This is a genomic window from Streptomyces sp. NPDC048643 (assembly GCF_040650615.1).
GTDB lineage: Bacteria > Actinomycetota > Actinomycetes > Streptomycetales > Streptomycetaceae > Streptomyces.
Window position 1 is genome coordinate 1 of record NZ_JBEZHO010000038.1, and the last position, 56,066, is coordinate 56,066.

Here is a 56,066-nt window from a genome sequence, read left to right on the forward strand (position 1 = left end):
CAGGGAGAGGCCGGGGTGCTGGTGCCGCCGCCGGGCTATCTGCCGGCGGTGCGGGAGCTGACGCGGGAGCGGGGTGTGCTGTTCGTCGCGGACGATCGTGCCACCGGGACGGGCGGCACGACGGGTGCGCGTCACGGGCGGTCGGCGGGTGTCCTCGGGTCCGTCGTGCCGGGCCTGGTGGCCACGACCATCCGGGCCCGCGGGCTGCCGTCCTTCCGGCGGCCGAACTCGGGCAGCGCGTACAACTCCGTCCGGAAGCCGGCCCGCGCCAGCTCGCGCCGCACGTCCGCGAGCCGGAACTCCCTGTAGTACATGACGAACGGGGGACGCAGGACGGCGTTGCGCACCCGCATCACCGAGTCGAAGCCCAGCAGCGCCCAGTACCAGGGCGAGCCGATCGGCGCAGGCGCGGCGATCGGGAACGCGAAGCGTCCGCCGGGGCGCAGCGCGGAGTGGACCCCGGCGAACAGGCCCGGGAGCTCGTCCGGAAGGAAGTGCCCGAACGCGCCGAAGCTCACGACCAGATCGAACGCGGGCCCGAAGGGCAGAGCGCGGGCGTCACCGCGCACCCAGGAGACCGCGGGCGAACCGCCGCCCGGTGCCGCCGCGGGTGGAGTGGCGTCGGGGGCGAGCCGCTGTCGTCCGACCGTGAGCATCCCGGCGCTGATGTCGACGCCGGTCACGCGCTCACGGCACAGCTCCCGCAGGACCTCCATGCCCGCCCCGGTTCCGCAGCACAGGTCGAGTCCCGCGGCGAACGGCCCCAGCGGCTCCAGCGCCCGCCCCACCGCGTCGAGGATCGTGTCGGGCGTGCGGAACGGTGTGTGGTCGAACTTGGGCGCCAGCAGGTCGTAGCCGTGCTCGACGGACGACAGGGCCTGCACGGTCAGTTCGCGGAGGGTGGGACCTTGCGGGGAGAACATCTCGCCGAGCTTAGAGGCACCGGGCACCGGGCGCGGCGTCCATCGGACATGGTCAGCTCCCGAGACGCAGTCCGGCGAGCCAGACGTCCGGGGCGCCGTGATCCGGCCGCCCCGACTCCCGGGCGGCGGCCGACGGGAAGGGGGCGCCTGCCCGGGGGCGGGCCCGCCGTGCGAACAGGGCGCGGAGGCCGTTCCGGCCGTCGGGGCGGGGCGTGGACGGCGGGGTGGTCGCTGGGGTGGTCATCGGGTCCTCCTGGGGTGTCCGGTGGTCGGTGCCGACACCTCCCGGCCGCAGCGCGGAGGTGTCCTCACCCCACCGACGAAGACGCCCTAGGCGGATCGACACTCCGCGAGCCGTTTCTCCAGGAACCGCCGCTCGGCCGCGTTCTCCACGAGGTCGAGCGCCCGCTCGTACGCCGTGACGGCCTCCTTCGTCCGGCCGTCGCGGCGCAGCAGGTCCGCTCGGGTGGCGGGGAGCAGGTGGTACGCGGCCAGGTCGCCCTCCTCCTCCAACTCGGCGACCAGGGCGAGCCCGGCGTCGGCGCCGTCGGCCATGCCCACGGCGACGGCGCGGTTGAGCCGGACGACGGCGGAGGGGACGAAGCGCCGGAGTTCGCCGTAGAGGGCCGCGATGTCGGCCCAGTCGGTGTCGCCGGCCGTCGCGGCGGTGGTGTGACAGGCGGCGATGGCGGCCTGGATCTGGTATGGCCCGGGGCGTCCCCGCCGCAGGACGGCCTCCAGGAGGGCTGCGCCCTCGTCGATCTCGGCCCGGTCCCAGGCGGCGCGGTGCTGGTCCTCCAGGGTGACGAGGTCGCCCGCCGCGTCGACGCGCGTGTCGCGCCGGGCGTCGTGCAGCAGCAACAGGGCGAGCAGGCCGAGGACTTCGGGCTCGTCGGGCATCAGCCGGGCCAGGACGCGGGCGAGCCGGATCGCCTCGGCGCACAGGCCGGCGCGCACCAGGTCGGCGCCGGTGGTGGCGGCGTACCCCTCGTTGAACAGCAGGTACACCACGCCCAGGACGCCGGTGGTGCGCTCGGGCAGCAGATGCGCGGGCGGTACGCGGTACGGGATGCCCGCGTTGCGGATCTTGCGTTTGGCGCGCACCAGCCGCTGGGCCATGGTCGCCTCGGGGACGAGGAAGGCCCGCGCGATCTCGGGCGTGGTCAGCCCGGCCAGGGTGCGCAGGGTGAGCGCCACCCGGGCCTCGATGGACAGCGCGGGGTGACAGCAGGTGAAGATCAGCCGGAGCCGGTCGTCCCGGACTCCGCTCCCGTCCTCGGAATCCGGGTCGCCGGGTCCGTCGTCGCGTGCCAGCACCGCCACCTCCCGCAGTTTCCGCGCGCCGACCGCCTCCCGGCGCAGCACGTCCAGGGCACGGTGGCGCGCTGTCGTGGTCAGCCAGGCACCGGGGCGGCGCGGCACTCCGTCGCGCCGCCACCGGTCGAGGGCCTGGGCGAAGGCGTCCTGAGCGCACTCCTCCGCGAGGTCCCAGTCGCCGGTCACCCGGATGAGGGTGGCGACGACCTGGCCCCATTCCTCGTGGAAGGCGGCGGCGACCGCCTTCTCGACGTCCTCGTTCACTCCCAGACCGGCCGCACCTCCACCGATCCGCCGCCGAGTGCGGCCGGATGGCGGGAGGCGAGGGAGATGGCCTCGTCGAGGTCGGCGACCTCGATGATGTCGATACCCGCGACGTACTCCTTCGACTCGACGAACGGGCCGTCGCTGAGCAGGACTTCGTCGCCCTGGACCCGGACCGTGGTGGCGTCGGCGGCCGGCCGCAGCCGGGCGCCGCCCTTCACGATGTCGCGGGTGCGGACCTCGTCGACGTACGACAGGAAGCGGGGGTCGTCGGCGATCTCCTCGGGGCTGAGCTCCTCGCCGCCGACGGGCGTGCAGATGAACAGGGCGTACTTCATGACCGGACCTCCTCGGCTCCGGGGGCGGCGGTGCCGGCCGGTACCGACCTGTGCTGGTGGACGATCTGCCAGCGGTCGCCCGCCTCCCGGTAGCCCGTGGTGACGCGTTCCGTGGTGTCCAGTGTCCCGCCGTCCGCGAGCTTGGCGCGTGTCCGCACCAGGGCGTGGCCGAAGGCGATGCTCTCGTCGACGCGGAGGCGGTAGTCGGACACCTCGCGCTCGACGGGGCCGGTGATCGTCGAGAACCGGAGTTCCTCGGCCTTGCGGAGGGCGTCGATTCCGCTCTGCTCCTCGCCGCTCACGGGGTGGAAGACGTCGACGTCCGGGGCGTAGCAGGCCATCGCGCGCTCGACGTCGCGCTCGCGGGCGGCCTCGGTCAGCTCCGTCTCGAGTCGGCGGATCGCGGTCTCGGCTTCCTCCTCGTCCCAGAACGCGCGGACCTCCATGGCGCCGACGGACGCGACCGGGTGCTTAGCGGCGGCCGCGACGGCCTCCTCCAGGGTGGCGCAGTCGAGGACGTCGAAACCGGCGATGTACTCCTTGGTCTCGGCGAACGGGCCGTCGGTGCGCAGCACTTCGCCGTCGCGCACGCGGACGGTGACCGCGTCGGCCGGCGGCCGCAGCCGGTGGCCGTGCAGCCGTACCTCGTGCTCGACGCTCAGTTCCTCCACCCAGGGTTCGACGGGCGCCGTGCCCGACCAGTCGGCGGTGTCGTCGCCGCAGACGAGCAGCATGTACTTCATGGTTCCTCCAGGTGCTCAGGGGCTTCCTACACCCCACCGACGAACGGGGTCACGGCGAATCGACAGGGACTGCGGATATTTTTTTGCCCACCCCACCGAAGGGGCGAAGTCGCAGGTCAGGGGCGGACAGCGCCCGGCCGGACCGGAAGGGCCCGGACGCTGTTCCCCACGAAACTGGCGTGCCGGGTGAGGTCCGTCTCGGGCACGGCGAGGTCGAGGTCGGGGAAGCGCGTGAAGAGCCGCCGCAGGGCGACGGTCGCTTCCATCCGGGCGAGCGGGGCGCCGAGGCAGTAGTGGGCGCCGTGCCCGAGGGAGAGGTGGCGGGCGGCGCCGGTGCGGCGGGCGCGGGTGATGTCGAAGCGGTCGGCGTCGGGGCCGTGCGCGGCCCGGTCGCGTCCGGCGGCCGAGTATCCGGCGAGCACCGGGGTGCCCCGGGGGATGACGGTCCCGTCGAGGGTCAGGTCCCGCACGGGGTAGCGGAACGGGAAGTAGCTCACCGGCGCGTCCCAGCGCAGCGTCTCCTCGACGACGTCCGCCCAGTCCGCCTCGCCCCGCAGTACCGACTCGAGCTGGTCCCGGTGCCCGCAGAGCGCCCGCACGGCGTTGGTGATCAGGTTCAGGGTGGTCTCGTGCCCGGCGATGATCATGAGGACCAGGGTGCCGATGAGTTCCTGCTGGCTGAGCCGGTCGCCCTCCTCGTCCCGGGCGGCGATCAGGGCGCTGGTGAGGTCGTCGCCGGGGTTCTCGGCCCGTGCGGCCGCCACCGCGGCGAGCACGGCGACGAGTTCCCGGTTCGCGGTGACGGCCTGCTCGGGGCCGATGTCGGTGGCGACGACCTGGTTGGACAGGTGGTGGAGCCGGTCGAGGTACGCGGCCTCCACTCCGAGGAGTTCACCGATGACGCCCATCGGCAGCGGCAGGGCGAAGTGCCGGCGCAGGTCGGCCACTCCCCCGCCGTCCCGCGCCGCCCCCTCCAGGTCGTCGAGCAGACGATCCGTCAGATCGACGATGCGCGGCCGCAGTTGTTCCACCCGCCGAGTGGTGAAGGCCTTGCTGACCAGGGACCGCAGCCGCCGGTGGTCGTCACCGTCCGCGGTCGTCATTCCCTGCACGGTGGCGAAGGTCAGCAGTGGCCAGCCGGCGGTGACGTGTCCCTCGCGCAGCGCGGTGAAGTGCTCGGCCCCCTTCGCGACGTCGGGGTGGGCGAGGAACTCCCGTAGCGCCTCGTGTCCGAGCACCGCCGCGCCCTGCACCTCACCGGGCAGCAGCACCGTCGCGACGGCGCCCCGCGCGAGCAGCCGCGCGTTGTCGGCGTGCGGACAGCCGCCGGCGGGGTCCAGGCGGTGCGGCGTGAGGGGCGGGTTGTCCACCGGGTTCTCCTTGCTGCGGGCCGAGTTGACGGTCGCACGACACCGTCGGCGTCCTACGACGATCGATTGTGTCCGCTCGGAGCAGCGCGCGCAGCACCTCCGGGAAGGCTTTCGGGCGTGCGGGGAACCCGCGTCCGGCATTCGGCCGGAAAGGGTCAGCTGTCGAGGTCGTCGGCGAAGTGCCGGAAGCCGTGCCGGTCCCGGTGCATGCCCCAGAGGGTCTCCGCGAGCGCGCCCGGGTCCTTCCGGGGGTGTCCGGGGCTGATGGCGCCGGGAATGATCAGCTGTCCGACGTGGATGCCGTCGGGGGCGAGCGTGTCGTGCAGCAGATGGCCGTACGCGCTCTCCGCGGCGAACGCGATCGACGTGCCCGCCCGCTCGGGATGCGGGATCACCGCGCTGCCGCCGTTGACGAACAGGACGGTGCCGCGGCCCAGGGAGCGCATCCCGGGCAGCACCTGCCGTACGGCGGCCACCGGCCCGTAGAGGGAGAACTCGATCGGTCCGACGAGGTCGTCGGGGCGGGTCTCCAGGACCGGCCGCATGAAGTCGGGGTGCGGAATCGGGCTGTACTGCAGCACCTCGATGGGGCCGAGTGCCTCGGGCACGGCGTCCAGAGCCGCCGCGAGCGCCTTCGGATCGCGCACGTCGGCGGCGAAGCCGCGCGCTGTGAGTCCTTCGCCCGCGAGCTCGGCGGCCAGCGCGTCCACCCGCTCCTGGTCGCGCGAGACGAGGGCGATCCCGAAGCCCTCGCGGCCGAACCGCCGGGCGACGGCCGTGCCGAGACCTGGGCCGGCTCCGATGACGGCGATCGTGGTCATGTCCTCACCTCGGGTGATCTGGGCGGATCGAAGGGGCCGGCGGACCGCTCGAAGGCGGCCGGTTCAGCGTAGATGCGCCGCCGCCGAACCGACACCGCACACCGCACACCGGGAGCGGGGATCCGCGGCCGCTGCCCCACTCCGTGCACCCGCCCCACCGAGCCGAGCGCCTACCCGGTCGGTATCCCGACCCGACGACCCAACCAGGCCGACCCGCAAGCGAGTTGGCCACTGCCACTCTCGAACCGTCCACTGCGTGCGCCCTCATCCGCGGAGCCGCCCCGAGGCGACGCGGCACGGTCCAAAGGACGCGCGGGAATAGGTGGGACCATCGGCGCGTTGACCCCGGCGGACGTGAGTCGCCGAGATGCGGGTCACTGTCGGGCCCGCCACACCAGTGGTACGGTAGCCCCAGCACTTGTGTACGCCTCTTCGCTCAGGCGCCGGTGCCGGTTCATTTCTCTCTCTCGCTGACACGCCGTCGATTCCGACCGGTGGACCAGCTTCCCGCACCACCTCCCGCGCACGACCAGGGACGCGTTCCCGTCGTACCCGAGGTGATGCTCCCGCCGCCCCGAGGCGCGCTCCGCGCCCTCCCCTCCGCGGCTTCTCCCCCCTTCCTTCCGCATGTCACATGCATCCCGTCCCCGAGAGGACATCCCATGACCACCACACTCGAACGCCCCCCTGTACAGGAGCAGCCAAGGACCCAGACCGCCACCGGTGTCCTCGACATCGACGGCAACGGGAAGGGGTACCTGCGCTCCGCCGACTGCCTGCCCTCGTCCGCCGACCTCCAGGTCTCCCCCGCGCTCATCCGCCGCCACGGCCTGCGCAAGGGCGACACCGTCGAAGGCGTACGCGGCGGCCCCCGCACCCTCACCGAGATCCAGCGCGTGAACGGGCGCTCGCCCGAAGAGCTGCGCCACCGCCCGCACTTCCGTGACCTCACCCCGCTCCACCCGCGTGACCGGCTGCGCCTCGAACACCCGGCGAGCGGGGCCGCAGGACGCGTCGTCGACCTGTTCGCACCGGTCGGCAAGGGCCAGCGCGGCCTGATCGTCGCCCCGCCCAAGACGGGCAAGACGGTCCTGCTCCAGCAGATCGCCGCCGCCGTCGCCGGCAACCACCCCGAATGCCACCTGATGGTGGTGCTGCTCGACGAGCGGCCCGAGGAGGTCACCGACATGCGGCGTTCCGTACGCGGGGAGGTCTTCGCCTCCACCTTCGACCAGACGCCCCGGCAGCACATCGCGCTCGCCGAACTCGTCGTCGAGCGGGCCAAGCGGCTCGTCGAGGCGGGCCAGGACGTCGTGATCCTGCTCGACTCCCTCACCCGGCTGTGCCGCGCCCACAACAACGCGGCCTCCGCCGGCGGCCGCACCCTCAGCGGCGGTGTCGACGCCGCCGCGCTCCAGGGCCCCAAGCGGCTGTTCGGCGCCGCACGCCTCGCCGAGGAGGGCGGCTCCCTCACCATCCTCGCCACCGCCCTGGTGGAGACCGGCTCCCGGGCCGACGAGTACTTCTTCGAAGAGCTGAAGGGCACCGGCAACATGGAGCTCCGGCTCGACCGGACCCTGGCCTCCCGCCGCGTCTTCCCCGCCGTCGACATCAACCCGTCCGGCACCCGCCGCGAGGAACTGCTCCTTCCCGGCGCCGAGTTGCAGACGGTACGAGGACTGCGCCGCGCCCTGCAGACCCGGGACGGCCAGACCTCCCTGGAGACGCTCCTGGAGCGCCTGCGCGCCACGCCCGACAACGCGGCCTTCCTGCGGCAGGTGCAGCCCACCCTGCGCTCCTGACCTCTCCCGTTGCGGCATCCGGGTGCTCGGCGCCGCCGCTCGGCCCGGGCATCCCGGCGTGTCGCGACTCCGTTCCTACGTTTGCGGTATGACCATCGGATTCTCATTCCGGACTGCCGCCTCTCGTTCCGCGGTCTCCCGCGTCGCCGCCCGCTGCTCAGCCCTCTGCGTGGCCGGCGCGCTGGCCGTCACGCCGGGCCAGGCAGCCGCCCTGTCCGGTACGGACCCGGGGACGCCGCGGCCCACGGTCGCCCCGCCCTCGTCGCTGTACCAGGAGGGGACCCAGGCACGGCTCCGGGCCGGGGCACCCGGCGTTCCCGAGGACATCTCCGCGCTGTCCTGGCTGGTCGCCGACGCCCGTACGGGGGACGTGCTCGCGGCCCACGACGCCCACCGGCAGCTGCCGCCCGCGAGCACGCTCAAGACCCTCTTCGCGCTCACCGTCCTTCCGGCCCTGCCCGGAGGAATCCGGCACACCGTCACCGAGCGCGAGCTGGAGGGCATCGGCCCGGGCAGCAGCATGGTCGGCGTCGCCGAGGGAAACACCTACCGCGTCGCGGACCTGTGGCGCGGCGTCTTCCTCAACTCCGGAAACGACGCCGTGCACGTCCTCGCCTCGATGAACGGCGGCTGGACGAGCACGGCCACCCAGATGCAGGCCAAGGCCCGCGCCCTCGGCGCCCGCGACACCCACGTCGTGTCGCCCGACGGCTACGACACCCCGGGCCAGGTCTCGTCGGCGTACGACCTGGCGGTCTTCGGCCGCGCCGGGCTGCGCAACGCCGACTTCGCCCGGTACTGCGCCACGGTCGACTCCATGTTCCCCGGCAACGGCTCCCCGTACGGGATCCAGAACACCAACCGGCTGCTGACCGGCGCCGACGGCGTGGCGCGGTACCCGGGGATGATCGGCATCAAGAACGGCTACACGACCAACGCGGGCAACACCCTCGTCGCCGCCGCGCGGCACGGCGGGCGCACCCTCGTGGTCACCGTGATGAACCCTCAGGCCGGCGGCGGCTTCACCGTGTACGAGGAGGCCCGCTCGCTGCTCGACTGGGGCTTCGCGGCGGTGGGCCACGTCGATCCCGTGGGCACGCTGCTCGACACCCGGTCCGTGCCGGCGGCCGGCCCCGCCGCGCGTCCCGTGGCCGCCGCGCTCCCGGACGACGAGGGGCTCGGGTGGCCGGGGGCCGCGGGCATCGCCGGCGCCGCCGTGCTGGGCGCGGTGAGCGTCGCTCTCGCCCTGCGGCTCAAGGCGGCCCGAGGTCCGCGCGCCTGATCTGTGCCGTGCCGTTCGGATCGGGCGGGCCGGAGGACGCCGGGTCCGGAGCCTCGCGCCGTCGTCGCGTCACCCGAGTACGTCCCCTGCGCGGGTGACGCAGCGCCAGGCGGCCCGCCCCCACGCCCCTAAGGGTGGGGGAAGCGGCTCCGGCACCGGTCACCGCCGCCCGGTCCGGGCCGGTCCGGACGGCCTCGCCCAGCGGTAGCCACAGCAGCAGCCCGAGTGTGATCCACGTATAGGTGTTGCCGCCGAGGAAGCCGTCGAGCCCGGACGCGTCGTCGAACCAGAGCCAGACCACGCTGCTGCAGAGCACCGCGTACAGCGCCGCCGCGATCCGGAGCCTGCGATGGCGCAGCAGCACGGCGAAGGACGGCAGCAGCCACACGAGGTGGTGCACCCACGTGATCGGGCTGACCAGGCAGGCGGCGAGGCCGGTGAGGGCGAACGCCGCGGGCCAGTCCTCGGCCGTGAGAGCGCGCGAGGTCCGCCATGCCCAGACGCACAGGACCAGCAGGACGGCCGTCGCCCAGAGGGCCCGGCTCGGTTCCCCCGGCGCGGCGAGCCGCGCCAGCACGCCCTGCACCGACTGGTTGGAGACATAGGCGAGCCGGCCGACCCTGGCCGTGTCCCACAGGGCGTCGGTCCAGTAGAAGCGCGAGGCGTCCGGTGCCACCCAGGCGGCCAGCGCGGTGGCCGCCGCGGCGACGGCCGTGGCGACCCCGGCGGCACGCCATCGGCGGCCGAGCAGCAGCAGCGCGATGAACAGCGCGGGGGTGAGCTTGACCGCCGCGGCGAGGCCGATGCCGACACCCGCCCAGCGACCGCGCCCACGGGACAGCAGCCGTGCGTCGACGAGCACGAGGGCCAGCAGCACCAGGTTGACCTGCCCGAAGCTGAACGTGTCGCGGAGCGGCTCGAACAGGGGCAGCAGACAGGCCGTCAGGGCGAGACCGAACCAGCCGTGGCGGCGCAGCGCGGGCCCCACCAGGAATCCCACCACGACCGCCAGGGCCGCCAGGTTGAGCAACATTCCGAGGGCGATCGCGGTGCGCAGTCCGACGAGCGCCAGGGGCAGCATGCCGAGGGCCGCGAACGGCGGATAGGTGAACCCGTACGTCGTACCCGGCACCCGGTAGTCGTAGATCCGGCCGCCGTGGTGGACCCAGGCGTCGACCGTGCCGTAGTAGACGCGCAGGTCGAACCAGTCGCGCAGCAGCGGCACGGTGGCCGTGAAGACGCCGACCGCGGTCGCCAGGAGGAGGACGAGGGCGAGCCGTCCGCGGTCGGTGCTCAGCGGCGCCGTCCCGCCGTCCGGACCCCGCACGTCACCGCTGGGCCCGCGCGTCCCGTACCTCCCTCTCCCCCGGCTTCGGACCGTTCCGCCGCGCGGGGTCCTCGTCGTGCCGTCCGCCGTCATGCCGTCCGCTCCCGTACCGGTGACTGTGGCCGGGCCGCCTGGTGGGCCTGCCAGAGGACGACGAGGGCGAGCACGCCCCCGGAGACGGCGAGGATCACCTGTTCCCCGTCCGCGGGGGCGCCGCTCGGCAGCACCGTGAGGGCGAGGACCGCGCTGGCGGCGGCGACCCGGGTGCGCACCGAACCGGTGGGGGCCGCCGCGGCGATGAGGAACAGGCCCCACAGCGCGTACCAGGGCCGGACGGCCGGTCCGAACACCGCGACGGCGGCCAGGCTGAGACCCAGCGCGTAGACGGGGCCGGGCCGCAGTCGCAGCCATATGAACAGCAGCAGGGCCGCGGTGACCACGAGCCCGGCGGCGTGCCAGGCGGGCAGGGCGAACGGCGCGAGCCCGCTGCCCAGTTCCTCGAGCACGGCACCGGTGACGCGTCCCAGAAGACTGGTGGGCGACCAGTTGTGCGGTGAGACCGGGGTCTTCAGGGCCGCGATCCAGCCGTATCCGGTCCCCGCGACCGCCGTCGCCACCACGGTCGTGGCGACGGCAGCCGTCGTGGTGGTCACCGTGTGCCGCAGCACGGCCCGCGGTCCTCGCCCGCGCGAGCGCAGCGCGACGACCGCGACCAGGCCGAGCGCCGCGGGCGCCTTGACCAGGGCGGCGAGCGTGATGAGGACGACGCCGAGGACGGGCCACCGGCCGCGCGCGGCCACCAGGCCGACGCCGAGGAGGCCGAGCATGATGGCGTCGTTGTGCGCGCCGGCCACCAGGTGCAGCAGGACGAGCGGGTTGAGGGCGCCCAGCCACAGCGCGGCGGCCGGATCGGCGCCGCTGTGCCGGGCGAGCCGGGGCAGCGCCGCAGCCATCAGGGCGACGCCGAGCAGCGCGATCAGGCGCATGCCGATCAGTCCCGCCGGCAGTTGACCGCGGGTCAGGGCCGACAGGACGGAGGCGAGAACGAGGAAGACCGGTCCGTAGGGCGTCGCCGTCTGCTGCCAGACGGGCGCCACCTCGTCGGCGAGCGGGCCGCCGAGCTGCGCGGGCCCGTACGCGTACACGTCGATGTGGGCGTCGACCATCGCGCCCTGGGCGATATAGCTGTAGACGTCCCGGCTGAACAGGGGTGGCGCGAGCAGCAGCGGCGCCGCCCAGACGGCGAGGACGAGCAACAGGGAGCGCGGGGTGGGCGGTTCGGGCCCGCGGACGACGCTGCCGAGCAGCACCCAGGCGGCTATCAGCAGGACGACGCCGAAGTACACGCCGACGAGGCCCAGTACGGCCTGCCCCGAGCCGGGGGCGAGGAGGTCCTGGGCGGGCAGCGCCCCGGCGGTCTCGCCGCCCAGCGCGAGGAAGGCGGTACCGGCCAGGCCGAGGGCCTGACAGCGGCGGAGATCGACGGGGAGAGCCATGGCCAGCACTCGGTCAGCGTGTCAACGCCGAGTGGCCGCGAGGCGACGCGGCGCTCTCGTGACGGGGTCGGACGCGTGACCTCCCTGTGCCCGCGCTCGGGGCCGGGACCGGAGCCGGGCCGGCGCCTAGAACACCGACACTCCGGTGAGGGTCGTGAAGCGGTCCAGGGCCGCCACGCCCGCGACCGAGTTGCCGCGTTCGTCGAGTCCCGGGCTCCAGACGCAGAGCGTGCAGCGGCCCGGCACCACGGCGATGATCCCGCCGCCCACCCCGCTCTTGCCGGGCAGCCCCACCCGGTACGCGAAGTCGCCCGCCGCGTCGTACGTCCCGCAGGTCAGCATGATCGCATTGATCTGCTTGGACTGGCTCTGGGTCAGCAGCCGGCCGCCGTCGGCGCGGATGCCGTGCCGGGCGAGGAAACCGGTGGCGAGGGCGAGGTCGGCGCAGGACGCGGCGATCGAGCACTGCAGGAAGTACTGCTCCAGAAGGACCGGGACCGGGTTGTCGATGTTGCCGTACGACGCCATGAAGTGGCCGAGTGCCGCGTTGCGGTCGCCGTTCGCGGCCTCGGAGGCGGCGATGTCCTGGTCGAAGGCGAGATCGGGGTTGCCGCTCTCGGCGCGCAGGAACTCCAGCAGGGCGCCGGCCGCGTCGCCGGTCCGGGTCTGCAGCCGGTCGGTGACGACGAGGGCGCCGGCGTTGATGAAGGGGTTGCGCGGGATGCCGTTCTCGTACTCCAGCTGGACCAGGGAGTTGAAGGGGTTGCCGGACGGCTCGCGGCCGACATGGTCCCACAGTGCGTCGCCCTCGCGCGCCAGGTCGAGGGCGAGGGTGAAGACCTTGGTGATGGACTGCGTGGAGAACGGCTCGCGCCAGTCCCCCACGCCGTACACCGTGCCGTCGAGCTCGGCGACGGCCATGCCGAAGCGGCGCGGGTCGCAGGCGGCCAGCGCCGGGATGTAGTCGGCCGGCCGGCCGCGTCCGGGCGTCTGGGCGACTTCGGTGGCGATCCGCTCCAGGACCGGTTGGAACGTGAGCGACGACGGATACGACGATTCCCCAAGCATGATCACCATTGTGCGGCCCTCCCGGTCGCGCGGCTCGTCCCCGGACGCGACGCTACGCCGGGCAGGGGCGGGCAGAGGCGGGACGCCCCGCCCGCCTCCTCAGGCGTGGACCGCCGCGCCGAGCGGGTCGAGGGCCCGGACGGGTCGGATGTGCCCGACCACCGCGCCACCGCCGAGGAGCGGCGCGCCGGCGAAGGCGGTCAGGGCCGCCGGGTCGACCCCGGCCCGGGCGAGCGCCGCGGCGGCCACCGGCACGCGTGCCCGGTCCGCGCCGTCGGCGATCTTCACGGCGACGGCGCGGCCGTCCGGCAGCGCAGCGACCTGCACTCCCTCGAAGCCGTCCTTGGCGACGAGCCCCGGGACGGCCCGCATGAGGGCCGCCACGTCGCGGCCCTCTCCCGAGACCATCTCGGCGTGCTCGCGCATCGCGCGGGCCACCCGTGCCTCGGGGGTGCCCGGCGCGGCTCCCGCGATCCGGACGACGGCGCGGGCGAGGCCGTGCAGCGAGACGGAGAACAGCGGCGCGCCGCAGCCGTCGACGGTGACCTGGGCGACGGCCTGACCGGTGAGGTCCTCGACGGTCGCGGCGACGGCCCGCTGGAGCGGGTGCTCCGGGTCGAGGTAGTCGTCGAGCGTCCAGTCGTTGAGGCGCGCGGTGCAGAGCATGGCCGCGTGCTTGCCGGAGCAGTTCTGCGCGAGCCGGGAGGCGGGCCGGCCGTCGCGGGTCCAGGTGTCCCGGACGGCGGGGCCGTAGGGCAGGTCGGGAGTGTTGCGCAGGTGCTCCTCGGAGAGTCCGGCCCGCTCCAGGATGCGGCGGGCTCCGGCGAGGTGCCGCTCCTCCCCGGAGTGGCTCGCGGCGGCGAGGGCGAGCAGTTCGCCGTCGAGCGGGAGCCCGGCGCGCAGCATCGCGACGGCCTGTACGGGCTTGAGCGCGGAGCGCGGGTAGAAGGCGGCCTCGATGTCGCCGAGCTGGAACTCCACACCGCCGTCGGCGGCCAGGACGACGACCGAGCCGTAGTGGATGCCCTCGATGACACCGCCGCGGACGAGCTGGGCGACGGGCGCGTGCAGGGGTTCGCGGATGACGGGCGCCGCCGCGGAGAGCGGGCCGCCGTAGGCCAGGGTCTGGTTCACGCCTGGGCCCCGTTCCGTATGCGCGTGCGCGGGGTGCGCGCCGGGCCGTCCTGGCCTCGGGTGTGCTCGCTCATGACTCGGGGCGGCCTTTCGTGGGGGTGTCCGCGCGCTCGGGGCGCACGATGGAGGCGAGGGTGGTCTCCACGCGGTCCAGGTGGTGGGCCATCGCGTCGACGGCGTCGTGTTCGCTGCCGTCGGCGAGCGCTTCGAGGATCGCCCGGTGTTCGCGGTCGGACTGTTCGCGCCGGCCGCCCAGTTCGTCCAGGAAGGCCGACTGCCGTGCGAGGGCGTCCCGGATCTCCTCGATGACGCGTCGGAAGACCGGGTTCTGAGAGGCCTCGGCGACGGTGATGTGGAAGACGGTGTCCATGGCGACCCAGGCCGTGGTGTCGGTCTCCCGCTCCATCCGGTCCAGCAGTCGCGTGAGGCGGTCGAGGTCCTCCGGGGTGCGGCGCAGGGCCGCGTAGCCGGCGACGGGGAGTTCGACGTGGCGGCGCACCTCCAGCAGGTCGCCCGCCGTGTAGTCGCCGAAGGTGGGGTCCTGGACCGTGGCGGCGACGACGAAGGTGCCCTTGCCCGTACGGGACACGGTCAGGCCCATCGCCTGGAGGGCCCGCAGCGCCTCGCGGAGCACCGGACGGCTCACTTCGAGACGGCGGCACAGCTCCGCCTCGGAGGGGAGCTTGTCGCCGACGGCGTGGTCGCCGCGCTCGATGGCGTCGCGGAGGTGGGTGAGCACCGCTTCCATCGCGCTGACGCGCCGCGGCACCGGACCACCTGTCTGGCTGTCTGACAGGTTCACGCAGGCGATCCTCCGGATGGGTGAGGCACATGTCAAACCGGGCACGGTACGCACCAGGGGGCGCGAAGCCCGGTTCTCGGCCTCGCGCCCCCTGGGAGCGGCCTGCGTGTCCTGGGACGGGCGCTTCGTGCGGGCGCCCCGGGTGGTCTCAGCTGTCGAGGACTCCGGCGCCCAGCAGTCCGAGGAGCGCCACGCCGATGACGATCCGGTAGATCACGAAGGCGTTGAAGGAGTGCTTGGCGACGAACTTCAGCAGCCAGGCGATCGAGCCGTAGGCGACCACGAACGACACGACGGTGCCGGCGACGAGCGGGGCGGCGCCCACGCCGGTGCCGAGGGCGTCCTTCAGCTCGTAGAGGCCGGCGCCGGTGAGGGCCGGGATGCCGAGGAAGAAGGAGAGCCGGGTGGCGGCCACGCGGTCCAGGTCGAGGATGAGCGCCGTCGACATGGTGGCGCCGGAACGCGAGAAGCCGGGGAAGAGCAGGGCGAGGATCTGCGAGCTGCCGACCAGCATGGCGTCCTTGAACGAGGTGTCGTCCTCACCGCGCTTGTGCCGGCCCATCTGGTCCGCGGCCCACATCACACCGCTTCCGGCGATCAGCGATCCCGCGACCACCCACAGCGAGGCGAGCGGGCCCTCGATCAGCGGCTTGGCCGCGAGACCCACGATCACGATCGGGATCGTCGCGTAGATCACCCACCAGGCGAACTTGTAGTCGTGGCTGGTCCGCTGCTCCTTGTCGCGCAGCCCGCGGCCCCAGGCGGAGACGATCCGCACGATGTCCTTGAAGAAGTACACGAGCACGGCCGCGATCGCGCCGACCTGGATGACCGCGGAGAAGCCGACGACGGCGTCGTCGTCGACGGGGATCCCCATCAGGCCCTCGGTGATCTTGAGGTGGCCGGTCGAGGAGACGGGGAGGAATTCGGTCACCCCCTCGACGACTCCGAGGACGACGGCCTGACCGACGTTGATGACGCTCATGGGATCCAGTTCTGAGGAGATGGACGACAGTGCTGTAGACAGTGCAGGAGACAGTGTTGCCTACGCACGGCGCAGCACGGTACCTACGTCCACACGGCATGCGCGAACGCGACCCCGGCGAACGCGGCGCCGAGGCCCGCCGTCACGCTGACGATCACGTTGGCGGCAGCGTAGAACGCCGCCCCGGTCTCGGTCAGCCTCAGCGTCTCGTAGGAGAACGTCGAGTACGTGGTCAGGGCCCCGCACAGGCCCGTGCCGACCAGGAGTTGCAGATGGTCCGAGGCGTGTCCGGCCGAGGCGGCGCCGGTCAGCAGGCCGAGCACCAGGCAGCCCGTCACGTTCACGACGAGGGTGCCCCAGGGGAACAGCGTGTCGTGTCTCACCTGCACCGCCCGGTCGGTCAGATAGCGCAGGGGTGCGCCGACCGCGGCGCCGAGGACCACCAGCAGCCAGTTCACAACCAGTTCTCACCTTCGTCAGCCGCGCCGCCACCGGTTTCCGGGCGTTCCTCCCCGGGTGTGCCGCCCCGTCCCGCGTACCGGATGACCTCGCAGTCGTCGAGGATCACGAGTCCCTCGGTGACGAGTTCGTCGAGCTGGGGCAGGAAGGCCCGGACGCGTTCCTCGGTGTCCACGACGATCACGGCGACCGGCAGGTCCTCGCTCATCGACAGCAGTCGCGAGGTGTGGATCAGCGAGGAGGCGCCGAAGCCCTCGATGCCCCGGAAGACGCTGGCGCCCGCGAGGCCGGCGGCGTGGGCGCGGTGCACGATCTCCGCGTAGAGCGGTTTGCGGTGCCAGGTGTCGTTCTCGCCGATGAAGATCGTCACCCGCAGGGCGCTGCCCGTCAGCCTCGTCATCGCTGCCTCCATGCCAGGGCGCGCCGGGTCGCCGTCACGGCCAGCCACACCGCCGTGAGCGCGGCGACCAGGGTCGCGGCGAGATAGCCCAGCCCCACGCCGGGACGGCCGTCGTCGACCAGTTTCTGGATGTCGACGGCATAGGTCGAGAAGGTGGTGAAGCCGCCGAGCACGCCGGTGCCGAAGAAGGGGCGGACGAGGCGGTGCGCCGCCCACACGTCGGTGATCAGCACCATGAAGACGCCGATCACCGCGCAGCCGACGACGTTGACCGTGAAGGTGGTCCAGGGGAAGGCCCCGGCGGACGCGGGCCACAGTTCGCCCGCGCCGTAGCGGGCGGTGGCGCCGATGGCGCCGCCGAGGGCGACCATCGCGACGACGGGGCCCTGGCCGTGCCAGGGCGAGGCCCTGCGCGCGGGTGCCGGTGCCGGGGTGCCGGACTCGTCGACGCGGTCGGGGTGCGGGACCGTCATGCTCCTCGTGCTCCTACTCGCCGGGCCGGTGCGGGCGCACGGCATCGCAAGCAGGGACCGTTGGCGGCTCGAATGCCGCGGTTCGGGTACGGCGGGCCCCACCGCCGCGCCGCGACACAAGATCGCGGCCGGTGAAAAGCCTACCGCCGAGCGCGGGGGCGGCGCATGCTCGCCCCGCCCCCGGCGGGCGGTGCGAGCGGCTCCGGTACGACCGGTTCGCGCTCGCCGCGCGGTCCGTCCGGGCTTCAGCCCGCGATGCCGGGCAGGTCGCAGACCGCGAGGCCGCTCTCCCAGATGCTGCCGAGGATCAGCCGGCCGTCGGACTCGCAGGCGCTGGTCACCATGCGGAACCGGGAGCGGCGGCCCTCCAGGTGGTGCAGGACACGGCCCTCGTCGTCGACGGCGAGGACGCCGGTCGTACGGGGCGGGCGGAACGGGGCGCGGACGGCGATCCGGGCGGCGGTGTGCCGCACGGCGGGACCCCGCCGGTGCAGGAGTTCCAGGGCGCCGACGCGAGGACCGGCGAGCGCGACCCAGATCGGCCCACCAGGAGCGCGCCAGAGGTTGTCCGGCTGGCCGGGCAGGTCGTCGAGGAAGGTCTCGCCGCGGCCCCGCTTCGGCCCGGTGAGCCAGTAGCGGGTGAGGCGGCACGCGCCGGTCTCCGCGACGACGACGAAGGACTCGTCACCGGCGACGGCCAGGCCGTTGGCGAACTGCAGTCCGTCCAGCAGCACTTCGGGTTCGGTCTCCCCCGGCGCGAGGCGCAGCAGGCGGCCGGTTCCGGTGTGCTCGACAAGGTCGCCGATCCAGTGCGCGAGGGGGTAGCTCCGGCTGGAGACGGTGAAACAGACGGTGCCGTCGGCGAGGGCGACCACGTTGCTGCAGAAGCGCAACGGCTTGCCCGCGACGGTGTCGGCGAGGACGCGGACCACCCCGTCGTCGAGCCCGATCCGCAGGAGTCCTCGTTCGGCGTCGCACACCAACAGGGCATTGTCCGGGAGGAGTTCGAGGCCCAGCGGTCTCCCGCCGGTCTCGGCGAGGACGCGCACTCCGGTGCGGTCGGCGTCCCCGGGCCGCTCCACCCGGACGATGCGGCCGTCCTCCAGGCCGGTCAGCACCCCGCCGTGGTGGTCGGCCACCACGTCCTCGGGGCCGCGTCCGCCGAGCGGCACGAGACGCCGGGGCGCGAGGGCGGTGGGGCGTGCGGCGGCGGACGTCCGGTCCACGCGGCTACCAGCCTTTCTCGAAGAAGTGGCTGACCTCGGCGATGCGGTACTCGTCGCGGCGGTAGTAGGTCCGCCGTCTGACCTTCTTGGCACGCAGCAGGCCGACCCCGGTGAGGAGGTCGAGGTGGGTGCGCGCCACGGCCCGGCTCACGCCCAGCTTGTGGGCGAGGGACTCGGGGCTCACGCCGTCTTCGACGAGGTCGCCGTGCCGTTGTCGCGGGAAGTGCTCCGCGGGGTCGCGCAGCCACTCCAGAATGTCCAGCCGATGCCCGTTGTCGGGAACCTTCAGCATCTCGTCCCCCTCCGTCGTGACGGTCTCCCGCTACTCTCCCGCAGCCCGGAGCGGCCCGCACGGCCTTCGGCGAGCCTGGCCGGACCCGCACGGCGGGGGGAACGTGCGGGGCCCGGCCGCAGCGGCGACCGGACCCCTCGCGCTCAGCGGTGGCTGAAGAGGGACATGGCCGGAAGGGCCTTGTCGTCGAAGCCGAACAGGGCCTGGTTCTCCCAGCCGTTGCCGGAGGCGGGGTCGGCGGGGTCCCAGCCGTTCCCGGCGACCGCCGTCCAGGTGGCCTCCCAGTAGAAGACGCCGAGGCCGCGGCCGTTCGGAACGGCCTCGACGATGTTCATGACGTCACGCAGCCAGGCGGACTGCCCGGCGGTCGTGGCCGGATAGCCGGCGACCAGTTCAGCGGTCGTGTCGATCTGGTTGACGAGCGCGTCGTCACTGTCCAGCCGGAACGGGTAGGCCGTCTCGGCAAGGAAGACCGGCTTGGCGTAGCGGGCGGCGGCGTCGTCCAGGGTCGTCTGGAAGGCGTCGAGCGAGCCGTGCCAGTAGCCGTAGTACGAGAGGCCGATGGCGTCGAACTTCACGCCGTTGGACACCGCGTTGTCGAACCACCAGCGGGTGCCGGCGAGATCGCCGCCCTGGGCGAGGTGGAGGCCCACGACGGTGGAGGTGCTGACCGCCTTGGCCGCGGAGTAGCCGGAGTTGAGAAGCCCGGCGAGCTGCGGCCAGTTGTCCGTGGAGCCCTCGGACCAGAGCATGCCGCCGTTGATCTCGTTGCCGATCTGCACCATGTCGGCCGTGGTGCCCTGCGCCTTGAGGGAGTTGAGCACGTCGTACGTGTGGTTGTAGACGTCCGTCTTGAGCTGACCGTACGAATGCCCCGCCCAGGCGGCCGGTTCGGTCTGCTTGCCCGGGTCCGCCCACGTGTCCGAGTAGTGGAAGTCGACCAGGAGCTTCATGCCCTGCGCCTTGACGCGCTTGGCCATGGCGAGGACGCGTGCCTTGTTGTTGTAGCCGTCGGCCGGGTTCACCCAGACCTTGAGGCGGGCGTAGTTCATCCCCGAGGACCGGAGGATGGCGAGCGCGTCCCCGGCCGTGCCGGATCCGGTGCGGTAGACCCCGCCGAGGGCCTCGCTCTTGGCGAGGGAGGAGATGTCGGAGCCCTTGACGGACAGTCCGGAGGTGCCGGCGGTGAACGTCAGGTCGTCGACGTTGATCCAGTTTCCGGCGTTGGCGTCGGAGACCACGCTGATCGTGCACTGGCCGCCGGTCACGGCGACGGGCACGACCAGGTGGATCCATCCGCTCGCGGAGACCGGCAGGTCGGTGCGCCGCTCGGTGCCGCCGCAGTTTCTGAGGGCGAGGTAGGCGGAGTTCTGCCCGCCGCCCGAACGCACCCAGGCGGTGAGCTTGTAGTTCCCGTTGGTGAGTCCGGAGAGGTACTGGTACGTCTCGACCTTGTACGCGGAAGCGGAGTAGTGGCTGAGGCGGTAACTCCCGCCGTGGCCAGCGGTTTCGACGTAGGAGGCGCCGGTGTCTCCGTACTCCGACCAGCCGTTCGGTGTCGCCGTGCCGGCGCCGTCGGCCTCGAATCCGGCGTTGGTCAGGGTGCTGGCCGCGTGCGCGGGCTGCGCGGGGAGGGCGGTGAGGGCGAGCCCGGCCGCGAGCGGCATCAGCAGGGCTCTGAGGGTGCGTCTGGGATGGAACATCATCGTCCGTCGTCCCTTCGACGTGGTGGGGAGAGATGCCCCCTGCCTGGGGGCTGTTCCCTCCGCCCGCGGCTTGGTGGCTCGCGCGGGCGGAGGGGGATCGGTGGGCCGTCGAGCCCCTGGCCGGACGGCGGTTGGTCGGCGGTCGGCGGTCGGCGGTCGGCGGTCGGCGATGAAGAACGCGTCCGCCGACGGTCCGAGCGGGGCCTGCGCGGGTACCGCGCCGAGCGGTCGTGGGCTAGCGGGCCCGGCCGGCCGCCGGCCGGCTCAGCTGTCGAGCCGTACGACCCGTACCGTGCCCGCCGGGACGGCGAGGCGGCCGGCGGCGCGTTCGCCCGTGAGGAGTTCGGTGCCGTGCGCGTCCAGCGTGACCTTGGCGTCGGAGCCGGTGTGGTTGACGGCGAACACGAACGTGCCCGACTCACCGGTGCGGCGCACCACTTCGACGTCACGGGGCAGGTCGGTGCGCGGTGCGATGCGCGCGTCGTCGGCGGCGGAGGCGATGAGCGTGTCCAGGCCCTCGGCTCCGAGGCGCGTCGACACGTACCAGGCGGAGCCGGCGCCGAGCGCGTGTCGGGTCACGGCGGGGTGCCCGGCGGTGAGGCCGTCGGCGTACGTCCAGACGGTCTCGGCTCCGCGCGGCACCACGAACTCGGTCCACACGTCGCCGGTGAGTGCGGAGCCGTCGGGCCCGGTGATACGGATCTGGTCGCCCCTCAGCAGCGGGGAGAACTCCTCGACGGTCAGGCCGAGTACGTCCCGCAGGGCTCCGGGGCAGGGGCCGTCGTGCACGGCGTCGTGCTCGTCGACGATGCCGGAGAAGTAGGAGACGAGCAGGGTGCCGCCGCTCTCGACGTACCGGCGGAGGTTGTCGCCCGCGGCCTGGGTCGTGAGGTAGAGGGCGGGGACGACGACAAGGGGATAGGCCGACAAGTCGCCTTCCGGATGGGCGAAGTCGACCGTCAGGTGCCGGTCGTAGAGGGCTTCGTAGAACGCGTCGGCGCGTTCGCGTGCGTCGTGGTCCTCAGTGGGCCGCCACTGGAGGTTCTGCGCCCACCAGGAGTGCCAGTCCCACAGCACGGCCACGTCGGCGACCGTCCGCGTCCCCGCCACGGGGGCCAACGCCCCGATGGAGGAGCCGAGTTCCACGACCTCGCGCCAGACCCGGGAGTCGGTGCCGGCGTGCGGGAGCATCGAGGAGTGGAACTTCTCGGCGCCGCGCCGGGACTGCCGCCACTGGAAGAACAGGGCACCCTCGGAGCCCCGCGCCACGTGGGACAGGGAGTTGCGGGCCATCTGGCCGGGCGCCTTGGCGGGGTTGCGGGGCTGCCAGTTGACACCCGAGGTGGAGTGTTCGAGGAGGAGCCAGGGTGCGCCGCCCGCGACGGAGCGCGTGAGGTCGGCGGCCATCGCCAGGTTGACGTGGGTGCGGCGGCCGTCGGTCATCAGGTAGTGGTCGTTGGTGACGAGGTCGACCTCGCGGCCCCACGCCCAGTAGTCGACGGAGTCGCACTGGCTGAGGGCCGTCATGAAGTTGGTGGTGACGGGGATGCCGGGGGCGAGGCGGTGCAGGATGTCCCGCTCGGCGACGAAGTTCTCGCGCATCGTGGCGTCGGCGAACCTGCGGTAGTCCAGGGCCTGGGCGGGATTGCCGACGGTGGGGGTCACGCGCGGCGGGTCGACCTGGTCGAAGCCGGTGTAGTGCTGGCCCCAGAAGGCGGTCCCCCAGGCCTCGTTGAGCGCGTCGACGGTGCCGTGGATCTCGGTGAGCCAGCGGCGGAAGTGTTCGGCGCAGGAGGCGCAGTAGCAGGCCGAGACGGGGACGCCGTACTCGTTGTGGACGTGCCACAGGGCGAGCGCGGGGTGGTCGGCGTACCGGGTGGCGAGCCGCGTCGTGATGGAGGCGGCGGCGGCGCGGTAATGGACGTTGCTGTGGCAGATGGCGCCGCGTGAGCCGAAGGCGTGGCGGGTGCCGTCGGCGGTCACCGGCAGTGCCTCGGGGTGCTCGCGGTAGAACCAGGCGGGTGGCGCGACGGTGGGGGTGCCGAGGTCCACGCGTATGCCGTTCTCGTGCAGCAGGTCGAGCACGCGGTCGAGCCAGCCGAACGCGTAGGTGCCAGGCGCCGGTTCGAGCAGCGCCCAGGAGAAGATCCCGACGCTCACCATCGTGACGCCCGCCTCGCGCATCAGCCGGACGTCCTCGGACCAGACGGCCTCCGGCCACTGCTCGGGGTTGTAGTCCCCACCGAAGGCGAGCCCGGTGCGGCTCTGGGGGTTGGTCTCCGGCATCGGATCTCTCCCGTTTAATCGATCATTTGGGAACGTGCACACACACCATCAGGAGCGCGAGGCCAACATAACCGCACAGCAACAACCATTGACAAGTGTCCGGGATGTTTCTCTACTGTGAACGCTCACAGAAGCACGGAGCGCACATCGCGCACCAACAGGGCAGGCCTTCGCGGCAGGCGGAGGCCCAGGTCAGGGGAGAACGATCCATGCCCATCACGAAGCACAGCCGCCTCGCGGCCGGCACCGTCGCCGTCGTCCTCGGCGCCGCCTCGCTCACCGCCTGCGGCTCGTCCGACGACGACAAGAGCGCAGACTCGTCCGGTCCCGTGTCGCTGACGTACTGGACGTGGGCGCCGGGCATGGACAAGGTCGTCGACCTCTGGAACAAGGGGCCGGGCAAGCAGCAGCAGATCTCCGTCACCGTGAAGAAGCAGGCGTCGGGCGACACCCTCGTCACCAAGATCCTCACCGCGCACAAGGCGAAGAAGGCGCCGGACCTCGTCCAGGCCGAGTACCAGGCACTTCCGACCCTGGTCAGCAATGACGCGCTCGCCGACATAGCCGGCGACGCGAAGGACGCCAAGGGCAAGTTCGCCGAGGGTGTCTGGCAGCAGACGACGCTCGGGACGGACGCGGTCTACGCGATCCCGCAGGACATCGGCCCGATGATGTTCTACTACCGCGCGGACCTCTTCAAGAAGTACGGGCTGACCGTCCCGACCACCTGGGAGCAGTTCGCCGAGACCGCCCGCGCCCTGAAGAAGAAGGCGCCGGACAAGGCCCTCACCACCTTCTCCGCCAACGACTCCGGTCTCTTCGCGGGTCTCGCCCAGCAGGCGGGCGCCAAGTGGTGGACCACCTCCGGCGACAAGTGGAAGGTCGGGATCGACGACGCGGCCACCGAGAAGGTCGCCGACTTCTGGGGCGGCCTCGTCAAGGAGGGCGCGATCGACAACCAGCCGATGTACCAGCCCGCCTGGAACAAGGCGCTCAACACCGGCAAGCAGATCGCCTGGGTGAGCGCGGTGTGGGCGCCCGGCACCCTGACCACGGCGGCCCCGGACACCAAGGGCAAGTGGGCGATGGCCCCGCTGCCGCAGTGGTCGGACGGCGGGAACACCACGGGCAGTTGGGGCGGTTCCTCCACGGCCGTCACCACGGACTCGCCGCACCGGGCGGCCGCCGCGACGTTCGCCGCCTGGCTGAACACGGACCCGCGGGCGGTGGCGGCGCTGGCCAAGGAGAGCGGTATCTACCCGGCCTCGACGAGCGCCCAGACCGGGGACGCGTTCGCCCAGCCGCCGGCGTTCTTCTCCAACCAGCCGGACTTCTACACCAGGGCCGCGGAGATCGCGAAGAACACCGCTCCGTCCGCGTGGGGCCCGAACGTGAACGTCGCCTACACGTCCTTCAACGACGCGTTCGGCGCCGCCGCGAAGAACAGGTCCGACTTCGGCGACGCCCTGAAGACCATGCAGGACACCACGGTGGCCGACCTCAAGAAGCAGGGCTTCGGGGTCGCTCCGTGACCACCGCACGCCGGAGGCCGTACGGGGTCAAGGGGGCCCCGTACGGTTTTCTCCTCCCCGCCGCCGTCCTCTTCGTCCTGTTCTTCGCACTGCCCATCGGCTACGCCCTCTGGCTGAGCCTGCACAAGGTCGAGGTCAAGGGCCTCGGCCTCGGCTCCGGCGCCCGCAAGGAGGTGTGGGCGGGCCTGCGCAACTACACGGACGCCCTCACCGACAGCGAACTGCTTCACGGCGCGCTGCGCGTGGCCGGCTACGGAGCCATCGTGGTCCCGGTGATGCTCGGCCTCGCGCTGCTCTTCGCGCTGATGCTCGACGCCGACAAGGTCCGGCTCGCCCCGTTCACCCGGCTCGCGATCTTCCTGCCGTACGCCATCCCGGGCGTCGTCGCCGCGCTGCTCTGGGGATTCCTCTACCTCCCCGACGTCAGCCCCTTCTACTTCGTCCTGGACAAGCTGGGCATGCCGCAGCCGAACCTGCTGGACGGCGGTCCGCTGTACGTGGCGCTGTCGAACATCGCGGTCTGGGGCGGCACCGGCTTCAACATGATCGTCATCTACACGGCGCTCCGGGCCATACCCGTCGAGGTGCACGAGGCGGCCAGGCTGGACGGCGCGACACCGCTGCAGATCGCCCTGCGGATCAAGATCCCGATGGTGGCCCCCTCGCTGGTGCTCACCTTCTTCTTCTCGATCATCGCCACCCTCCAGGTGTTCAGCGAGCCGACGACGCTCAAGCCCCTCACCAACTCCGTCTCCACGACGTGGAGTCCGCTGATGAAGGTCTACCGGGACGCGTTCGGCGCCGGCGACATCTACGCGGCCGCCGCCGAGGCGGTGATCATCGCGGTGGTGACACTGGTGCTGTCCTTCGGCTTCCTGCGCGCCGCGAACTCCCGTACCCAGCAGGAGGAAGCACGATGAGCACGCTCGCCGTCCGCAAGGCCGCGCCGGCCGCGGGGACGACACCCGGCACCGCCCAGGGACCGCCACGGCGCGGCCGGATCGCCCTGGTCCCGACCCTCACGCTGCTGCTCGGCGCCCTCTACTGCCTGCTCCCCGTCGCCTGGGTGCTGATCGCGGCCACCAAGTCGGGCAGTGAACTGTTCTCGACGTTCACGTTCCTGCCCGGCACCGGCTTCACGCGGAACGTCACGGACCTCAACGCCTACCGCGACGGCATCTACTGGACGTGGATGGGCAACTCCGCCCTCTACGCCGGACTCGGCGCCCTCCTGTCGACGGCCGTCTCGGCGATCAGCGGCTACGCCCTCGCGATCTACCGCTTCCGCGGCCGGGAGACCATCTTCAGCGTCCTGATGGCGGGCGTCCTGATGCCCCCGGTGATCCTCGCGATCCCCCAGTACCTGCTCCTGGCCAAGGCCGATCTCACCGACTCCTACGCCTCGGTGCTGCTGCCGCTGGTCCTCTCCCCGTACGGCGTGTACCTCGCCAGGATCTACGCCTCGGCCGCCGTGCCCGGTGACGTGGTCGAGGCCGGACGGATGGACGGGGCCGGCGAGTGGCGGATCTTCACCCGGGTCGCGCTGCCGATGATGGTGCCCGGTCTCGTGACCGTGTTCCTGTTCCAGTTCGTCGCGGTGTGGAACAACTTCCTGCTCCCGTACATCATGCTCAGCGACGACGAGAAGTTCCCCATCACGCTCGGCCTGTTCACCCTCCTCGAACAGGGCTCCAACACCCCGGCGCTGTACACCCTGGTGATCACCGGCGCCCTGCTCGCGATCGTCCCGCTGGTCGCCCTGTTCCTGGTGATCCAGCGCTTCTGGAGCCTCGACCTGCTGTCCGGAGCCGTAAAGTCATGACCATGAGCAACACGGGGGGCCGGCGCCGACCGCCGACGATCCACGACGTCGCGCGCGAGGCGGGTGTGTCCCGGGGCACCGTCTCGCGTGTGCTCAACGGCGGCCACTACGTGAGCCCGGCGGCACAGGAGGCGGTCAACGCCGCCATCCGCAGGACGGGCTACGTCGTGAACCGGCACGCCCGCTCGCTGATCACCGGACGGTCGGACTCGGTCGGTTTCCTGCTGACCGAGCCGCAGGAGCGGTTCTTCGAGGACCCGAACTTCAACGTCCTGCTGCGTGGCTGCACCCACGCGCTCGCGGCGCACGACGTCCCGCTCCTGCTGATGCTCGCCGGCACCGAGGACGAGCGACGGCGCATCACGCGCTACATCACGGCGGGCCACGTCGACGGGGTGCTGCTGGTCTCCAGCCACTCCGGGGACCCGGTCGCCGAGGAACTGCGTGAGGCGGGCGTACCGCTCGTCGCGTGCGGCAAGCCCATCGGCATGGGCTCCAGGGTGAGTTACGTCGCCGCGGACGACCGGGACGGCGCCCGGGACATGGTCCGGCACCTGCTCTCCCTCGGGCGGCGCCGCATCGGCATGGTCACCGGTCCCCTGGACACCCCGGGCGGTGTGGAACGCCTGGCGGGCTACCGGGAGGTGCTGGCCGAGGCGGGCGTCGAGGCCGACGACCGGCTGATCGCCTCCGGCGACTACAGCCGTGCCAGCGGCGAGGCCGGGGCCGTTCAACTCCTCGACCGCGCACCGGACATGGACGCCGTGTTCGTCGCCTCCGACCTGATGGCGCAGGGGGTGCTGGCCGCGCTGCACAAGGCCGGCCGCCGGGTCCCCGAGGACGTGTCGGTCGGCGGCTTCGACGACTCCCCGGCCGCCACGGCCGCCACCCCGGCCCTCACGACGATCCGCCAGCCGTGGGACCGCATCAGCGCCGAGATGGTGCGGGTGCTGCTCGCCCAGATCGGCGGCGAGGACCCCGCCGCGGTGATCCTGCCGACGGAGCTGATCCGGCGGGAGTCCGCCTGAGGAGGAGTGTTCGGGAACCCGTCCGAGGAGGAGCCGTCGGGCGGACCACCACTCCGGAGTGCCCCGCCCGCCGCTCGGGGGTCCCCTCCCCGCCGCTCCGGTGTCTTTTCTTCCCGGGCGGCGGTACCGGTCAGGATTCGAGAAGCCACCGGCCGGTCCCCCGGCCTAGCGTGAGAGGACCGCCGGAACAGCCGACGGGACGAGGGCCGGCCGACCCGGCCGCCACGCACACGGAGGACTCGCCATGACCGCCGGACTGAAGACCGTCATCTACCCCGTCAAGGACATCGCGAAGGCGAAGGCGCTCTTCACGGCGCTGCTCGGGGTGGAGCCGTACGTGGACGAGCCGTACTACGTCGGGTTCAAGGACGCGGGCCAGGACGTCGGCCTGGACCCGAGCGGCCACTCCAAGGGACTGACCGGGCCGGTGCCGTACTGGCACGTCGACGACATCAAGGAGACCCTGTCGGGCCTGCTCGCGGCCGGCGCCGAGACGCTGCAGGACGTCCAGGACGTGGGCGGCGGCCGGCTCATCGCGTCGGTCAAGGACGCGGACGGCAACCAGGTCGGGCTGATCCAGGACACCGCCTCCTAGACGGAGACAGAGCCGTGCGGGCCCGGGGCGTTCGACGGATCGCCCCCGGGCTCGCGGCCGACGGGCGAACTGGATGCGAATGCACTAGTTGCACAGTCAATGAATGGCCCGATCTCCAGTACCATTCGGTTATGGCAACGCAGACGCCCGGTACCCGGCTGGAGGACCAGTGGCGGGACATCCTCTCGGTGCACGCCCGCACGATGTGCGAGATCGACCGCGCCCTGCACCCGCACGGCCTCGGAGCCAGTGACTTCGAGGTCCTGGACATCCTCGCCTCGGGCGCCGTGTCGGAGCCCGGCGAGCACTGCCGGGTGCAGAACATCGCGGGCCGGGTCCATCTCAGCCAGAGCGCACTGTCCCGGCTCATCGGACGTCTGGAGAAGGACGGCCTGGTCGAGCGCACCGTCTGCGAGGAGGACCGCCGCGGCGTCTGGGTCGCCCTCACCGGGAAGGGCCGTGACCTGCACGCCGAGGTGCTCCCCCTGCAGCGGTCCGTGCTCGCCCGCATGCTGCGGGGCTGACCTTCTCCACCCGGACGTCACCGGGTGACCCCAGGGCCCCGGCGTTCAGCCGAGCGGCCGGGCCAGCAGCGTGCGAACGCCCTCCGAGCTGAGGGTCAGACCGTGCGGCGAGCTGGCGTCGATCGTCAGGGCCAGATCGCCCGTCGGCCACTGCGAGGCGAGGGCGCCGAGCGGTACGAGGCGGTAACGGGAGACCGACGGAAGCAGCTCGGCCATCTCCAGCTCGGAGGTGAAGACCGGGACGACCTGTTCCCCGCCCGGCTGGTCCAGGACGGGCAGCGCGACGGCCGTGGGGTCGGCGACGTCCGCGTCCGTGACGTCGTCCGGCACGGGGACCAGTACGTCACTGCCGGCGAGCGTGTTCAGCGCCGCGGTGTCCTGGGTGTTCTCGGCGAGCGTGTTCAGGGCCTCCTGGGCGGGGGTCGCCTCGGCCGCGGTGGGGTGGTGGTTGTTGTGGGGGGTGTCCATGGCAGATCCCTCGGTCGTGGTCGGTGGGTGGCCACCCGGGCGGGTTGCGCTCTTCCCGGGTGCAACGACCGTCGCGTACCCATCGCACACCACGCCATTCATCCTGGCCCCGACCCATCCGGAATCGGGTGCGCCGATCAGGCCGGTCACGTGGTCGCCCCGGGCGTCCGACACCCGGGGTGACCACGGCCGCAGCCCCTCGGACCGTCCACCGGTCCGGAGTGCGGGCTACTTCAGATAGGGCCCGTCGGCGCCGATCTTTCCGGGACCGTTCAGGACGTACACCCGCAGGTTCCCCTTGCCGGGCGCCGCCACGGACAGGGTGCCGCCGGAGACGGTCTTCACGTCGCCGGTGACGGCGTCCGTGTACGTGCCGTTCGGTATGCCGGTGTAGGTGGCCCCGCCGGTGACCGTGACCAGGGCGAAGCTGTCGGTCGAGCCACTGGTGTAGCGGCGCTTGAAGGCCATCGATCCGCTGATCCCGTCGGTGGAGTACTGGCCCGACTGGAGGGCCGGGATCGCCCGGCGGATCAGGTTGAGCCGCTGGAGGTGCTTGACCAGGGGCTGGGCGAGGGTCGTGGCGACCTCACCGCTCGCGGAGGCGACCGTCCCGAAGCCGGAGGCCGTCACGCCGCCCGCGAGGTGGTCCCCGTAGTAGGCGCGTCCGGTGCCGGCCAGCGGACAGGTCGGCCCGCAGTCGATCTGCTTGCCCTTCTGGAACTCGATCTCCGATCCGTAGTACAGCGTGGGGATGCCGCGGAAGGTCCACATCAGTGCCATGTTCTCGGCCCACGCGTCGGTGCCGCCGCTGTAGCGGGTGCTCGACTTGTTCGGTCCGTAGTCGTGGCTGTCGACGTAGACGACGTTGTACGTGGCGTCGTTGACGGAGTCGTCGGAGTCCTTGCCGTTGTTGTACGCGTTCTGCGCGTCACCGAAGTTCATGTGCATGCGCATGTCGATGATGTTCATCCCGGAGAACTGGCTGCGGTCCGGGGTGTGGTAACTGTTCCCGCTCAGGAAGGCGTTGGCGGAGGTCGGTTGGTTCCCGGTGCCGAGCTGCTCCTCGTAGTCGTACTGCTCGATCGCCGCCTTCTCGTCGTCCGCGCTGTACTCCTTGCGCTCCTTCCAGGTGAAGAACTGCGCGGAGTGGTTCACCGAGCCGCGGTTCCACTTGTCGTTCACGAAGGCGCCCACCTCGCCGAAGACGAAGAAGTTCTTCGCCGCGTCCGTGCCGAACCGCTGGGTGACCCGGTCGTAGATCGCGGGAAGGAAGCGGCGGTTCCAGGTGACGCGCGGAATGTGGACGGCCGTGTCGACGCGGAATCCGTCGACGCCCATGTCGATGTACTTGTCGTACGCGCCGATCAGGTAGTTCTGGACGGTCGCGTTCTCGGTGTCGAAGTCGGCGAGGTCCTCGTGCAGCCAGCACGAACGGGAGTCCTCGCCCTCCCAGTTGCCGATCCAGCACTGGTGGTAGTAGGCCTTGGGGAACATGCCCGACGTGGGGCTCGGCCACTGGCAGTTGTAGAGCGTGTACCCCTCGGGGCTCTTGCCTCCGGTGGGCTTGCCCCAGTTGAGACAGGTGTTGCCGGAGGGTTCGGCGGTCGACCACAGGTCGCCGTTGTAGTACGACTTCCCGGACTTCGGCTCGACCGTCAGGCCGTCGTACTCGAATCCCGCGTTCTTCTCGTCGTAGTACCAACTCCACTGCGTGTCGCGCACGCCGTAGACGGTCGGCGTGAACAGGCCCTTGGCGCCCCAGCGCGAGCTGTGGTTGTAGACCACGTCCTGGTAGATCTTCATGCCCTTGGCGTGGGCCGCGTTGATCAGGTCCTGGTACGAGGCGCCGGCCGACTCCAGGCGGGGGTCGACCTTGTAGAAGTCGTAGCCGTGATAGCCGTGGTAGTCGTAGTCCGAGCGGTTGAGCACGACCGGCGTGATCCAGACGGCGGAGAAGCCGAGCGCCTTGATGTAGTCGAGCTTGTCGACGAGACCCTTGAAGTCACCGCGGAACATGGGGTCGTTGTTGGCCGCGTTGCCCGACGTGACGTCCTGGCTGCCGCCGCGGTCGTTGGACGTGTCGCCGTCGTAGAAGCGGGCCGTGAGGACGAAGTAGATCGGGTCCTTGCGCGGGTCGGTGCCGAGCGGGGTTCCCGCGGCCGGCGCGGGAGCCTTCTCGCCCGTCGTGACGGGGGCCGCGGAGGAGGCGGGCGAGGTGTTCCCGGCGGCGTCGACGGCCTTCACCGTGTAGGTGTAGGTGGTCTTCTCCTCAAGTCCCGTGTCGGAGTGGACCGTCGAGCCGACGTCGGTGACGACGGTTCCCCTGGTGCCGCCGGTCCGGGTGAGCTGGTACTTCGTCACGGCGGTGTCGTCGGTGGCGGGTTTCCAGCTCACCACGACCGAGGTGCCGGAGGCACTCGCCGTGACCCCGGTGGGCGTCGTCGGCGCCTGGGTGTCGGGCACCTGGGCCGCGCACGGGTTCGCCGCACCGGCCGTGACCGTCCGGTCCTTCACCGTCGTGGTGCCCGAACCGAGCGCGTAGTCGGCGCCGTTGTTGTTGTCCCAGACGCCGTTGCCGTTGTTGAAGACCGCCTTGAGCGAGGTGGCCGAACCGAGGTCGAGGGTCTTCTTCCACCAGCCGGTGCAGGCGGACTCCATGCCGATCCCGGGCACCGTGGTCCAGGAACCGCCGGTGGGCGCGTAGTGGAGGTTGGCCGTGCTCCAGCCGGACGTGGCGGTCGAGTAGTAGACGGTGGCCTGGTTGCCGCTGCCCGTGCCGGTGTCGGCGCACGGGTCGCTGTGGGCGATCACGCCGTCCTTGACGGTGACGGTCCCGGTGCCCAGCGCGTAGTTGTTGCCGCCGTTGTTGTCCCAGGTCCCGCTTCCGTTGTTGAAGGTGGCCAGCAGTCCGGCGGCCGAGCCGAGGTCGACGGTCTCCTTCACCCAGTCCGTGCAGGCCGTCTCCATCCGGACGCCCGGCACGGTCGTCCACGAGCCGCCGTCGGGGGCGTAGTGCAGGTACGTGGCGGGCCAGTTCTTGGTCTTCGTGTAGTAGAAGACCGTCGTCGTGGCCGAGGCGGCGGATGTCCCCGACAGGGGGGCGGAGTCCGCGTTCGGTGTGGCGGTCGCGAAGATCCCGGTCACCGCGGCGAGGGCCACCAGCGGTCGCAGCAGGCGGTGTCGGTGTCTGCGTCTCATGGACGTCTCCAATACAGGCCGGGGAGCGGGGAGTTGCGCTGCAAGAAGAACCGGCAAGTTCCTGAAAGAGCTTGCGGGCGGAAGCTACAGGGACATGACAGAGACGTAAAGACATCTCGCAGCGCCCGGAACACCGGGTGAAAACGGACCAGTGATGGTGACGGGCGCCCACGCGCCCGCCCACGGTCCGCGCCTAGCGTGTGCGCATGCCGATGCAACCCTGGTTCACCGACGCCAAGCTGGGCATCTTCCTCCACTACGGCATCTACGCCGTCGACGGAGTGGCCGAGTCCTGGTCCTTCCACACGGGTGAGGTCACCCACGAGCGATACATGAAACAGCTCGACCGCTTCACCGCTTCGCACTACGACCCGGAGGCCTGGGCCGATCTTTTCGCCCGCGCCGGCGCTCGCTACGCCGTGCTCACCGCCAGGCACCACGACGGCGTCGCCCTGTGGGACACCGCCCACCACAACCTGGACGTGGCACGGGACACCCCGGCGGGACGCGACCTGATCGGCGGCTTCACGGACGCCCTGCGCGCCCGCGGTCTCAAGGTCGGCCTCTACTACTCGCACTCCGACTGGAACCACCCCGACTATGCGAGCCTGCGGCACGTCCAGCAGGGCGACGTGCCGCCGAGCCGGTACTCGCACGCCGAGCCCGGGGCCGAGGACCCGGCGGCCTGGGAGCGCTATCTCGCCTACCGGGACGGCCAGGTAGGCGAGTTGGTCGCCCGTTTCCAGCCCGACCTGCTGTGGTTCGACGGCGAGTGGGAGCGGACCGAGGAGCAGTGGCGGATGGGCGAACTCGCCGACCTGATCCTCGCGGGCAACCCGGACACCGTCCTCAACGCCCGCATGCTCAGTCACGGCGACTACGCCACTCCCGAGCAGGGGGTCCCGCTCCGGGCGCCCGAGGGGCCGTGGGAGCTGTGCCTGACCGTCAACGGCTCCTGGGGTCACCGGCCGGACGACCGCGACTTCAAGTCCGTCGGCCAGTTGGTGCGGTACTTCACGGAGACGATCGGGCTGGGCGGCAACCTGCTGCTCGCCGTCGGCCCCCGCGAGGACGGAACGATCCCCCGGGAGCAGACCGAGCGTCTGGAGGGACTCGGCGCGTGGATCGCGCGGCACGCCGAGGCCGTGTACGGCACGGTCGCGGGGCTGCCCGCCGGGCACCACTACGGTCCGAGCACGCTCTCCGCCGACCGCCGCACCCTGTACCTGGTGTGTTTCGACGCGCCCCGGGAGTCGGTGTCGATCCGCGGCCTGCGGAACGCCGTGCGCCGGGTGACCGTCCTCGGCACGGGCAGCGAACTCGGCCATCGCGTGACCGGCGGGCTGCACGCGGTCCCCGGCGTGACCTGGATCGACGCTCCCGCCGCGGACGACCTGGACGCCCACGCGACGGTGCTGGCCGTCGAGTTGGACGGCGAGCTGGACCTCTACCGAGGTTCGGGACGCGACTGAAGGCGGGGCGGTGGGGCGGTGGCGCGGTGGCGCGGTGGCGCGGTGGCGCGGTGGACGAGGGTTCGCCGTCTCGCGCCTCACCACAAGGTCAAGATTTCCCCTGGTGCGGGCCATGTCGGCGACCCCGGTGAGACGCTCGGGCCGAACCGGCGTATTCACCGTGGAGGGGCGACAGCAGCCGGCGGGTCCCTCCCGACCGGAGGTAGTGCACGCGTGACCATCACTCGACCGGCCCCGCCGCCGGTCTCTTCGCACGACGACGCGGAGCAGCCACCTCGGCAGGGCTGGCACGTCAGTTCCCCGCTGGCCCTGACCATGCTCCTGCTGCTGGTCGTCGCGGCGCAGGGGCCGGTCAGGCGGGCGCTGTCCACGCCGGTCATGCAGAGCTGGATGACGGTGTTCGTCGCCGTGGTCGTCCAGGCGCTCCCGTTCCTCGTCCTCGGTGTGCTGCTGTCGGCGGTCATCGCGGTGTTCGTCCCGCCCTCGTTCTTCGCCCGGGCCCTGCCGAAGCGCCCGGCGCTCGCGGTGCCGGTCGCCGGGCTGGCCGGGGCGGTCCTGCCGGGCTGCGAGTGCGCGTCCGTGCCGGTGGCCGGCGCGTTGGTGCGGCGCGGGGTCACCCCGGCGGCGGCCCTCGCGTTCCTGTTGTCCGCGCCGGCGATCAACCCGATCGTGCTGACGGCCACCGCCGTCGCCTTCCCCCGCAACCCGGAGATGGTCCTCGCCCGCTTCGTGGCGAGTCTGCTGGTGGCCTGCGTCATGGGCTGGCTGTGGCAACGGCTCGGCCGGGCCGACTGGTTGCGGCCGCCGGAGCGGCCCGCGCACGAAGGGCTCGGCAGAGGAGCCGCGTTCTGGGGGTCGGTGCGGCACGACGTGATGCACGCGGGCGGCTTCCTCGTGCTCGGCGCGATGGCCGCCGCGACGCTCAAGTCCGTCGTACCGGCGAGCTGGCTGCACGCCGCGGCCGGGAACCCGGTGATGTCGGTGCTCGCCCTCGCGATACTGGCCGTCCTCCTGTCGATCTGCTCGGAGGCCGACGCCTTCGTGGTGGCCTCCCTGACCCAGTTCTCGTTCACCGCCAAGCTGGCGTTCCTCGTGGTCGGACCGATGATCGACCTGAAGCTGTTCGCGATGCAGGTGGGTACTTTCGGGCGCGGCTTCGCGACCCGGTTCGCGCCCACCACCTTCGCCCTCGCGATCCTCATGTCCGTCCTGGTCGGGGCGGTGCTGCTGTGAACCGGCAGGCACAGGCGGCGGTACTGTTCCTGGTCGGCGCGGCGGTGCTGCACGCCGGCGCGACGGATCTCTATCTCCGGTACGTCAAGGCGGGGTTGAGGCCGTTGCTGCTCGCGGCAGGCGTGGTGCTGATCGCGACGGCGCTCGCCACGGTCTGGTACGAGGTGCGCGAGCGGCGGACCGCGTCCGGGAACGCGGGCGGCGACGGTCACGCTCACCCGCATCGCGAGCCGCGCGTCTCCTGGCTCCTGGTCCTGCCCCTGCTGGCGCTCATCCTGGTCGCCCCGCCCGCGCTCGGCTCGTACAGCGCGATGCGTACGGGTACGGCGCTGCAGGCGCCCTTCGGATACCCCGCGCTGCCCGCGGGCGACCCGGTCCCGCTCGGCCTGGTCGACTACGCGGGCCGGGCGGCGTACGGGCACGGGCACACGCTCGGCGACCGGCGGATCAGGATCACCGGTTTCGTCGCGCTCGACCACGCCGGCACCCCGTATCTCGTCCGCATGGCCCTCAACTGCTGTGCCGCCGACGCCCAGCCGGTCAAGATCGGGCTGTCCGGGCGGATCCCGCCCGTGCTCCAGCCCGACAGCTGGCTCGAGGTGACCGGCACCTACAGCAGCAGGCGCACGAAGGACCCGGTGAACGGCGGTGTCATCCCGTTCTTCGACGTCGGCACCGCACGACCGGTCCCGGCGCCGCGCGATCCGTACGACGAGAGCTGGAACAACTGACCGCGTTCCCCATCCTGTTCGCTCAGGCCGCCGGGTCCGGCAGATAGCTCGCCAGGCCGCGCAGGATGATCTCCAGGCCGATGTCGAAGCGCTCGTCGGAGGAGTCCGTCACCATGACCCCGGCCAGAGCGCGCAGATGGGGGAAGTCGGCGACGGGCAGGGACGCGAAGTAGTTCTGCATCTCGTCGGCCATCTCACGCCAGTCGGGCCGGGCCGGCGAGGAGGTGCCGGCGCTCTGCTGCGCGGCCCGGTCCCGCCACATGCCCTCCTCCAGCACGAACCCGTCGATGTACGTCGAGATGAGGTCACCGGCCTCCGCCGCGATGCGGTCGGGGAGCCCCGCGGTACGGAACACGGCGAGCAACGCCTCGACGTGCGGCAGCAGTTCGGCGGTGAAGGGGACGTGGGCCATGGAGATCCTCGCCATGTCCCGGTGCGACAGCAGGCGTCGGCGGCCCGCGCGGGCGTACTCCCGTACCTCCTCCTGCCAGCGCTCCGGGTCTGCCTCGGGCGGCTCGAAGCCGTCGAAGAGCCGGGTGTACATGAGCTCCAGGAGATCGTCCTTGGAACTGACGTGGGCGTAGAGGGCGGAGACCGTGACCCCCAGCTCGGCGGCCACCTGACGCATCGACAGGCCGTCGAGTCCCTGGCGGTCCAGCACGGTGAAGGCGGCTTCGACGACGCGCTCGCGTGACAACGGTGTGCGCGTGGGGGCGACGCGGGCACGGGCCGGGCGCTCGCGCTCCCAGGGGGACGGCGGGGGCTGTGCGGGGGTGCCGGCGGCCGCGTCGGTCATGAGGACAGTCTAGGCGCCGGGAGAGCGGTGTTCTCTCCGGGTGAGCAGCGTTCATCCGGAGATACGCGATATATCTTGTCTCGGCTTCCCGGTTGCGCTATATCTTAATGAACGCCGTTCTCTCGGTGAGCGCTGTTCTGTTAAAGTGAACAGTGTTCTCCGGTGTCTGGTCGCCTCTCCCCCGCGCCCACCAGGGAGCCGGGCCGTCGCATTCCATCCACCCCGCCGCGCTCGCCGATCGTCACCGCGCGGTCCCTTTTCGAGGAGTTCCGATGTCCACCACCGGTGTCGCGTCCACCGAGACGCCCATCGACTCACCAGCGCCCTATCGGTGGCGCTGGGCTGCGCTCTTCGTGATTCTCGCGGCCGAGGTGATGGACCTCCTCGACGCCGTCGTCACGAACATCGCCGGCCCGTCCATGCGGGCCGACCTCGGAGGCGGCGCCTCCACGCTGCAGTGGCTGGCCGCCGCGTACACCCTGTCGATGGCCGTCGGGCTGGTCACCGGCGGACGGCTCGGCGACATCCACGGGCGCCGCCGGATGTTCCTGGTGGGAGCCGCCGGGTTCACCCTGGGTTCGCTGCTCTGCGCGATCTCCGTGTCGCCCCAGATGCTGATCGGCGCGCGCATCGTGCAGGGCCTGTTCGGCGCGGTGATGCTGCCGCAGGGCCTCGGCATGATCAAGGAGATGTTCCCGCCGAAGGAGTCGCAGAAGGCCTTCGGCATGTTCGGTCCGGTCATGGGGCTGTCCGCGGTGTGCGGGCCGATCCTGGCGGGCTGGCTGGTCGACGCCGACTACTTCGGCACCGGCTGGCGCATGATCTTCCTGATCAACCTTCCGCTGGGTGCCGCCGCGATCGCCGGCGCCCTGCGCTACCTGCCGAAGGGCCGCTCCGAGACCAAGCCGCGCCTCGACATCCCCGGCATGCTCCTCGTCTCGCTGGCCGCGCTGCTCATCATCTTCCCGCTGGTCCAGGGCCGTGAGTACGACTGGCCCCTGTGGACGTTCGCGATGATGGCAGCCTCCGTCGTCGCCTTCGTCGTCTTCGCCCGGTACGAGTCGCACCGCGGCAGGACCGGCCGGGACCCGCTCGTCGTCCCCAGCCTCTTCCGCAAGCGCGGCTTCAGCGGCGGCATGATCCTCGGGCTCGTCTTCTTCTCGACCATGCAGGGCTTCATGCTGGTGTTCAACCTGTACACCCAGATCGGCCTCGGCTACTCACCGCTCAAGGCCGGCCTGGTGATGGTGCCCTGGTCGGGAGGCATGATCGTCGGCTTCGGACTCGCCCAGGGTGTCGTGCGGTTCGGACGGGCCGTGCTGCAGGCGGGCGCGCTCGTCATGGCGCTCGGCGTGTTCGGTGTCTGGCTGACCCTCGACCAGGTGGGATCCGGCGTCGGCCCCTGGCAGCTGCTGCCGTCGCTGCTCGTCACCGGCATCGGGATGGGCCTGCTCATGGCGCCGTTCTTCGACATCGTCCTCGCCAGCGTCGAGCAGCACGAGACGGGTTCGGCGTCCGGAACGATGACCGCGGTGCAGCAGCTCGGCGGCGCCTTCGGTGTCGCCATCCTCGGCACCGTGTTCTTCGGTCTGCTGGGCGGCGGGATCGCCACCGCGGTCGACCACCGCTCGGACGACCTGCGCGGCCGGCTGACCGCGGCTCACGTCGCCCCCGCCGCACAGGACCGCATCGTGGCCGACCTGCGCCGGTGCGCCGCGGATCGCGCCACCGCCAAGGACCCGGCCGCGACCCCGGCGTCCTGCGCACTCCTGACGAAGGAGACCCGGTCCGCGGCGACCTCACCCGAGGCTGCCGCCCGCGTGCCCGCAGCCATCGAGGCCACGGCGTCGTCGGCCTTCCGCAGCGGCTTCGGCTCGGTCATGCAGACGCTGCTCTGGATCGTCGACGGCATGCTCGCCCTGACCTTCCTGCTCGCGTTCCTCCTGCCGCGTCACGCCCGCCCCGAGGAGTCCGCGGCTCACTGAGCGGCCGCACGCCTTGACGGCCGGGACGGTCGGAGACCCCTTGGGGAGGGTCTCCGACCGTCCCGTGCGCGCGACGCACGGGAGATGCCCGGCACGACGCCCAGGAAGAGGACACGGTTCACCCCGGGCAAGTCCGCGCGGGATGCGCCGCGTACCGTTCGAGCAGGCGGAACGGCACATGCGGAGCCCGTGAGCCGGACGATGCTCGCCGGCCGCTCGGCACCCCGCCCGGACGCACCTGCCGTCGCCCGACCCGCACCCTCCCGGAAGGACGAGCCCGTGCTCACGTCGTACGCGGACCACTTCGACACGCCTGCCGGGTATCTCGACTTCGCACGGTTCGGGCCGCCCTCGCGCGACGTCGTGGCCGCGACCGCCGGGGCGATGGAGGAGTCCGCCCGCGCCGACCACACCACCGTGGACGGTCTGATGCGCGCCGAAGAGATCGCGCGGGACACGGCCGCCCGACTCGCCGGGGCCGACAGCCGGCACACGGTGCTCCTCCCGAACGCGTCCACCGGGCTGTTCCACGCCGCTCTCGGGATCCGCGAGGGCGTGGTCCTCGCGCCGCGCACGGACTTCCCCGCCAACCACTATCCGTGGCGGCGCAGCGCCGACCTGGGCCGGGCGACGCCGCGCTGGCTCGATCCCGCGCCCGGCTCCGGCGTCACCCCCGACCTGGTTCGCGCCGCGTTGACCGACGACGTCGTCGCCCTGTCCGTCAGCGCCGTCGACTTCCGTACGGGCTTCCGCGCCGATCTCGCGGCGCTGCGCGAGGCGATCGGACCGGACCGACTGCTGGTCGTGGACGCCATCCAGGCGTTCGGGGTGGCGCGCATGGCGTGGGACGCGGCCGATGTCGTGGTCGCGGGCGGCCAGAAGTGGCTGCGCGCCGGATGGTCCACCGGCTTCGCCACGCTGTCCGATCGCGCGCTGGAGTCCCTGGAGCCGGTCCTCACCGGCTGGACGGGAGTCGAGGACGTCGGTGTCTTCGACGGGACGGAGCACGGGCCCGCCCCGGACGCGCGACGGTGGTCGATCACCAACCTCAGCCCGGTGACGGCCGCCGCCTTCGCGACCGCTCTCGGCCTCGTCGAGCGGTACACGGTCGCGGCGATCGAGGCCGCGATCGCCCTGCGGGTCGCCGAGTTGACCGAGGTCGTCGAGGCGCACGGCGGTCACCTCCTCTCCCCCGCCGACCCGGCACGGCGTGCGGGCGTCCTCGCCTTCACGATGCCGGGCCACGATCCCTCCGTCGTCGCGAAGGCGCTGCACGCGCAGGGCGTCACGCCGACGGTGCGCGCCGACTCGCTCCGGTTCTCCCCGCACGCCTCGACACCGCCGGAGGCCCGCGCACGGGTGGCCACCGCGCTGGCGTCGCTGCGCGACTGAACGCGGCGGATCCGCGACAGGGGCGATTCGCTCGGCGAAGGGCGACGACCGGGCCGTCCGCCCCCGCGCCTCACCTCGACCGGCCGGGCACCGCGTGGTCGCCCGGCGGACCCGGCGCTTCCGTCGCGGACGCCTTCGTCCGCCGTTCCGGTGCGGCCCTCCGCGACGTACCCCGTTCGTCTCCCTGCGCGTCCGGTGGATTACTGCGCGCACATGAAATGCCTGTGACGGCGCTCGGATCGGCATTGCTCACGCCGCTCACCCGCTCCTAGGTTCACTCCGGCAGGCCCTGGTGCGGACGCGCCCCGGCGGCACCGCCCGTTCCTCCCTCCTCTGTCGTACTCCGTGTGCGCTCTCGCGAGCGCACCTTCAGAAGGGTTTCCACCATGAGCCGGAGCGACCAGCCCGACCTCGGACGGCGGGGCTTCCTCGCCGGCGCCACCGCCGTCGCGGCAGCCGCCACCGTCCCCACGCTCGCTCCCCGCGCCGAGGCCGCCACGGCCGCGGCGGCGAGCCGCCCCAACATCCTGGTGATCCTCACCGACGACCAGCCGCTGCACACCGAATGGGCCACGCCCAAGACGCTGAGCTGGCTGGTGGACGGCGGTGTCGAGTTCACCCGGGGACACGTCGCCACCCCGCTCTGCGCGCCCTCGCGCTCGTCGATCTTCAGCGGTCGGCACGCGCGTCACCACGGCGTCCGGGACAACAGCAGCCCGTACAACCTGGACCAGTCGACCACCGTCCAGCGCCACCTCCAGCAGGCCGGATACCGGACCGGGCTCTTCGGGAAGTACCTGAACGCCTGGAGCAACAAGGACAACCCGCCGCACTTCGACGAGTGGCTGCTGTCGGCGCCGGTCACGTACAACGACGGCACGTACAACGACAACGGAACGGTCCGCACCCTGCCCGGCTACACCACCGGCGTGATCCGGGACCGCGCGCTCCAGTTCCTGGACAAGGCCGCCACCGACCACCGCCCGTGGTTCGCCTTCGTGGCACCGAAGGCCCCGCACGGGCCGAACACCCCGGAGCCGAAGTACGCGAACACCCCGGTGCCCGCCTGGAACGGCCGGCCCTCGGTGCCGGAGGCGGACCGGAGCGACAAGCCGGACTACGTCCAGAACGCCGACCGCACACTCGCCGACGGCCAGACCGTACGCCGCAACCAACTGCGCACCCTGCTCTCCGTCGACGACGCGGTCCAGGCGCTGCACGACAAGCTCGCCGACCTCGGACACCTCCAGAACACCCTGGTGTTCTACCTCGGCGACAACGGCTACAGCTGGAGCGACCACGGCTGGGGTGCCAAGTCGGTGCCCTACCGGCCCGCGGTGGAGGTGCCGTTCTACGTGTCGTGGCCGGCGGGCGGGCTCGGCGCGGGCACCACCGACGACCGGCTGGCGGCGAACATCGACGTCGCGCCGACCATCCTGGACGCGGCCGGCATCGCGCCGAGCCCGCTGCACGACGGCCGGTCGCTGCTCGGTACGGCGAGCCGCGACCACCTGCTCATCGAGTGGTGGCACCGCAACCCCGGCGGCAACCCGCACACCTGGTCCTCCTACAAGAGCGCCACCGAGCAGTACACCGAGTACTACGCGCTGCACACCGACGGCTCCGGGCAGGAGGTGGGCACCGGCGAGGTGCTCTTCCGCGAGTACTACGACCTGGTGAACGACCCGTACCAGCTCACCAACCTGCTGTACGGGGCCACGCCCGCCGACGAACGGCGCCTGGGCATCCCGGCCCTGGCCGCCCAGCTCGCCGCCGACCGGGCGGCCTGACCTGCCGGTGTGGTGGTGCGGCGGACGCCCGCCGCACCACCACACCGGCCCGCGACTCCGCCACCGGTGACCATCCATCGCCGTCCGCGTCCGCCCCGGGAGACTCCATGAACAGCGCTCCTCGCCCGTCCTGCTGTGCCCCGGCCCGGGGAACCCTCGATCTGCTGCCCCCGGAGCCTCGGCCGGTGGCCGACGGCCCGGCCGCCCGAAGGGCCCGCAAGGGCCTCACTGCCCTGCCCGGCGGAACGTTCCTGATGGGCAGCGACGATCCCGACGCCGTGCCCGCCGACGGCGAGGGGCCGGTCCGCGAGGTGACGGTCGGCGCCTTCTCCATCGCCCCCGCGACGGTCAGCAACGCCGAGTTCGCGTCCTTCGTCAACGCCACCGGCCATGTCACCGAGGCGGAACGCTTCGGGTTCTCGTACGTCTTCGCGGGCTTCCTGAGCGCGGAGTTGCAGGCCTCGTCCCCACCGGTCCCCGGCACTCCGTGGTGGCGGGCGGTGCCCGGAGCGAGCTGGCGGGCGCCCCGGGGACCCGGTTCACGCTTCCTCGACGTGCAGCAGCACCCGGTCGTGCACGTCTCCTGGAACGACGCGACGGCCTACTGCGCCTGGTCGGGAACCCGGCTGCCGACGGAGGCGGAGTGGGAGTACGCGGCGCGCGGCGGCCTGGAGCGAAGACGCTTTCCCTGGGGCGACGAACTGGCCCCGCGCGGGCGGGAGATGCTCACCATCTGGCAGGGCGACTTCCCGCGGGCCGGCCCGGGCAACCGCAACGGCACCACTCCGGTCCGCTCGCACCGGCCCAACGGCTTCGGCCTCTACAACACGGTCGGCAACGTCTGGGAGTGGTGCGCCGACTGGTTCAGCCCCGACTTCCACCGCACCGGCCCCCGTTCGTCCCCCGTGGGGCCGCCGGCCGGCACGGCACGGGTCATGCGCGGAGGTTCCCACCTGTGCCATGTCTCGTACTGCAACCGCTACCGGGTCGGCGCGCGCAGTTCCAACACCCCGGACAGCTCGACCGGCAACACCGGCTTCCGGGTGGCCCGCTGAGAGGTCGCGCACGGGGTCGGCCGCGCCGGTGGTCCGACCGGCGCGACGGTGCCCGCCGCGGGCGTCAGGTCGTGGGCTCGAACCAGGTCGGCTCGTCGACCAGGGCCTGCTTGATCCGGAAGAGGGCGTGCTCGCTCAGCTCCGGCAGGGCGTCGACGGCGAACCAGCCGACCTGGAGCGACTCGTCGTCGTTGACGCGGGCCTCACCGCCGACGGCGCGGCAGCGGAAGGTGGTGTCCATGAACTGGCAGACGTCGCCGTTGTCGAAGGTGACCTGCTCGCCCGCCTGGACCACGACGACGCGCTCGACCTCGATGCGCACGGCGGTCTCCTCGTACACCTCGCGCACGGCGCACGCGGCGGGCTGCTCGCCCGGCTCCGGCATTCCGGAGATGAGCGCCCACCGGCCGTTGTCGGAGCGCTGCCCGAGGAGCACTCTGCCCTCGTCGTCGAAGACGACGGCGCTCACTCCGGGGAGCCAGAGGAGCTGGTGGCCGGCGGAGGCCCGGATCGCGAGGATGAAGTCGGGGGTAGCCATGGTCCCGACCCTAACCGCGCGCCCGGGCTCCCCCGGAGCCGACCCGGTTCAGGCCTGCGCGGCGGTGTTCCGCCGGGCGCGCACCGCCGTCGTGGCGGCCCGGCCGAGACCGCAGGCGGCGACCAGTACGAGGAACATCTCCGGGAGGATCCCGAGCTTCGTGGCCGGGGTCTGGGAGGAGCGCAGCGGCACCTTCTGGACCAGTGAGTCGGCGACGAACATGCCGGTCTTCTGGGTGATCCGTCCGTCCGGCATGATCACGGCGCTGACACCGCTGGTCACGGGAACGGTGACGGTACGGCTGTGCTCGACGGCACGGATCCGGGACATGGCGAGCTGCTGGTAGGTCATCTCGCTGCGGTCGAAGGTGGCGTTGTTGCTGGGCACGGAGATGATCTGGGCGCCGTCGGTCACGGTGCTGCGCACGGCCCAGTCGAAGGCCGCCTCGTAGCAGGTGACGAGGCCGACCCGGGTGCCGTTCATGGTGAAGACGCCCGCCTCGGTGCCCCGGCTGAAGTCCTGGCGGACCATGGTCGTCCAGTTCTTGTTGATGGCGCCGAGCAGCGAGCGCATCGGCAGGTACTCGCCGAAGGGCTGGATCTGCCGCTTGTCGTACGTGTCCACCGGGCCCTTGGCCGGGTCCCAGAGGATCTGCTCGTTGTAGAGCCTGCCGCCGCGTTCGACGACTCCGCCGACCGAGATGGGGGCGCCGATCGCGCGGGCCGCCTCGTCGATCACGGCGCGGGCGTCGGCGTTGGCGAAGGGGTCGATGTCGGAGGAGTTCTCGGGCCACAGGACCAGTTGGGGCCGGGCGACCTTGCCGGCCCTGACCTCGGCGGCCAGCCGCTCGGTCTCCTTGACGTGATAGTCGAGGACGGCCCGGCGCTGGGAGTTGAAGTCGAGTCCCGCGCGCGGGACGTTGCCCTGGATGAGCGCGACGGTCGCCGTGCCGTCCTCGGCCTTGTCGCTGACCAGGGTGCGTGCGGCCAGTGCTCCGACGACGGGGACGGCGACGCTGAGCAGTGCCGCGGCCGCCGCGCCCCGGCGCAGGACGCGGGTGCCGCGGGCCTCGACGCCGAGCCGGATCAGCTCGTAGAGCCCGAATCCGCAGAGCACGACGGCGAAGCCGACCACCGGGGTGCCGCCGAGCGCGGCGAGGGGCAGGAAGACGCCGTCGGCCTGGCCGAACGCGATCTTCCCCCAGGGGAACCCGCCGAAGGGGGCACGCGCGCGGGCCGCCTCCCCGGCGATCCAGACGGCGGCCGCCCATACCGGCCACCCGGGGAGCCGGGAGACAAGAGTGATCCCGGCGCCGACGAGTGCGACGTAGACCGCTTCCACCACGACGAGCGCGATCCACGGGCCGGGGCCCACCTCGACTCCCGTCCACACGAGCAGGGGCAGCAGGAATCCGAGGCCGAACAGGTAGCCGAGGCCGAGAGCGGCCTTCCAGGAGCGACCGCGCAGGGTCCAGGCGAAGACCGCGAAGGCGGGCAGGGCCAGCCACCACAGCGTCCGGGGCGGGAAGCTGACGTACAGCAGGACTCCGGAAAGCGCCGCTGCGGCGGCCGGGACGAGACGGCGGACCAGAGCGGCCCCGCGTGAGGCGGGCGCGGGCTGGGGTTCGAGCTGTTCCGGCTCGTCTACGGTGGTTGCGGTGGCGGTCACTCCGGGAGTGTACGGCGGCTGACCTGGGGGCCGACAGCTCGGTCCGCCCGGCCCGGAAGGGGTGGAGCAGTGCTCCGCGGAGGTGGCGCCGTCGCGCGCAGCAACGTTCCTGCACAACTTCTCCCCAAAGCGGCACATCACCCGTTACGGTGTGCCCGAGCCTCTGACGTGCGGCCTGTTGCGGTGACGGCGCCCGAGGTCCGACGACGCCGGGGGGCGACGGGGTGGGTTCCACGGGGACGGCGTCCGCAACGGACGCCTCGGCCACGGGTGAGAGACGCAGCGGATCCGACGCGGCGGGCATGGCCGTGCTCGCGGCCTGCGCCGCCTGGTCGCTCGTCACGGCGGCCGCGCACGACGGCCGGCCCGAGGGTGTGCTGCTCGCGGTGCTCGCCGTGACCGCGGGCTACGCCTCGGGACGGATCCTCGGCGTGCTTCTGCCGGTCGCGGCGCCCTGCGCGGGAGCGCTGACCGGTCTCGGCCTCGCCATCGCCACACCCGGCCCGCAGATCAGCCTGCACCTCGGTCACAGCGGGGCGACGGCAGCGCTGCTGACCCTCTCCTGCGGTGCCGCGTGCTGCGCCGCCTGGGCGGCCCGTCCGCCCGCCCTGCGGCTCGCGCTGGGCCTGCTGGCCGCGGTGATCGCGGTGACGGCGGCACCGCTCGGTTCGATCACCGGTCTCGTCACCTGTACCGGGGTGCTGCTGTGCTCGCTCGGCGCCGGACGGGTGCGCCACCGTGCCGTCGGCCTCGCGGGCTGCGCGGCGGCCGCGGCGGCGGTGACCGGGGCGGCCTGGGCGATCGGCGAGGACGCGCTGCCCGACGGTCTGACGGCCGCCCTGCAGGGACGGCTCACCGGGCACCGGATGCTGCTCTGGCACGACGCGCTGCGGATGGTGCGGGCCGATCCCGTGCTGGGGGTCGGGCCCGGGCGGTACGGCGACCTCAGTCCCACGGTCGCCCGGTCGCTGCTGCCGGACGGCAAGGCCCACTCCGCTCCCCTCCAGCAGGCGGCGGAGCAGGGGCTGATCGGCGTCGCCCTGCTCGCGGCGGCGTTCTGCTGGATGCTCTACGCGCTCCTGCGCAGCCCGCGCTCCACGCCGATCGCGCTGACGGCGGGCGCGGCACTCACGGCACTGGCGGTGATCGCGTCGATCGGCAACGCGCTCAGTTTCATGACGGTCACCGCCGGGGCCGGACTGCTCGCCGGCCTCGCGACGGCCCGGCCGCTCAGTGCCGAGGAACGGGACGACTCCGCCGGCGCGATCCCGCGTCCGGCGGGCGGGCCGGGACCCTGAGCACCCGCGTGGGGCGTCAGCGCACGGCGCCGGACGCGCTGGGCCTCAGGTGGTCGCGGATGATCCGTACCGCCGCTTCGGCGTTGTCCACGGTGATGGTGAAGGTGTGGCCGTCGCCCAGGCGCAGCACGACGCCCTCGCCGCGGCGGACGATGACGGCGGTGCCCTGTTCGGGCCGCCATCGGTAGCCCCAGCCGCCCCACTGGCGCGGGGTGACCTGGGGGGCGAAGTCGGCGCCGACGACGGTCGACAGGGGGATGCGGCGACGCGGGAGCCCTATGTGGCCGCACCGGACTTCCAGGCAGTCCTTGTCCACCTTCACGGCGACATGCACGAACGCGAGCGTGCCGAAGAGGATGAGCAGTCCGGCCGCGATGCACCCGACCACGGACATGATCAGCGGGGCGGTGCCCGAGGTCCAGCCGGAGTCGACCGCCAGCTCGATCCCGAGAGCCAGACAGGCCACGCCGCCGAGGGCGGGCAGCAACTGGACGCGGTTCCTCGCGCGGCCGGTCCAGAGCTCCGGCAGCGGGATGGTTTTGCCGTGGGGGTGGTCCCTCATACGTATGAGACTACTCAGGTTCCGCTGAGCGGGCACCGGGTCGCGGAGCGTTACTCCCCCGGGTGGGCGATCCACCCGGCGACGGCTTCGTCATGGTGACAGCGCGTGCCGGTACCGGGGGTGTGCACCCGGGTACCACCGGTGTCCGCGGTGTGTGGCTATCAAGTACTCGGCATAGCTGTGCGCAGCGTGTCCGCGCCGCGGCCGTCACTCAGTGTGCCGGGCTGACCGCCGCGAGAATGCGGCCTTCCTCATAGGTGAGGGCGGTCGCGGGCAGCGCGCCCTGCTGCCCGGAGAGCAGCACCGTGACCGTCGAGCGGGCGGCCGCCGCGGGGTCGGGCCGCGCGCCGATCCGGCGCAGCGCCTGCGCGGCCACCGCGCCGGCCGAACCGTGCAGGACGAGGGGCGGGAGGTCGGGGCGCTGCAAGGCCGCGCGGATGCGTTCGGCGACCAGCTCGTAGTGCGTGCAGCCGAGGACGACGGCTCGCACGTCCCTCGGGGTACGCGCCGCCGCGGCGGTGATCGCTGCGTCGATGGCGGCCTCGTCGGCGTGCTCCACCGCGTCCGCGAGTCCGGGGCAGGCGACCTCGGTGACCTCGACGTCCCCGGCGAACTCCGCGATGAGTCCGCGCTGGTAGGGGCTGCCGGTGGTGGCGGGCGTGGCCCAGATCGCGACGGGTCCGCCGCCCGCGGCGGCGGGCTTGATCGCCGGGACGGTGCCGATGACGGGCACGTCCGGCTCCAGCCGGGCGCGCAGCGCGGGCAGGGCGCGGACGGAGGCGGTGTTGCAGGCGACGATCAGGGCGTCGGGCCGGTGCAGTGCGGCGGCCTCGGCGACGGCCAGGGCGCGGGCGGTGACGTCCTCCGGGGTGCGCGGTCCCCACGGCATGCTGCCGGGGTCCGAGGAGAGGACGAGATCGGCGTCGGGCCGTAGTCGACGCACCGCCGCGGCAGCAGCGAGCAGTCCGATTCCGGAGTCCATGAGCGCGATCTTCACCCGGTCACCATAGACGATCGGCCCCGGACGCCTTCCGCGGTGGGGCAGACTGCGGCGGGTGAGCGCCCTCGTGTGGATCGCCGTCGGATCACTTGTCGCGTGGCTGTGGCTGCTGCTCGGCCAGGGCTTCTTCTGGCGTACGGACGTGCGGCTGCCCGCGCGCGTGGAGCCGGCCGAGTGGCCCTTCGTCTGTGTCGTGGTGCCGGCCCGGGACGAGGCCGCGGTGCTGCCCGAGAGCCTGCCGTCGCTCCTCGCCCAGGACTATCCGGGCCGGGCCGAGGTGTTCCTCGTCGACGACGGCAGTTCGGACGGCACCGGAGAGCTGGCTCTCGACCTGGCGCGGCGGCACGGCGGCCTGCCGCTCACCGTCGGCTCGCCGGGCGAACCTCCGGCGGGCTGGACGGGCAAGCTGTGGGCCGTGCGGCACGGCATCGGTCTGGCCCGCGCGCGGGGACCCGAATACCTCCTGCTGACGGACGCGGACATCGCGCACGAGCCGGGAAGCCTGCGGGAGTTGGTGGCGGCGGCCCGTACGGGCGGCTTCGACCTGGTCTCCCTCATGGCGCGGCTGCGCGTGGAGAGCGTGTGGGAACGCCTCGTGGTGCCGGCGTTCGTCTACTTCTTCGCTCAGCTCTATCCGTTCCGCCGGATCGCGGTGGACGGGTCGCGGACGGCGGCCGCGGCGGGCGGCTGCGTGCTGCTGCGCGCGGATGCCGCCGAGCGGGCGCGGATCCCGGACGCGATCCGGCACGCCGTCATCGACGACGTGGCACTCGCCAAGGCGGTCAAGCGCGGCGGCGGCCGGATCTGGCTCGGGCTCGCCGACCGGGTGGACAGCGTGCGCCCGTACCCGCGGCTGCACGATCTGTGGCGCATGGTCTCGCGCAGCGCGTACGCACAGCTGCGGCACAGTCCGACGCTGCTCGCCGGGACGGTCGCCGGGCTCGCCCTGGTGTATCTCGTGCCGCCGGTCGCGCTGGCGACGGGGCTCGCCACGGGGACCGCCTGGGCGGCGGCGGCCGGAGGGCTCGCCTGGGCGCTGATGGTGGCGACGTATCTGCCGATGCTCCGCTACTACCGGCAGCCCCCCTGGCTCGCCCCGCTGCTGCCGGTGACGGCGTTCCTCTATCTCCTGATGACGGTCGACTCCGCGGTGCAGCACTACAGGGGACGCGGGGCCGCCTGGAAGGGCCGCACGTACGCGCGGCCCGACACCGCCCTCGACGAGAGCTGACGGGTTTCCGGACGGCGCCGCGGGTGGTCACTTCCTGCCGGGTGTCCAGTTCATGCCCCAGCCGTAGACGTGGTCGATGGTGCGCTGGGGGCTGACACCGCGCTCGGGGACCAGGTACCGGGCCTCGCGCTGGACGACGAGGTCGGCGCCGTTGCTGGAGATGAGGGCGAGCGCGCAGACGGTGGAGGGGACCGTGCACTCGTCGAGCGAGAAGTCGATCGGGGCGCCGTTCAGCGGCTGGAGGGTCACCGTGGCGTGCAGGTCGGCGAAGGAGCGGGCGCCCTCGTAGATGGTCACGAAGATGAGGATGCGGCGGAAGTCCTGCTTGTGGTCGAGGTTGATGGTGAGGTTCTCGCCGGTGTCCACGGCTCCGGTGCGGTCGTCGCCGTCGAGGTGGATGTACGGCGGCTGGTGCAGTGCGCCGAAGGCGTTGCCCAGGGCCTGCACGACTCCCTTGCGCCCGTCGCTCAGTTCGTACAGGGCGCAGAGGTCGAGGTCGAGGTCGGCGTGCATGGCGACGGCCCGGCCGCGTTTGCTGCCCCATCCCGAGAACTGCTTGCGCACCTGCCAGTTCAGGTTCACGCGCAGGGCACCCGAGGTGCCGCCCTGCTTGCTGAGCGAGACGGAGGGTGCCTCCTTGGTGAGCGTCACCTTGGACAGGCGGACCGGCGCCGGAGGGGCCGCGGGCTGCCACGGGTTCGCGGGGGGTGCCTGCGGCGGGGGCATGGTCACGGGCGGGGCGACCGGTGGCGCCGTGGTGACCGGCGGGGCCACGGGCGGCGGCGGTCCCTGCACGCGGGTGGCGGGCGAGGGCGGGGCGGGCGCCGGGGCCGCGTGCTGCGGCTCGTCCACGGTGATGCCGTAGTCGGTGGCCAGTCCTTCGAGGCCGCTGCCGTAGCCCTGTCCGACCGCGCGGAACTTCCAGGCCCCCTGGCGCCGGTAGAACTCACCGAGCACGAAGGCGGTCTCCACCGTCGCGTCGGCGCTGTCGAAACGGGCGATCTCCGTGCCGTCGCGGGCGTCGAGCACCCGGATGTACAGGCCGGGGACGCGTCCGAAGGAGCCGCCGTCCGCGGAGGCGGCCAGGACCACCTTCTCGATCACGGGCTCCACGCGTGGCAGGTCGACGAGCAGGGCGTCGGTGACCTGGCCGCCCGCGGTCCGCTTCCCCTCGTGGCGTACGGCGCCCGAGGTGTGCGCCGGCTGGTTGTAGAAGACGAAGTCAGCGTCCGAACGGACCTTGCCGTTCACCAGCAGCAGTGCGGAGGCGTCCGCGTCGGGCACCCCGGGGCCCGGTCGCCAGCCCAGCTCCACCCGCAGCGTGCTCGTCGGGACAGGAACATTGGATCCCTTGGACATGGTCATGTGCGCCCCCATCGCGTTTCTCCGCACCGGGTCCGAGCCCCGCGCGGCCCGCCGGCTCCGTTCCCGCCCAACCTAATCCCCCGGCCCGTCGAACTCTCCTGACTCGGACCGGAAGATCCCCGGCCAACCGCCGGTAACCCGCAAGGAACTCGCCCTTTACACGATCTGAACCCGCTTTGGCGTCCTTTTTTGCCGAGTTCGCTCGCATTGGGGATCCCGCGTCACCGCGGACTCGGAAAACAACCCTCTTATCGGTCTCCCCAACCAGCACATCGTGGGCTTAACTTATGTGCCATGACCTCCCCCCGCTCCACCTATGGCGGCGGTTACTACTCCGCCTTCCAGGACACCCCGATCTACGACTCCCTCGTCGCCGAGCGGGGAACCCCTCAGATCGCCCCGATCCGCGTTCCCTCCGCGTACGACTCGGGCAGCCACCTCCCCGCACTGCCGTCCGCTCTCCCCGCACTGCCGGCCGGCCCCTCGCACCAGGCCTCCTCGTACGGCTACCAGCAGGCCCAGCAGCCCGCTCCGCTGCACCAGGCCCCCGCTCCGTACATCCCGCAGCAGGCCGGCGCCCAGCGCGGCTACCCCGGCCCGCAGCAGCAGCAACCGCGCCCCATGTCGGGCAACACCGGCTACGAGGCGATGCGGCCCGCCGCTCCCCGCCCCGCGCCGGCCCCGTACCAGGACCCCTACAACGGTCAGCAGTACCGCGGGTACTGACCCCTTCGCACCGGATTGTCGGTGCCTCCTGGCACCATGGCGGTCATGGGGAACGCGGTACTGCACTCGATTCACGTCCATCCGGTCAAGGCGTTCCGGGCCCAGTCGCCCCGGGAGGCCGTGGTGGAGCCCTGGGGGCTGGCCGGAGACCGACGCTGGGTCCTGATCGACGACGGGGGAAAGGTCGTCACGCAGCGCGAGCAGCCGCGTATGGCGCTGGCCGCCGCTGAGATCCTCTCGGACGGCGGTCTTCGTCTGTCCGCCGAGGGCAGCGGTCCGGTGACCGTTCCCGTGCCCGAGCCCGCCGGGACGACGACCGTGGAGATCTTCGGCGACAAGGTGGAGGCGGTGCTCGCCGATGCCGCCGCCCACGCGTGGTGCAGCGCTCATCTCGGTGCCGACGTGCGCCTGGCCCACATGGACGACCCCGCCGTCCGCCGCCCGGTGGACCCGCTGTTCGCGCTGCCGGGCGAGACGGTCAGCTTCGCCGACGGCTATCCGCTCCTCGTCACCACCCTGGGCTCGCTCGACGCCCTCAACTCGCTGATCGCGCTTGGCGACCACCACGACGAGGGCCCCCTCCCGATGACCCGCTTCCGGCCGAACGCCGTCGTCTCGGGCACCGAGGCCTGGGCCGAGGACGACTGGTCCCGGATCGCCATCGGGGACGTCACCTTCCGCGTCGCCAAGATGTGCGGGAGATGCGTCGTGACCACGACCGACCAGGACACCGCCCGGCGCGGCAAGGAACCCCTGCGCACGCTCGCGCGCCACCGCCGTTTCGCCGGCAAGCTGGTCTTCGGGCAGAATCTGGTGCCCGAGTCCCGCGGAACGCTGCGCGTCGGTGACCCGGTCACGATCCTCGAATAGCCCGCGCGGGCCCGTCCCGCCGGAGGCCGGCCGCACGGGGAACCCCGGCCGCGGGCCGGATCGTTGAAGGCATGCGGGACGTTCGAGGAGGGCCTGCGGGAGAGGGTGATTTCGCTCTCTCTTCCCCGGCCGTCGGCGTGAACGGCCCCGCGCGGGGTTATCACGAACGCGGAAGGGGGTGCGGGATGGTGCGTTCGATCATCGGACTCTGGCGTTGGCGGCACAATCCGCTGCGCCGCACGACGGATCTCGTCGAGGCCTGGCTCGCCCTGGCCACCCTTCTGATCGTCCTCGTCGGCGCGCCCTTCGTCGGAGCGGCCGTCGGCGCCTCGGCGGAGCACGCGCTGCAGCGCGCCGTCCGGCACCAGCGCGCCGACCGGCACGTGGTGGCGGCCACCGTCGTCAGGAGGCTCTCCGGCGGCCCCCTGCAGTCCGACCCCGAGACGTCGACGGCGCGGGACGTCCGCACCCGGGTCATGGCCTCCTGGACGGCGCCGGACGGCACGCGGCAGCGCGGTGTCGTGATCACCCTCCTCAAGTCTCCGCGTCCGGGCGCCCACTTCGCGCTCTGGACGGACCGGCACGGCCGCCTCGTGGGCCGCCCGCTGGACGGTGCCACCGCCACGACGCACGCCGTTCTGGCCGGTTTCGGCGCGGCCGTCCTGACGGCGGGATGCGTGGAGTGCGGCAGACGGCTGGTCGTCTGGCACATGGTCCGTCGGCGGTACGCGCGCTGGGACCGGGCCTGGGACAAGGCCGGTCCTGACTGGGGCAAGGCGGGCACCGGCAGCTGACGGCCCGCCGTCGGCGGTCAACCGCCCCTGTCCGCGCACGCTACGGTGGACCGGCCGCGCTGACCCGCACCGTCATGAGAGGCTGTCCGGCAGGGGCGCAGATCCCCGCCGACGGGGTATCAGTACGGCCTCGCAGGACCCGCGTACGACGAGGTGGGGGCACGACAGCGCCATGGCACAGGGCACGGTCCAGGTGACGCACACCGGAACCTCGCGGTGGCGGCGCCGCACGGGTGAGTACGCATCGCTGGCCGCCGCCCTGGAGGCCGCGGCCGACGGCGACGTGCTCACCGTCGCTCCCGGCACCTACCGCGAGAACCTGGTGGTGGAGCGGGCGGTGACGCTGCGCGGCCCCGAGGGCTCGCCCGGCTCGGTGCGCATCGCGCCGGTCGACGGCGTGCCGCTGACCGTCCGCGCCTCCGCCGTGGTCCAGGACCTGCACGTGGAGGGCCAGGACTCGGCGGCCCCCGCCCTTCTCGTCGAGGAGGGCACGCCCGAACTGCTGGACGTACGGATCGTCACGCGCTCCGCGGCCGGGATCGAGGTGCGCGGCGGTGCCCGCCCGACCGTGCGCCGCTGCACGGTCGACAATCCCGGAGGCGTCGGCATCGCCGTACTGGACGGCGGCGGCGGGGTGTTCGAGGAATGCGAGGTCGTCGCGGCCGGCCAGTCGGGCGTCCTGGTCCGCGGGGGCGCGCATCCACGCCTCGAGCGCTGCCGGGTGCACCACACCTCCGGTGCCGGCCTGTCGGTGACGGGCGAGAACTCGTCGCTGGAGGCGGTGGGTTGCGAGGTGTACGAGGTCAAGGGATCCGGCGTGCAGGTCACCGCCCGGGCCACGGCCCACCTCACGGACTGCGACGTGCACCGGACCACCGCGGACGGCGTCACCCTGGACACGGACGCGGTCCTCACCCTCGCCGACTGCCGTATCCACGACATCCCGGAGAACGCGGTCGACCTGCGGTCCCGCTCCGTGCTGACCCTGACGCGCACCACGGTGCGGCAGTTCGGGCGCAACGGCCTCTCGGTCTGGGACCCGGGCACCCGCGTCGACGCCAACCAGTGCGAGATCTTCGACAGCACCGGCGACTACCCCGCGGTCTGGGTGAGCGACGGCGCGACGGCGGTGCTCGACTCGTGCCGGGTGCACGACGTGCCGGACGCGCTGTTCGTCCTCGACCGGGGTTCGCGCGCGGACGTCGTCGACAGCGACATCTCGCAGGTGCGCAACACGGCGGTGTCGGTGAGCGACGGCGCCACGGCGCAGCTCGACGACTGCCGTATCCGGGACGCCGCGACAGGGGCCTGGTTCCGTGACCACGGCAGCGGCGGCACGCTCTCCGGCTGCACGGTGGACGGCACCCAGACCGGCGTGATCGTCACCAAGGGCGCCGATCCGACGATCGAGCGCTGCACGGTGACCTCGCCCGCCGAGGCCGGTTTCTACGTGTCGGCCGACGGCCGGGGCAGTTTCCTGAACTGCCGCGTGGCGGACAGCGGGGGCTACGGCTTCCACGTGATCGACGGCTGCCGCGCGACCCTGCGCAAGTGCCGCACGGAGCGGTGCGCGCGCGGAGGGTACGAGTTCGCCGAGGGTGGCGCCCCCGGGGCGGGTCCCGTCGTCGAGGACTGCGCGAGCGACGAGAGCACCGGCCTGCGTGCCCCGGCGCACGAGACCGCCGTCGAGACGTCGGGCCCGTCGACGAGTCTGATCGGGGCGATCCCGGGCCAGCGCACCACCGAGCGGGAGCCGCTCGCCACGGAGCCGGAGGCCACGCCGCAGGCCCGCGCCTCGAAGGCGGTCCTCGGTGAACTGGACGCGCTGGTGGGCCTGGAGAACGTCAAGCGTGAGGTACGGGCGCTCACCGACATGATCGAGGTGGGCCGGCGCCGGCAGCAGGCGGGGCTGAAGGCGGCGTCCGCCCGCCGGCATCTCGTCTTCACCGGCTCCCCCGGCACCGGCAAGACGACCGTGGCCCGGCTGTACGGCGAGATCCTCGCCTCGCTGGGTGTGCTGGAGAAGGGTCATCTCGTCGAGGTGTCCCGGGTGGACCTGGTCGGCGAGCACATCGGGTCGACCGCGATCCGCACCCAGGAGGCGTTCGACCGGGCGCGCGGCGGCGTGCTGTTCATCGACGAGGCGTACGCGCTGTCGCCGGAGGACTCGGGCCGTGACTTCGGGCGTGAGGCCATCGACACGCTGGTGAAGCTGATGGAGGACCACCGGGAGGCGGTGGTGGTGATCGTCGCGGGGTACACCGTCGAGATGGAGCGGTTCCTCTCGGTCAACCCCGGTGTGGCGTCCCGTTTCTCACGGACCATCACCTTCAACGACTATCTCCCCGACGAGTTGTTGCGCATCGTGGAGCAGCAGGCCGAGGAGCACGAGTACCGGCTCGGCCCAGGTGCGGCCGAGGCGCTTTTGAAGTACTTCACGGCGATCCCGAAGGGCGCCGCGTTCGGCAATGGCCGTACGGCACGCCAGACGTTCGAGGCGATGGTGGAGCGGCACGCGGGCCGGGTGGCGCAGCTGGACGAGCCGAGCACGGACGATCTGACGCTGCTCTACTCCGAGGACCTGCCGGAGCTGTCCTGAGTGATCCCGTGCGGGCGCTGGCCGGGCACCTCGGTCCGCAGCCGCGCCAGCAACAGTTCGCGCTCGGCGGCGAAGGCCGGGTCCGCCTGGTAGTCGGAGTGGCCGAGGATGGGTGCGGGCAGCGGCTGCCGTGCGGTGCGGCCGTAGGCGAGCGGGTCCTTCAGGGGCTCGTGGTCGACCTCGGGGCCGCAGTCGCCGGGCAGTCGGACGGGTCCGCCGATCGGGTCCGTCGGGCGGTACAGATTGCGCCAGCAGGCGACCTCGCGGTGCAGTGAGGCGAGGGCGGCGGGTCCGAAGTGGGCGGGGAACCAGCGTCCGTACAGGCGCTCCAGCGGAGAGCCGTAGGTGAGCAGCGCGATCCGCCGGCGGGTCGCGGGACGCAGCTGCCAGGCCGCGGCGGCGGCGAGCACGCTGCCCTGCGAGTGTCCGGAGAGCACGAGCCGGCCGCCGGTGGCGCGGGTCCAGGTGGCCATGCGCCAGGTGAGGTCGGGTACGGCGCGCTCGGCGTAGCAGGGCGGTGCGAAGGGGTGGGCGGCGCGCGGCCAGAACGTGCCGACGTCCCAGAGGATGCCGATGGTGCGACGGGCCGCGGGGTCCTTGTAGGCGCGGCGGCCCCAGGTGACGAAGAGTATGAAGCCGAGCCCGATCAGCCAGGAGCCGAGCGCCTGGGCGGTCTCGGCCGCGCCGTGGACGACGCCGTACGTCCCTCGCGCCGCCTCGCTGGGGGCGTCCCCGGTGGCGAACGCGCCGGCCACGGCACCGGCTCCGAGCAGCAACGTCGCGAACGAGACGACGCCGACCATGAAGGGCGCCCGGTCGGTGAGGCCCGCCATCGCACGGGTGCTCGCGATGCGGCGGGTGCGGGTGGTGTCCTTGGGCTCCCCCGGGTAGTCGCGTTCGACGGCGCTCATCTCGCGGCGCCGCAGCATCCAGGTGCGGCGGCCGAGGCGGCCGACGACGGCGAACAGGACGAGGAGGAGCGGCGGGATCGCGGAGGCCTGCCAGGTGAGCAGGACGGGCGGGCCGGGGATCGAGTGCCGGGTTCCGTCGAGCCAGTCGGCGACCCGCTGGGAGACGCCTCCGGACATCACACCGCCCAGTGCGCAGGCGAGCATGGCGACGGCGGGTCCGGCGAAGCCGCGCATCGCGGTGCGGGTGTCGACGGGGGCGTCCGGCCTGCCCGGGGTGCCCCAGGTCGCGGGGTTCGTGCGGTACAGGAAGTGGGCGACGACGCCGAGCGCGATGACGAGCAGACCCTGGACGAGGGCGAGGCCGCCGAA

Annotated in this window: 50 protein-coding genes and 1 pseudogene (1 of these 51 running past the window's edge); 22 read left to right on the top strand and 29 right to left on the bottom strand. The window is 72.4% G+C overall.

What is annotated here, in order from left to right:
• A pseudogene (locus AB0C62_RS29770) lies at nucleotides 1-171 on the top strand (aminotransferase class III-fold pyridoxal phosphate-dependent enzyme); the annotation flags it as partial.
• On the opposite strand, the gene AB0C62_RS29775 reads toward AB0C62_RS29770, so the two are convergent.
• The 7 genes from AB0C62_RS29775 to AB0C62_RS29805 form a co-directional block, all read right to left on the bottom strand.
• Nucleotides 132-923 carry a class I SAM-dependent methyltransferase gene (locus AB0C62_RS29775; protein WP_362978331.1) on the bottom strand — a complete coding sequence of 264 codons (792 nt, stop codon included), beginning with the start codon at nucleotides 921-923 and terminating at the stop codon, nucleotides 132-134. The pseudogene AB0C62_RS29770 and the gene AB0C62_RS29775 overlap by 40 nt on opposite strands.
• Before the next feature lie 52 nt (nucleotides 924-975).
• Complete coding sequence (locus AB0C62_RS29780) at nucleotides 976-1,167, bottom strand: hypothetical protein (protein WP_362978333.1); 192 nt, start codon at nucleotides 1,165-1,167, stop codon at nucleotides 976-978.
• Nucleotides 1,168-1,253: 86 nt separating this feature from the next.
• Nucleotides 1,254-2,504: an RNA polymerase sigma factor gene (locus AB0C62_RS29785; RefSeq protein WP_362978335.1), complete on the bottom strand. Its 1,251-nt coding sequence runs from the start codon at nucleotides 2,502-2,504 to the stop codon at nucleotides 1,254-1,256.
• Entirely contained in the window at nucleotides 2,501-2,842 is a 342-nt protein-coding gene (locus AB0C62_RS29790; protein WP_362978337.1) for a YciI family protein, read from the bottom strand. The genes AB0C62_RS29785 and AB0C62_RS29790 overlap by 4 nt, the downstream gene beginning before the upstream one ends.
• Nucleotides 2,839-3,585, bottom strand: a complete 747-nt coding sequence (locus AB0C62_RS29795) for a nuclear transport factor 2 family protein (RefSeq protein WP_362978339.1) — start codon at nucleotides 3,583-3,585, stop codon at nucleotides 2,839-2,841. The genes AB0C62_RS29790 and AB0C62_RS29795 overlap by 4 nt, the downstream gene beginning before the upstream one ends.
• 116 nt (nucleotides 3,586-3,701) lie before the next feature.
• Entirely contained in the window at nucleotides 3,702-4,955 is a 1,254-nt protein-coding gene (locus AB0C62_RS29800) for a cytochrome P450 (protein WP_362978341.1), read from the bottom strand.
• Nucleotides 4,956-5,110: 155 nt separating this feature from the next.
• Nucleotides 5,111-5,776 (bottom strand): SDR family NAD(P)-dependent oxidoreductase, encoded by a 666-nt coding sequence (locus tag AB0C62_RS29805; RefSeq protein WP_362978343.1) that lies wholly within the window; start codon nucleotides 5,774-5,776, stop codon nucleotides 5,111-5,113.
• Between the two features lie 662 nt (nucleotides 5,777-6,438).
• Between AB0C62_RS29805 and rho the strand changes: the two genes are divergently transcribed.
• Both rho and AB0C62_RS29815 read left to right on the top strand, forming a co-directional pair.
• Nucleotides 6,439-7,578, top strand: a complete 1,140-nt coding sequence (gene rho, locus AB0C62_RS29810) for a transcription termination factor Rho (protein WP_362978345.1) — start codon at nucleotides 6,439-6,441, stop codon at nucleotides 7,576-7,578.
• 88 nt (nucleotides 7,579-7,666) lie between these two features.
• A complete protein-coding gene (locus AB0C62_RS29815) occupies nucleotides 7,667-8,860 on the top strand; it encodes a serine hydrolase (protein WP_362978347.1) in 1,194 nt (397 codons plus the stop codon).
• On the opposite strand, the gene AB0C62_RS29820 is transcribed toward AB0C62_RS29815, so the two are convergent.
• The 13 genes from AB0C62_RS29820 to AB0C62_RS29880 all read right to left on the bottom strand — a co-directional run bounded on the left by AB0C62_RS29820 (nucleotide 8,832) and on the right by AB0C62_RS29880 (nucleotide 22,514).
• On the bottom strand, nucleotides 8,832-10,187 hold the full coding sequence (locus tag AB0C62_RS29820) for a glycosyltransferase 87 family protein (RefSeq protein ID WP_362978349.1): 1,356 nt from the start codon (nucleotides 10,185-10,187) through the stop codon (nucleotides 8,832-8,834). The genes AB0C62_RS29815 and AB0C62_RS29820 overlap by 29 nt on opposite strands.
• Before the next feature lie 89 nt (nucleotides 10,188-10,276).
• Nucleotides 10,277-11,683, bottom strand: coding sequence for a polyprenol phosphomannose-dependent alpha 1,6 mannosyltransferase MptB (gene mptB, locus AB0C62_RS29825; RefSeq protein WP_362978351.1), 1,407 nt, complete (start codon nucleotides 11,681-11,683; stop codon nucleotides 10,277-10,279).
• Between the two features lie 126 nt (nucleotides 11,684-11,809).
• The gene (locus tag AB0C62_RS29830; RefSeq protein WP_362978353.1) at nucleotides 11,810-12,760 is read right to left on the bottom strand and encodes a glutaminase; all 951 of its coding nucleotides are present in this window, start codon (nucleotides 12,758-12,760) and stop codon (nucleotides 11,810-11,812) included.
• Nucleotides 12,761-12,850: 90 nt separating this feature from the next.
• Entirely contained in the window at nucleotides 12,851-13,885 is a 1,035-nt protein-coding gene (locus tag AB0C62_RS29835) for an asparaginase (protein WP_362978355.1), read from the bottom strand.
• A 70-nt stretch (nucleotides 13,886-13,955) separates the two neighbouring features.
• Nucleotides 13,956-14,687, bottom strand: a complete 732-nt coding sequence (locus tag AB0C62_RS29840; RefSeq protein WP_362978357.1) for a FadR/GntR family transcriptional regulator — start codon at nucleotides 14,685-14,687, stop codon at nucleotides 13,956-13,958.
• Nucleotides 14,688-14,835: 148 nt separating this feature from the next.
• Nucleotides 14,836-15,672, bottom strand: a complete 837-nt coding sequence (locus AB0C62_RS29845; protein WP_081222877.1) for an undecaprenyl-diphosphate phosphatase — start codon at nucleotides 15,670-15,672, stop codon at nucleotides 14,836-14,838.
• A gap of 83 nt (nucleotides 15,673-15,755) precedes the next feature.
• Nucleotides 15,756-16,130, bottom strand: coding sequence for a fluoride efflux transporter CrcB (gene crcB / locus AB0C62_RS29850; RefSeq protein WP_362978359.1), 375 nt, complete (start codon nucleotides 16,128-16,130; stop codon nucleotides 15,756-15,758).
• A complete protein-coding gene (locus AB0C62_RS29855; RefSeq protein WP_362978360.1) occupies nucleotides 16,127-16,531 on the bottom strand; it encodes a DUF190 domain-containing protein in 405 nt (134 codons plus the stop codon). The genes crcB (AB0C62_RS29850) and AB0C62_RS29855 overlap by 4 nt, the downstream gene beginning before the upstream one ends.
• Entirely contained in the window at nucleotides 16,528-17,004 is a 477-nt protein-coding gene (crcB, locus tag AB0C62_RS29860) for a fluoride efflux transporter CrcB (RefSeq protein WP_362978362.1), read from the bottom strand. The genes AB0C62_RS29855 and crcB (AB0C62_RS29860) overlap by 4 nt, the downstream gene beginning before the upstream one ends.
• A gap of 245 nt (nucleotides 17,005-17,249) precedes the next feature.
• A complete protein-coding gene (locus tag AB0C62_RS29865) occupies nucleotides 17,250-18,230 on the bottom strand; it encodes an SMP-30/gluconolactonase/LRE family protein (protein WP_362978364.1) in 981 nt (326 codons plus the stop codon).
• Nucleotides 18,231-18,234: 4 nt separating this feature from the next.
• A complete protein-coding gene (locus tag AB0C62_RS29870; protein WP_081222882.1) occupies nucleotides 18,235-18,522 on the bottom strand; it encodes a winged helix-turn-helix domain-containing protein in 288 nt (95 codons plus the stop codon).
• Between the two features lie 143 nt (nucleotides 18,523-18,665).
• Nucleotides 18,666-20,225, bottom strand: coding sequence for an arabinogalactan endo-1,4-beta-galactosidase (locus tag AB0C62_RS29875; protein WP_362978468.1), 1,560 nt, complete (start codon nucleotides 20,223-20,225; stop codon nucleotides 18,666-18,668).
• A gap of 267 nt (nucleotides 20,226-20,492) precedes the next feature.
• Entirely contained in the window at nucleotides 20,493-22,514 is a 2,022-nt protein-coding gene (locus tag AB0C62_RS29880; protein ID WP_362978366.1) for a beta-galactosidase, read from the bottom strand.
• 209 nt (nucleotides 22,515-22,723) lie between these two features.
• Between AB0C62_RS29880 and AB0C62_RS29885 the strand changes: the two genes are divergently transcribed.
• From AB0C62_RS29885 to AB0C62_RS29910, 6 genes are all read left to right on the top strand, one after another.
• The gene (locus AB0C62_RS29885) at nucleotides 22,724-24,046 is read left to right on the top strand and encodes an extracellular solute-binding protein (protein WP_362978368.1); all 1,323 of its coding nucleotides are present in this window, start codon (nucleotides 22,724-22,726) and stop codon (nucleotides 24,044-24,046) included.
• Complete coding sequence (locus tag AB0C62_RS29890) at nucleotides 24,043-24,966, top strand: sugar ABC transporter permease (protein WP_362978370.1); 924 nt, start codon at nucleotides 24,043-24,045, stop codon at nucleotides 24,964-24,966. The genes AB0C62_RS29885 and AB0C62_RS29890 overlap by 4 nt, the downstream gene beginning before the upstream one ends.
• Nucleotides 24,963-25,868: a carbohydrate ABC transporter permease gene (locus AB0C62_RS29895; RefSeq protein WP_362978372.1), complete on the top strand. Its 906-nt coding sequence runs from the start codon at nucleotides 24,963-24,965 to the stop codon at nucleotides 25,866-25,868. Before AB0C62_RS29890 ends, AB0C62_RS29895 begins: the two co-directional genes overlap by 4 nt.
• Entirely contained in the window at nucleotides 25,865-26,896 is a 1,032-nt protein-coding gene (locus AB0C62_RS29900; protein ID WP_362978374.1) for a LacI family DNA-binding transcriptional regulator, read from the top strand. The genes AB0C62_RS29895 and AB0C62_RS29900 overlap by 4 nt, the downstream gene beginning before the upstream one ends.
• A 244-nt stretch (nucleotides 26,897-27,140) precedes the next feature.
• The gene (locus AB0C62_RS29905) at nucleotides 27,141-27,491 is read left to right on the top strand and encodes a VOC family protein (RefSeq protein WP_362978376.1); all 351 of its coding nucleotides are present in this window, start codon (nucleotides 27,141-27,143) and stop codon (nucleotides 27,489-27,491) included.
• 131 nt (nucleotides 27,492-27,622) lie between these two features.
• On the top strand, nucleotides 27,623-28,015 hold the full coding sequence (locus tag AB0C62_RS29910; RefSeq protein ID WP_362978378.1) for a MarR family transcriptional regulator: 393 nt from the start codon (nucleotides 27,623-27,625) through the stop codon (nucleotides 28,013-28,015).
• A gap of 45 nt (nucleotides 28,016-28,060) precedes the next feature.
• On the opposite strand, the gene AB0C62_RS29915 is transcribed toward AB0C62_RS29910, so the two are convergent.
• Nucleotides 28,061-28,483, bottom strand: a complete 423-nt coding sequence (locus AB0C62_RS29915; RefSeq protein WP_362978380.1) for an SseB family protein — start codon at nucleotides 28,481-28,483, stop codon at nucleotides 28,061-28,063.
• 228 nt (nucleotides 28,484-28,711) lie between these two features.
• Entirely contained in the window at nucleotides 28,712-31,681 is a 2,970-nt protein-coding gene (locus AB0C62_RS29920; protein ID WP_362978382.1) for a carbohydrate binding domain-containing protein, read from the bottom strand.
• Nucleotides 31,682-31,887: 206 nt separating this feature from the next.
• Here AB0C62_RS29920 and AB0C62_RS29925 point away from each other — a divergent pair, with 206 nt between their 5' ends.
• The 3 genes from AB0C62_RS29925 to AB0C62_RS29935 all read left to right on the top strand — a co-directional run bounded on the left by AB0C62_RS29925 (nucleotide 31,888) and on the right by AB0C62_RS29935 (nucleotide 35,117).
• Nucleotides 31,888-33,153, top strand: a complete 1,266-nt coding sequence (locus AB0C62_RS29925; RefSeq protein ID WP_362978384.1) for an alpha-L-fucosidase — start codon at nucleotides 31,888-31,890, stop codon at nucleotides 33,151-33,153.
• Between the two features lie 303 nt (nucleotides 33,154-33,456).
• A complete protein-coding gene (locus AB0C62_RS29930) occupies nucleotides 33,457-34,386 on the top strand; it encodes a permease (RefSeq protein ID WP_362978470.1) in 930 nt (309 codons plus the stop codon).
• The gene (locus AB0C62_RS29935) at nucleotides 34,383-35,117 is read left to right on the top strand and encodes a TIGR03943 family protein (protein ID WP_362978386.1); all 735 of its coding nucleotides are present in this window, start codon (nucleotides 34,383-34,385) and stop codon (nucleotides 35,115-35,117) included. Before AB0C62_RS29930 ends, AB0C62_RS29935 begins: the two co-directional genes overlap by 4 nt.
• Nucleotides 35,118-35,139: 22 nt before the next feature.
• Here the strand turns inward: AB0C62_RS29935 and AB0C62_RS29940 are convergent, their stop codons facing one another.
• Nucleotides 35,140-35,913, bottom strand: a complete 774-nt coding sequence (locus tag AB0C62_RS29940; protein ID WP_362978388.1) for a TetR/AcrR family transcriptional regulator — start codon at nucleotides 35,911-35,913, stop codon at nucleotides 35,140-35,142.
• Nucleotides 35,914-36,185: 272 nt separating this feature from the next.
• Between AB0C62_RS29940 and AB0C62_RS29945 the strand changes: the two genes are divergently transcribed.
• The 4 genes from AB0C62_RS29945 (at nucleotide 36,186) to AB0C62_RS29960 (ending at nucleotide 42,135) form a co-directional block, all read left to right on the top strand.
• Nucleotides 36,186-37,898, top strand: coding sequence for an MFS transporter (locus tag AB0C62_RS29945; RefSeq protein WP_362978390.1), 1,713 nt, complete (start codon nucleotides 36,186-36,188; stop codon nucleotides 37,896-37,898).
• A gap of 279 nt (nucleotides 37,899-38,177) precedes the next feature.
• Nucleotides 38,178-39,290 (top strand): aminotransferase class V-fold PLP-dependent enzyme, encoded by a 1,113-nt coding sequence (locus AB0C62_RS29950; protein WP_362978392.1) that lies wholly within the window; start codon nucleotides 38,178-38,180, stop codon nucleotides 39,288-39,290.
• A gap of 386 nt (nucleotides 39,291-39,676) precedes the next feature.
• Nucleotides 39,677-41,080 (top strand): sulfatase, encoded by a 1,404-nt coding sequence (locus tag AB0C62_RS29955; RefSeq protein ID WP_362978394.1) that lies wholly within the window; start codon nucleotides 39,677-39,679, stop codon nucleotides 41,078-41,080.
• 107 nt (nucleotides 41,081-41,187) lie between these two features.
• On the top strand, nucleotides 41,188-42,135 hold the full coding sequence (locus tag AB0C62_RS29960) for a formylglycine-generating enzyme family protein (protein WP_362978396.1): 948 nt from the start codon (nucleotides 41,188-41,190) through the stop codon (nucleotides 42,133-42,135).
• 64 nt (nucleotides 42,136-42,199) lie between these two features.
• Here AB0C62_RS29960 and AB0C62_RS29965 read toward each other — a convergent pair whose 3' ends face one another.
• The gene (locus AB0C62_RS29965; RefSeq protein ID WP_362978398.1) at nucleotides 42,200-42,673 is read right to left on the bottom strand and encodes an NUDIX domain-containing protein; all 474 of its coding nucleotides are present in this window, start codon (nucleotides 42,671-42,673) and stop codon (nucleotides 42,200-42,202) included.
• A gap of 48 nt (nucleotides 42,674-42,721) precedes the next feature.
• On the bottom strand, nucleotides 42,722-44,341 hold the full coding sequence (lnt, locus tag AB0C62_RS29970; protein WP_362978400.1) for an apolipoprotein N-acyltransferase: 1,620 nt from the start codon (nucleotides 44,339-44,341) through the stop codon (nucleotides 42,722-42,724).
• Nucleotides 44,342-44,643: 302 nt separating this feature from the next.
• On the opposite strand from lnt, the gene AB0C62_RS29975 reads away from it, so the two are divergent.
• On the top strand, nucleotides 44,644-45,639 hold the full coding sequence (locus AB0C62_RS29975; RefSeq protein WP_362978402.1) for an O-antigen ligase family protein: 996 nt from the start codon (nucleotides 44,644-44,646) through the stop codon (nucleotides 45,637-45,639).
• A 16-nt stretch (nucleotides 45,640-45,655) separates the two neighbouring features.
• Here the strand turns inward: AB0C62_RS29975 and AB0C62_RS29980 are convergent, their stop codons facing one another.
• Nucleotides 45,656-46,201, bottom strand: a complete 546-nt coding sequence (locus AB0C62_RS29980) for a hypothetical protein (RefSeq protein ID WP_362978404.1) — start codon at nucleotides 46,199-46,201, stop codon at nucleotides 45,656-45,658.
• A gap of 211 nt (nucleotides 46,202-46,412) precedes the next feature.
• Nucleotides 46,413-47,198, bottom strand: coding sequence for an aspartate/glutamate racemase family protein (locus tag AB0C62_RS29985; protein ID WP_362978406.1), 786 nt, complete (start codon nucleotides 47,196-47,198; stop codon nucleotides 46,413-46,415).
• Between the two features lie 58 nt (nucleotides 47,199-47,256).
• Between AB0C62_RS29985 and AB0C62_RS29990 the strand changes: the two genes are divergently transcribed.
• Nucleotides 47,257-48,432 (top strand): glycosyltransferase, encoded by a 1,176-nt coding sequence (locus tag AB0C62_RS29990; RefSeq protein WP_362978408.1) that lies wholly within the window; start codon nucleotides 47,257-47,259, stop codon nucleotides 48,430-48,432.
• 27 nt (nucleotides 48,433-48,459) lie between these two features.
• Here the strand turns inward: AB0C62_RS29990 and AB0C62_RS29995 are convergent, their stop codons facing one another.
• Complete coding sequence (locus AB0C62_RS29995) at nucleotides 48,460-49,797, bottom strand: TerD family protein (RefSeq protein WP_362978410.1); 1,338 nt, start codon at nucleotides 49,795-49,797, stop codon at nucleotides 48,460-48,462.
• A gap of 294 nt (nucleotides 49,798-50,091) precedes the next feature.
• On the opposite strand from AB0C62_RS29995, the gene AB0C62_RS30000 reads away from it, so the two are divergent.
• The 4 genes from AB0C62_RS30000 to AB0C62_RS30015 all read left to right on the top strand — a co-directional run bounded on the left by AB0C62_RS30000 (nucleotide 50,092) and on the right by AB0C62_RS30015 (nucleotide 54,786).
• The gene (locus tag AB0C62_RS30000) at nucleotides 50,092-50,523 is read left to right on the top strand and encodes a DUF6643 family protein (RefSeq protein ID WP_362978412.1); all 432 of its coding nucleotides are present in this window, start codon (nucleotides 50,092-50,094) and stop codon (nucleotides 50,521-50,523) included.
• Nucleotides 50,524-50,568: 45 nt separating this feature from the next.
• The gene (locus tag AB0C62_RS30005; RefSeq protein WP_362978414.1) at nucleotides 50,569-51,393 is read left to right on the top strand and encodes an MOSC N-terminal beta barrel domain-containing protein; all 825 of its coding nucleotides are present in this window, start codon (nucleotides 50,569-50,571) and stop codon (nucleotides 51,391-51,393) included.
• A gap of 185 nt (nucleotides 51,394-51,578) precedes the next feature.
• On the top strand, nucleotides 51,579-52,187 hold the full coding sequence (locus AB0C62_RS30010; RefSeq protein ID WP_362978416.1) for a hypothetical protein: 609 nt from the start codon (nucleotides 51,579-51,581) through the stop codon (nucleotides 52,185-52,187).
• 172 nt (nucleotides 52,188-52,359) lie between these two features.
• Nucleotides 52,360-54,786, top strand: coding sequence for a right-handed parallel beta-helix repeat-containing protein (locus tag AB0C62_RS30015; RefSeq protein WP_362978418.1), 2,427 nt, complete (start codon nucleotides 52,360-52,362; stop codon nucleotides 54,784-54,786).
• Here AB0C62_RS30015 and AB0C62_RS30020 read toward each other — a convergent pair.
• Nucleotides 54,756-56,066 carry the 3' portion of a hypothetical protein gene (locus AB0C62_RS30020; protein ID WP_362978472.1) on the bottom strand. The gene runs 966 nt beyond the window's last position, so only the last 1,311 of its 2,277 coding nucleotides appear in the window; its start codon lies beyond the right edge, outside the window; its stop codon occupies nucleotides 54,756-54,758. The two genes, AB0C62_RS30015 and AB0C62_RS30020, sit on opposite strands and share 31 nt — an antisense overlap.

What these genes read in the sequence shown, in the direction of transcription:
- AB0C62_RS29775 (WP_362978331.1), bottom strand. Translation starts at nt 923, where the DNA reads ATGTTCTCCCCGCAAGGTCCCACCCTCCGCGAACTGACCGTGCAGGCC.
- AB0C62_RS29780 (WP_362978333.1), bottom strand. Translation starts at nt 1,167, where the DNA reads ATGACCACCCCAGCGACCACCCCGCCGTCCACGCCCCGCCCCGACGGC.
- AB0C62_RS29790 (WP_362978337.1), bottom strand. Translation starts at nt 2,842, where the DNA reads ATGAAGTACGCCCTGTTCATCTGCACGCCCGTCGGCGGCGAGGAGCTC.
- AB0C62_RS29795 (WP_362978339.1), bottom strand. Translation starts at nt 3,585, where the DNA reads ATGAAGTACATGCTGCTCGTCTGCGGCGACGACACCGCCGACTGGTCG.
- AB0C62_RS29805 (WP_362978343.1), bottom strand. Translation starts at nt 5,776, where the DNA reads ATGACCACGATCGCCGTCATCGGAGCCGGCCCAGGTCTCGGCACGGCC.
- rho (WP_362978345.1), top strand. Translation starts at nt 6,439, where the DNA reads ATGACCACCACACTCGAACGCCCCCCTGTACAGGAGCAGCCAAGGACC.
- AB0C62_RS29815 (WP_362978347.1), top strand. Translation starts at nt 7,667, where the DNA reads ATGACCATCGGATTCTCATTCCGGACTGCCGCCTCTCGTTCCGCGGTC.
- mptB (WP_362978351.1), bottom strand. Translation starts at nt 11,683, where the DNA reads ATGGCTCTCCCCGTCGATCTCCGCCGCTGTCAGGCCCTCGGCCTGGCC.
- AB0C62_RS29830 (WP_362978353.1), bottom strand. Translation starts at nt 12,760, where the DNA reads ATGGTGATCATGCTTGGGGAATCGTCGTATCCGTCGTCGCTCACGTTC.
- AB0C62_RS29845 (WP_081222877.1), bottom strand. Translation starts at nt 15,672, where the DNA reads ATGAGCGTCATCAACGTCGGTCAGGCCGTCGTCCTCGGAGTCGTCGAG.
- AB0C62_RS29855 (WP_362978360.1), bottom strand. Translation starts at nt 16,531, where the DNA reads ATGACGAGGCTGACGGGCAGCGCCCTGCGGGTGACGATCTTCATCGGC.
- crcB (WP_362978362.1), bottom strand. Translation starts at nt 17,004, where the DNA reads ATGACGGTCCCGCACCCCGACCGCGTCGACGAGTCCGGCACCCCGGCA.
- AB0C62_RS29870 (WP_081222882.1), bottom strand. Translation starts at nt 18,522, where the DNA reads ATGCTGAAGGTTCCCGACAACGGGCATCGGCTGGACATTCTGGAGTGG.
- AB0C62_RS29875 (WP_362978468.1), bottom strand. Translation starts at nt 20,225, where the DNA reads ATGTTCCATCCCAGACGCACCCTCAGAGCCCTGCTGATGCCGCTCGCG.
- AB0C62_RS29880 (WP_362978366.1), bottom strand. Translation starts at nt 22,514, where the DNA reads ATGCCGGAGACCAACCCCCAGAGCCGCACCGGGCTCGCCTTCGGTGGG.
- AB0C62_RS29885 (WP_362978368.1), top strand. Translation starts at nt 22,724, where the DNA reads ATGCCCATCACGAAGCACAGCCGCCTCGCGGCCGGCACCGTCGCCGTC.
- AB0C62_RS29895 (WP_362978372.1), top strand. Translation starts at nt 24,963, where the DNA reads ATGAGCACGCTCGCCGTCCGCAAGGCCGCGCCGGCCGCGGGGACGACA.
- AB0C62_RS29900 (WP_362978374.1), top strand. Translation starts at nt 25,865, where the DNA reads ATGACCATGAGCAACACGGGGGGCCGGCGCCGACCGCCGACGATCCAC.
- AB0C62_RS29905 (WP_362978376.1), top strand. Translation starts at nt 27,141, where the DNA reads ATGACCGCCGGACTGAAGACCGTCATCTACCCCGTCAAGGACATCGCG.
- AB0C62_RS29910 (WP_362978378.1), top strand. Translation starts at nt 27,623, where the DNA reads ATGGCAACGCAGACGCCCGGTACCCGGCTGGAGGACCAGTGGCGGGAC.
- AB0C62_RS29915 (WP_362978380.1), bottom strand. Translation starts at nt 28,483, where the DNA reads ATGGACACCCCCCACAACAACCACCACCCCACCGCGGCCGAGGCGACC.
- AB0C62_RS29920 (WP_362978382.1), bottom strand. Translation starts at nt 31,681, where the DNA reads ATGAGACGCAGACACCGACACCGCCTGCTGCGACCGCTGGTGGCCCTC.
- AB0C62_RS29925 (WP_362978384.1), top strand. Translation starts at nt 31,888, where the DNA reads ATGCCGATGCAACCCTGGTTCACCGACGCCAAGCTGGGCATCTTCCTC.
- AB0C62_RS29940 (WP_362978388.1), bottom strand. Translation starts at nt 35,913, where the DNA reads ATGACCGACGCGGCCGCCGGCACCCCCGCACAGCCCCCGCCGTCCCCC.
- AB0C62_RS29945 (WP_362978390.1), top strand. Translation starts at nt 36,186, where the DNA reads ATGTCCACCACCGGTGTCGCGTCCACCGAGACGCCCATCGACTCACCA.
- AB0C62_RS29955 (WP_362978394.1), top strand. Translation starts at nt 39,677, where the DNA reads ATGAGCCGGAGCGACCAGCCCGACCTCGGACGGCGGGGCTTCCTCGCC.
- AB0C62_RS29960 (WP_362978396.1), top strand. Translation starts at nt 41,188, where the DNA reads ATGAACAGCGCTCCTCGCCCGTCCTGCTGTGCCCCGGCCCGGGGAACC.
- AB0C62_RS29965 (WP_362978398.1), bottom strand. Translation starts at nt 42,673, where the DNA reads ATGGCTACCCCCGACTTCATCCTCGCGATCCGGGCCTCCGCCGGCCAC.
- AB0C62_RS29975 (WP_362978402.1), top strand. Translation starts at nt 44,644, where the DNA reads ATGGCCGTGCTCGCGGCCTGCGCCGCCTGGTCGCTCGTCACGGCGGCC.
- AB0C62_RS29980 (WP_362978404.1), bottom strand. Translation starts at nt 46,201, where the DNA reads ATGAGGGACCACCCCCACGGCAAAACCATCCCGCTGCCGGAGCTCTGG.
- AB0C62_RS29995 (WP_362978410.1), bottom strand. Translation starts at nt 49,797, where the DNA reads ATGACCATGTCCAAGGGATCCAATGTTCCTGTCCCGACGAGCACGCTG.
- AB0C62_RS30000 (WP_362978412.1), top strand. Translation starts at nt 50,092, where the DNA reads ATGACCTCCCCCCGCTCCACCTATGGCGGCGGTTACTACTCCGCCTTC.
- AB0C62_RS30005 (WP_362978414.1), top strand. Translation starts at nt 50,569, where the DNA reads ATGGGGAACGCGGTACTGCACTCGATTCACGTCCATCCGGTCAAGGCG.
- AB0C62_RS30010 (WP_362978416.1), top strand. Translation starts at nt 51,579, where the DNA reads ATGGTGCGTTCGATCATCGGACTCTGGCGTTGGCGGCACAATCCGCTG.
- AB0C62_RS30015 (WP_362978418.1), top strand. Translation starts at nt 52,360, where the DNA reads ATGGCACAGGGCACGGTCCAGGTGACGCACACCGGAACCTCGCGGTGG.